At 34.6% G+C, this 57,671-nt stretch carries 57 protein-coding genes (2 of these 57 cut by a window edge); 36 read left to right on the top strand and 21 right to left on the bottom strand.

Annotated elements, in window-relative coordinates:
* Positions 1-1,762 carry the 5' portion of a YfhO family protein gene (locus tag AC1DVP_RS00515; protein ID WP_477181597.1) on the bottom strand. 665 nt of this gene lie to the left of the window's left edge, so the window shows 1,762 of its 2,427 coding nt (coding positions 1-1,762); it begins with the start codon at positions 1,760-1,762; the stop codon falls past the left edge of the window.
* 146 nt (positions 1,763-1,908) lie between these two features.
* Positions 1,909-2,193 carry a DUF4834 family protein gene (locus tag AC1DVP_RS00510; RefSeq protein WP_477181596.1) on the bottom strand — a complete coding sequence of 95 codons (285 nt, stop codon included), beginning with the start codon at positions 2,191-2,193 and terminating at the stop codon, positions 1,909-1,911.
* Positions 2,194-2,578: 385 nt separating this feature from the next.
* Here AC1DVP_RS00510 and AC1DVP_RS00505 point away from each other — a divergent pair, with 385 nt between their 5' ends.
* A complete protein-coding gene (locus AC1DVP_RS00505; protein WP_477181595.1) occupies positions 2,579-4,492 on the top strand; it encodes a DEAD/DEAH box helicase in 1,914 nt (637 codons plus the stop codon).
* A 291-nt stretch (positions 4,493-4,783) separates the two neighbouring features.
* Positions 4,784-5,551, top strand: coding sequence for a carboxypeptidase-like regulatory domain-containing protein (locus AC1DVP_RS00500; protein ID WP_477181594.1), 768 nt, complete (start codon positions 4,784-4,786; stop codon positions 5,549-5,551).
* 299 nt (positions 5,552-5,850) lie between these two features.
* Here AC1DVP_RS00500 and AC1DVP_RS00495 read toward each other — a convergent pair whose 3' ends face one another.
* Positions 5,851-6,516 (bottom strand): TrmH family RNA methyltransferase, encoded by a 666-nt coding sequence (locus tag AC1DVP_RS00495; protein WP_477181593.1) that lies wholly within the window; start codon positions 6,514-6,516, stop codon positions 5,851-5,853.
* A 195-nt stretch (positions 6,517-6,711) separates the two neighbouring features.
* Here AC1DVP_RS00495 and AC1DVP_RS00490 point away from each other — a divergent pair, with 195 nt between their 5' ends.
* On the top strand, positions 6,712-7,404 hold the full coding sequence (locus AC1DVP_RS00490) for an SIR2 family NAD-dependent protein deacylase (RefSeq protein ID WP_477181592.1): 693 nt from the start codon (positions 6,712-6,714) through the stop codon (positions 7,402-7,404).
* Here AC1DVP_RS00490 and AC1DVP_RS00485 read toward each other — a convergent pair.
* Positions 7,394-8,356: an ion channel gene (locus AC1DVP_RS00485; protein WP_477181591.1), complete on the bottom strand. Its 963-nt coding sequence runs from the start codon at positions 8,354-8,356 to the stop codon at positions 7,394-7,396. The genes AC1DVP_RS00490 and AC1DVP_RS00485 overlap by 11 nt on opposite strands.
* Positions 8,357-8,549: 193 nt before the next feature.
* Between AC1DVP_RS00485 and AC1DVP_RS00480 the strand changes: the two genes are divergently transcribed.
* From AC1DVP_RS00480 to AC1DVP_RS00460, 5 genes are all read left to right on the top strand, one after another.
* Positions 8,550-10,406, top strand: a complete 1,857-nt coding sequence (locus AC1DVP_RS00480; RefSeq protein ID WP_477181590.1) for an SPFH domain-containing protein — start codon at positions 8,550-8,552, stop codon at positions 10,404-10,406.
* Positions 10,407-10,754: 348 nt separating this feature from the next.
* Entirely contained in the window at positions 10,755-11,522 is a 768-nt protein-coding gene (locus AC1DVP_RS00475) for a hypothetical protein (RefSeq protein WP_477181589.1), read from the top strand.
* Between the two features lie 156 nt (positions 11,523-11,678).
* On the top strand, positions 11,679-12,932 hold the full coding sequence (gene pepT, locus AC1DVP_RS00470; RefSeq protein ID WP_477181588.1) for a peptidase T: 1,254 nt from the start codon (positions 11,679-11,681) through the stop codon (positions 12,930-12,932).
* Positions 12,933-12,950: 18 nt separating this feature from the next.
* A complete protein-coding gene (locus AC1DVP_RS00465; protein WP_477181587.1) occupies positions 12,951-13,514 on the top strand; it encodes a YdeI/OmpD-associated family protein in 564 nt (187 codons plus the stop codon).
* A 268-nt stretch (positions 13,515-13,782) separates the two neighbouring features.
* Positions 13,783-14,334 (top strand): hypothetical protein, encoded by a 552-nt coding sequence (locus tag AC1DVP_RS00460; RefSeq protein WP_477181586.1) that lies wholly within the window; start codon positions 13,783-13,785, stop codon positions 14,332-14,334.
* An 80-nt stretch (positions 14,335-14,414) separates the two neighbouring features.
* On the opposite strand, the gene yajC is transcribed toward AC1DVP_RS00460, so the two are convergent.
* The 3 genes from yajC to AC1DVP_RS00445 all read right to left on the bottom strand — a co-directional run bounded on the left by yajC (position 14,415) and on the right by AC1DVP_RS00445 (position 17,041).
* Positions 14,415-14,690: a preprotein translocase subunit YajC gene (gene yajC, locus AC1DVP_RS00455; RefSeq protein WP_477181585.1), complete on the bottom strand. Its 276-nt coding sequence runs from the start codon at positions 14,688-14,690 to the stop codon at positions 14,415-14,417.
* 62 nt (positions 14,691-14,752) lie between these two features.
* Positions 14,753-15,664: a transcription antitermination factor NusB gene (nusB, locus tag AC1DVP_RS00450; RefSeq protein ID WP_477181584.1), complete on the bottom strand. Its 912-nt coding sequence runs from the start codon at positions 15,662-15,664 to the stop codon at positions 14,753-14,755.
* Between the two features lie 270 nt (positions 15,665-15,934).
* On the bottom strand, positions 15,935-17,041 hold the full coding sequence (locus tag AC1DVP_RS00445) for a Glu/Leu/Phe/Val family dehydrogenase (RefSeq protein WP_477181583.1): 1,107 nt from the start codon (positions 17,039-17,041) through the stop codon (positions 15,935-15,937).
* A 200-nt stretch (positions 17,042-17,241) separates the two neighbouring features.
* Here AC1DVP_RS00445 and AC1DVP_RS00440 point away from each other — a divergent pair, with 200 nt between their 5' ends.
* The 3 genes from AC1DVP_RS00440 to AC1DVP_RS00430 all read left to right on the top strand — a co-directional run bounded on the left by AC1DVP_RS00440 (position 17,242) and on the right by AC1DVP_RS00430 (position 20,016).
* A complete protein-coding gene (locus tag AC1DVP_RS00440) occupies positions 17,242-19,002 on the top strand; it encodes an ABC transporter ATP-binding protein (RefSeq protein ID WP_477181582.1) in 1,761 nt (586 codons plus the stop codon).
* Positions 19,003-19,068: 66 nt separating this feature from the next.
* Entirely contained in the window at positions 19,069-19,449 is a 381-nt protein-coding gene (locus tag AC1DVP_RS00435; protein WP_477181581.1) for a PUR family DNA/RNA-binding protein, read from the top strand.
* 246 nt (positions 19,450-19,695) lie between these two features.
* The gene (locus AC1DVP_RS00430; RefSeq protein ID WP_100431541.1) at positions 19,696-20,016 is read left to right on the top strand and encodes a panthothenate synthetase; all 321 of its coding nucleotides are present in this window, start codon (positions 19,696-19,698) and stop codon (positions 20,014-20,016) included.
* Between the two features lie 76 nt (positions 20,017-20,092).
* Here the strand turns inward: AC1DVP_RS00430 and AC1DVP_RS00425 are convergent, their stop codons facing one another.
* The 3 genes from AC1DVP_RS00425 to AC1DVP_RS00415 all read right to left on the bottom strand — a co-directional run bounded on the left by AC1DVP_RS00425 (position 20,093) and on the right by AC1DVP_RS00415 (position 22,881).
* Positions 20,093-21,211: a GTP cyclohydrolase gene (locus tag AC1DVP_RS00425; RefSeq protein ID WP_477181580.1), complete on the bottom strand. Its 1,119-nt coding sequence runs from the start codon at positions 21,209-21,211 to the stop codon at positions 20,093-20,095.
* A 23-nt stretch (positions 21,212-21,234) separates the two neighbouring features.
* Positions 21,235-22,185, bottom strand: a complete 951-nt coding sequence (locus tag AC1DVP_RS00420; RefSeq protein WP_477181579.1) for a transporter — start codon at positions 22,183-22,185, stop codon at positions 21,235-21,237.
* A 114-nt stretch (positions 22,186-22,299) separates the two neighbouring features.
* A complete protein-coding gene (locus AC1DVP_RS00415) occupies positions 22,300-22,881 on the bottom strand; it encodes a non-canonical purine NTP diphosphatase (protein ID WP_477181578.1) in 582 nt (193 codons plus the stop codon).
* A gap of 229 nt (positions 22,882-23,110) precedes the next feature.
* Here AC1DVP_RS00415 and AC1DVP_RS00410 point away from each other — a divergent pair, with 229 nt between their 5' ends.
* Positions 23,111-23,557 carry a NanQ anomerase/TabA/YiaL family protein gene (locus AC1DVP_RS00410; RefSeq protein WP_477181577.1) on the top strand — a complete coding sequence of 149 codons (447 nt, stop codon included), beginning with the start codon at positions 23,111-23,113 and terminating at the stop codon, positions 23,555-23,557.
* 286 nt (positions 23,558-23,843) lie between these two features.
* Here the strand turns inward: AC1DVP_RS00410 and AC1DVP_RS00405 are convergent, their stop codons facing one another.
* Together AC1DVP_RS00405 and AC1DVP_RS00400 are read right to left on the bottom strand one after the other, a co-directional pair.
* Positions 23,844-25,352 carry an FMN-binding glutamate synthase family protein gene (locus AC1DVP_RS00405; protein ID WP_477181576.1) on the bottom strand — a complete coding sequence of 503 codons (1,509 nt, stop codon included), beginning with the start codon at positions 25,350-25,352 and terminating at the stop codon, positions 23,844-23,846.
* Between the two features lie 56 nt (positions 25,353-25,408).
* Entirely contained in the window at positions 25,409-26,242 is an 834-nt protein-coding gene (locus AC1DVP_RS00400) for an NYN domain-containing protein (protein ID WP_477181575.1), read from the bottom strand.
* A 295-nt stretch (positions 26,243-26,537) separates the two neighbouring features.
* Here AC1DVP_RS00400 and capB point away from each other — a divergent pair, with 295 nt between their 5' ends.
* The 6 genes from capB (at position 26,538) to AC1DVP_RS00370 (ending at position 31,395) form a co-directional block, all read left to right on the top strand.
* Positions 26,538-27,800: a cysteate-C-fatty acyltransferase gene (gene capB, locus AC1DVP_RS00395; protein ID WP_477181574.1), complete on the top strand. Its 1,263-nt coding sequence runs from the start codon at positions 26,538-26,540 to the stop codon at positions 27,798-27,800.
* Positions 27,801-28,058: 258 nt separating this feature from the next.
* Positions 28,059-28,607 carry an RBBP9/YdeN family alpha/beta hydrolase gene (locus tag AC1DVP_RS00390; protein WP_477181573.1) on the top strand — a complete coding sequence of 183 codons (549 nt, stop codon included), beginning with the start codon at positions 28,059-28,061 and terminating at the stop codon, positions 28,605-28,607.
* Between the two features lie 3 nt (positions 28,608-28,610).
* Positions 28,611-29,432 (top strand): sulfurtransferase, encoded by an 822-nt coding sequence (locus AC1DVP_RS00385; RefSeq protein WP_477181572.1) that lies wholly within the window; start codon positions 28,611-28,613, stop codon positions 29,430-29,432.
* Between the two features lie 306 nt (positions 29,433-29,738).
* On the top strand, positions 29,739-30,140 hold the full coding sequence (locus AC1DVP_RS00380) for a cupin domain-containing protein (protein ID WP_477181571.1): 402 nt from the start codon (positions 29,739-29,741) through the stop codon (positions 30,138-30,140).
* Positions 30,141-30,288: 148 nt separating this feature from the next.
* Positions 30,289-30,813 carry a dihydrofolate reductase family protein gene (locus AC1DVP_RS00375; RefSeq protein WP_477181570.1) on the top strand — a complete coding sequence of 175 codons (525 nt, stop codon included), beginning with the start codon at positions 30,289-30,291 and terminating at the stop codon, positions 30,811-30,813.
* Positions 30,814-30,867: 54 nt separating this feature from the next.
* Positions 30,868-31,395, top strand: a complete 528-nt coding sequence (locus AC1DVP_RS00370) for a YceI family protein (RefSeq protein WP_477181569.1) — start codon at positions 30,868-30,870, stop codon at positions 31,393-31,395.
* Positions 31,396-31,430: 35 nt separating this feature from the next.
* On the opposite strand, the gene AC1DVP_RS00365 is transcribed toward AC1DVP_RS00370, so the two are convergent.
* The 6 genes from AC1DVP_RS00365 to AC1DVP_RS00340 all read right to left on the bottom strand — a co-directional run bounded on the left by AC1DVP_RS00365 (position 31,431) and on the right by AC1DVP_RS00340 (position 37,126).
* A complete protein-coding gene (locus AC1DVP_RS00365) occupies positions 31,431-31,760 on the bottom strand; it encodes a tRNA-binding protein (protein WP_477181568.1) in 330 nt (109 codons plus the stop codon).
* Positions 31,761-31,901: 141 nt separating this feature from the next.
* On the bottom strand, positions 31,902-32,834 hold the full coding sequence (locus AC1DVP_RS00360) for a peptidylprolyl isomerase (RefSeq protein WP_477181567.1): 933 nt from the start codon (positions 32,832-32,834) through the stop codon (positions 31,902-31,904).
* A gap of 85 nt (positions 32,835-32,919) precedes the next feature.
* Positions 32,920-33,279 carry a cupin domain-containing protein gene (locus AC1DVP_RS00355; RefSeq protein WP_477181566.1) on the bottom strand — a complete coding sequence of 120 codons (360 nt, stop codon included), beginning with the start codon at positions 33,277-33,279 and terminating at the stop codon, positions 32,920-32,922.
* Positions 33,280-33,505: 226 nt separating this feature from the next.
* On the bottom strand, positions 33,506-33,949 hold the full coding sequence (locus tag AC1DVP_RS00350; RefSeq protein WP_477181565.1) for a hypothetical protein: 444 nt from the start codon (positions 33,947-33,949) through the stop codon (positions 33,506-33,508).
* A 162-nt stretch (positions 33,950-34,111) separates the two neighbouring features.
* Entirely contained in the window at positions 34,112-34,831 is a 720-nt protein-coding gene (locus tag AC1DVP_RS00345) for a hypothetical protein (RefSeq protein WP_477181564.1), read from the bottom strand.
* Between the two features lie 264 nt (positions 34,832-35,095).
* Complete coding sequence (locus tag AC1DVP_RS00340; RefSeq protein WP_477181563.1) at positions 35,096-37,126, bottom strand: M3 family metallopeptidase; 2,031 nt, start codon at positions 37,124-37,126, stop codon at positions 35,096-35,098.
* A gap of 231 nt (positions 37,127-37,357) precedes the next feature.
* Here AC1DVP_RS00340 and AC1DVP_RS00335 point away from each other — a divergent pair, with 231 nt between their 5' ends.
* The 6 genes from AC1DVP_RS00335 to AC1DVP_RS00310 all read left to right on the top strand — a co-directional run bounded on the left by AC1DVP_RS00335 (position 37,358) and on the right by AC1DVP_RS00310 (position 42,813).
* On the top strand, positions 37,358-37,801 hold the full coding sequence (locus AC1DVP_RS00335; protein ID WP_477181562.1) for a DUF1569 domain-containing protein: 444 nt from the start codon (positions 37,358-37,360) through the stop codon (positions 37,799-37,801).
* A gap of 29 nt (positions 37,802-37,830) precedes the next feature.
* Complete coding sequence (locus AC1DVP_RS00330) at positions 37,831-38,475, top strand: DNA/RNA non-specific endonuclease (RefSeq protein WP_477181561.1); 645 nt, start codon at positions 37,831-37,833, stop codon at positions 38,473-38,475.
* Positions 38,476-38,609: 134 nt separating this feature from the next.
* A complete protein-coding gene (gene trmD / locus AC1DVP_RS00325) occupies positions 38,610-39,287 on the top strand; it encodes a tRNA (guanosine(37)-N1)-methyltransferase TrmD (RefSeq protein ID WP_477181560.1) in 678 nt (225 codons plus the stop codon).
* 68 nt (positions 39,288-39,355) lie between these two features.
* Positions 39,356-39,727, top strand: coding sequence for a hypothetical protein (locus AC1DVP_RS00320; protein WP_477181559.1), 372 nt, complete (start codon positions 39,356-39,358; stop codon positions 39,725-39,727).
* 209 nt (positions 39,728-39,936) lie between these two features.
* Complete coding sequence (gene rplS / locus AC1DVP_RS00315; protein WP_477181558.1) at positions 39,937-40,287, top strand: 50S ribosomal protein L19; 351 nt, start codon at positions 39,937-39,939, stop codon at positions 40,285-40,287.
* A gap of 288 nt (positions 40,288-40,575) precedes the next feature.
* Positions 40,576-42,813 (top strand): NADP-dependent isocitrate dehydrogenase, encoded by a 2,238-nt coding sequence (locus AC1DVP_RS00310; protein WP_477181557.1) that lies wholly within the window; start codon positions 40,576-40,578, stop codon positions 42,811-42,813.
* A gap of 92 nt (positions 42,814-42,905) precedes the next feature.
* Here the strand turns inward: AC1DVP_RS00310 and AC1DVP_RS00305 are convergent, their stop codons facing one another.
* From AC1DVP_RS00305 to AC1DVP_RS00295, 3 genes are read right to left on the bottom strand one after another with little or no spacing between them, the layout of a single operon-like run.
* Positions 42,906-43,889 carry a pectinesterase family protein gene (locus AC1DVP_RS00305; RefSeq protein ID WP_477181556.1) on the bottom strand — a complete coding sequence of 328 codons (984 nt, stop codon included), beginning with the start codon at positions 43,887-43,889 and terminating at the stop codon, positions 42,906-42,908.
* Between the two features lie 13 nt (positions 43,890-43,902).
* Positions 43,903-44,097: a hypothetical protein gene (locus tag AC1DVP_RS00300; RefSeq protein ID WP_477181555.1), complete on the bottom strand. Its 195-nt coding sequence runs from the start codon at positions 44,095-44,097 to the stop codon at positions 43,903-43,905.
* Positions 44,087-44,914: an alpha/beta hydrolase fold domain-containing protein gene (locus AC1DVP_RS00295; RefSeq protein WP_477181554.1), complete on the bottom strand. Its 828-nt coding sequence runs from the start codon at positions 44,912-44,914 to the stop codon at positions 44,087-44,089. The genes AC1DVP_RS00300 and AC1DVP_RS00295 overlap by 11 nt, the downstream gene beginning before the upstream one ends.
* Positions 44,915-45,146: 232 nt before the next feature.
* Here AC1DVP_RS00295 and AC1DVP_RS00290 point away from each other — a divergent pair, with 232 nt between their 5' ends.
* The 12 genes from AC1DVP_RS00290 to AC1DVP_RS00235 form a co-directional block, all read left to right on the top strand.
* Entirely contained in the window at positions 45,147-45,737 is a 591-nt protein-coding gene (locus AC1DVP_RS00290; RefSeq protein WP_477181553.1) for a TetR/AcrR family transcriptional regulator, read from the top strand.
* Positions 45,738-45,748: 11 nt separating this feature from the next.
* Positions 45,749-45,976, top strand: a complete 228-nt coding sequence (locus tag AC1DVP_RS00285; RefSeq protein WP_477181552.1) for a hypothetical protein — start codon at positions 45,749-45,751, stop codon at positions 45,974-45,976.
* A gap of 10 nt (positions 45,977-45,986) precedes the next feature.
* Entirely contained in the window at positions 45,987-47,264 is a 1,278-nt protein-coding gene (locus AC1DVP_RS00280; protein ID WP_477181551.1) for an MFS transporter, read from the top strand.
* A gap of 89 nt (positions 47,265-47,353) precedes the next feature.
* The gene (locus AC1DVP_RS00275) at positions 47,354-48,400 is read left to right on the top strand and encodes an alpha/beta hydrolase (protein ID WP_477181550.1); all 1,047 of its coding nucleotides are present in this window, start codon (positions 47,354-47,356) and stop codon (positions 48,398-48,400) included.
* 183 nt (positions 48,401-48,583) lie between these two features.
* Positions 48,584-50,986 carry a TonB-dependent receptor gene (locus AC1DVP_RS00270; protein ID WP_477181549.1) on the top strand — a complete coding sequence of 801 codons (2,403 nt, stop codon included), beginning with the start codon at positions 48,584-48,586 and terminating at the stop codon, positions 50,984-50,986.
* 4 nt (positions 50,987-50,990) lie between these two features.
* Positions 50,991-51,827, top strand: coding sequence for a DUF4249 family protein (locus tag AC1DVP_RS00265; protein WP_477181548.1), 837 nt, complete (start codon positions 50,991-50,993; stop codon positions 51,825-51,827).
* 279 nt (positions 51,828-52,106) lie between these two features.
* Entirely contained in the window at positions 52,107-52,769 is a 663-nt protein-coding gene (locus AC1DVP_RS00260; RefSeq protein WP_477181547.1) for a thiamine diphosphokinase, read from the top strand.
* A 239-nt stretch (positions 52,770-53,008) separates the two neighbouring features.
* Positions 53,009-53,701, top strand: a complete 693-nt coding sequence (locus AC1DVP_RS00255; RefSeq protein WP_477181546.1) for a hypothetical protein — start codon at positions 53,009-53,011, stop codon at positions 53,699-53,701.
* Positions 53,702-53,873: 172 nt separating this feature from the next.
* On the top strand, positions 53,874-54,596 hold the full coding sequence (locus AC1DVP_RS00250) for a hypothetical protein (protein WP_477181545.1): 723 nt from the start codon (positions 53,874-53,876) through the stop codon (positions 54,594-54,596).
* Positions 54,597-55,154: 558 nt separating this feature from the next.
* A complete protein-coding gene (locus AC1DVP_RS00245; protein WP_477181544.1) occupies positions 55,155-55,916 on the top strand; it encodes a DUF6597 domain-containing transcriptional factor in 762 nt (253 codons plus the stop codon).
* Between the two features lie 30 nt (positions 55,917-55,946).
* Entirely contained in the window at positions 55,947-57,116 is a 1,170-nt protein-coding gene (locus AC1DVP_RS00240) for an FAD-dependent oxidoreductase (protein WP_477181543.1), read from the top strand.
* A 137-nt stretch (positions 57,117-57,253) separates the two neighbouring features.
* Positions 57,254-57,671, top strand: the 5' portion of a protein-coding gene (locus AC1DVP_RS00235; protein WP_477181542.1) for a hypothetical protein. 101 nt of this gene lie beyond the right edge of the window; the window shows 418 of its 519 coding nt (coding positions 1-418); the start codon lies at positions 57,254-57,256; its stop codon lies beyond the right edge, outside the window.

Here is a 57,671-nt window from a genome sequence, read left to right as displayed (position 1 = left end):
AAGAGGTTCTCCCCTGCATCAGCCCTTGAACATCAAACACACGATAATTAGTAGGATCTTCCAGAATCTTCGCATCTGTTGGAGTTTCTTGAAATGGAACTTCAACATCCCTAGCATTTATAAAATCTTTATTGGATACATAATTTTTATCTACAAAAAACAAATCGGCAACCATAAATAAACCGACCAAAATGATAGCCGTATTCTGGGCTAATTTGTTTTTAATAAATAACCATAAAGTCCCTGCCGCTATCAGAATAAAAAATCCGGAGCGTAACAAATCTGCACTATACAATGATTTTCTATCAGCAACTAAGGCATCTACAAAACTTGGTCCATAATTTTGAAGAAAATAACTGTCATTGGCCGCTGAAAAATTAAATAAACTTTTAGATAAAAACAAAACCAAAACTACTCCTAAACCAACAGCTCCTGACTGCAATAATGGTTTTAATTGTTTTTCTTTTTCTAATTTAAAGAAAGACTGCAAACCCATAATAGCCAATACTGGAAAACACAATTCCAGAATCACTTGAATGGAAGAAACAGCTCTAAACTTATTATACATTGGAATATGGTCGATACAAAAATCCGTTAATGCAGGGAAGTTTTTCCCCCATGAAAGAATTAATGACACGAATGCTCCTCCTAAGAAAGCATATTTAATTTTTCTTCCATCTGTAAATAACGCCAAAATTCCTAAAAAGAAAACTACTGCACCTATATATGCTGGAGCAGACACTATAGGCTGGTCTCCCCAATATGTTGGCATAGCCGAAACAAAATCTGTAGCTTGAGCTTCTGGCACACCTTGTGAAATCATAAACTCAAACATACTGCTGTCTGTCCCAACCTTTTCATTATTGGAACCTCCAAATAATCTCGGAACAATAAGATTAAAGCTTTCGGCAATTCCATAGCTGTACTCCGTTATGTAATCTCTAGTCATCGCTCCATCTGAAGTACTTTTGGAACCGTCGGGATTAAACGTTAAATCACTCTTTCCTCTAATACTAAAATTAGCATATTCAACCGTTGCTAATAAATTACCCGCATTAGAACCGATTGCAATTATTCCCGCACCAAAAAGCGTTCCTACAGAAATTAAAAGCGGTTTGTATTCTTTTGATTTGATTCCTTCATAAATAAAATATCCCGAAAGAATCAACAGCAATATCAATAAGTAAAAGGTCATTTGAAAGTGATTGGCATTGACTTCCAATGCTACCGCAAACATAGTAAGCAAACCTCCCAAAATATATTTCCTCTGAAAAACCATTATAAAACCTGCAACTACCATTGGCATATAAGCAATTGCATGTGCCTTGGCATTATGCCCTACTCCTAGTATAATAATTAAATAGGTAGAGAAACCAAAAGCAATTGCACCGAAGAAAGCCTTTAGCGGATCGGCTTTTAAAACGAGCATTAAAATGTAAAAACTCAAAAAGTACAAAAACAAATAATCAGCCGGACGCGGTAAAAAACGCAATACATCATCAATAGCCCCTACATAATCATGAGGATATTTCGCCCCCAATTGATAGGTAGGCATTCCTCCAAAAGCTGAATTTGTCCAATACGGTTCTTCATGATGGGTTGCTCTAAAATCATTTTGTTCCTTGGCCATACCCGTATATTGAGCTATGTCCGATTGAAAAATTTGTTTTCCCTGTAAAACAGGAAAGAAATATAGTGTAGAGACGAGAACAAAACCAAGAATGGCTAGTGCGTGCGGAAAGAACTTTTGAAGTTGCTTCATTATATATTATTAAGATTTTGGATTTTTAAGATTTTTTTCAATCTCAAATATACTAGATTGGTTTTGATTTTTAGCGTTAGCACATTATTTTACATCATAAACCCCAAATGAAATTTGAGGTTTATATTTTTTCAAGTAAAAAATAGCTAATCTATTTCTTCATAATCAACATAATCCCCTACTTTTTTGGTTTCGCGAGGATTTTTACTATTGGCTGTATCGATTATAATCTCGTCATTATTAGGCGTTTTTCGCCAAGAAGACTGCTGCTGATATTGTTGTTGCTGCTGTTGAAAATTTTGCCCCGCTTTCTCCACTACCTTTTTTACTACTAAAGGCAAAAACAATCGAGCCAAAAATTTAAAAATATAATAGAACGCTATCATAAAAAATAGCATTTCTATAAAACCCGAAAAAGAGGCTGTTTGCATAATCAAATAATTTTTAAGCAAAATTAATAAATCAATATTGAAACTACAGAGCAAATTAAAAATATCATTCTTAAAGAAATGATAAAAAACAGTCATATGCATACATAATTAAGAATAAAATGCAGATTCTTGACAGTCCCAAAAACATTTTTGTAAAACACAAAAAAACGGATGTGCCTCATAAACAGTTTTATATTCTTTTTTTTAACAAAAACACTAAATTCATGACATAATTTCACATCAAAAATTAATTTAAAAAATTAAAAAGCGAAATTAAAATCATAACAAATTGATTTTCAAAACATAATAAAAACCTAATTCTTAAAATTGCATTAGTTTTTATGGATTATAAACAGTAATTTTGCACCCTATTTTAAAAATATATATGAATAAATTTGAACAATTAGGATTGAGTGAATCGTTACTGAAGGCGATTTTAGATCTAGGATTTGAGAATCCGACCGAAGTACAGGAGAAAGCGATTCCCCTATTATTGGAAAAAGACACAGATTTAGTTGCGTTGGCTCAGACAGGGACAGGGAAAACAGCAGCATTTGGATTTCCAGTCATTCAGAAAATTGATGCCAACAACAGAAATACGCAAGCATTGATTTTATCTCCAACACGTGAATTGTGTTTGCAGATTACCAACGAGCTTAAAAACTACTCTAAATACGAAAAAGGTATTAATGTGGTAGCAGTTTACGGCGGGGCTAGCATTACAGAACAAGCGAGAGACATTAAAAGAGGCGCACAAATTATAGTAGCGACTCCGGGCAGAATGCAGGATATGATTAACAGAGGATTGGTAAACATCTCTCAAATTAACTATTGTATCCTTGACGAAGCAGACGAAATGTTGAACATGGGTTTCTACGAAGATATCGTAAACATCCTTTCTACTACGCCAGATGAAAAAAGCACATGGTTGTTTTCTGCAACTATGCCTGCTGAAGTGGCACGAATTGGAAAACAATTCATGACTGAGCCTATCGAAATTACTGTAGGTACTAAAAACTCTGGTTCAGCTACCGTATCACACGAATTTTACTTAGTAAATGCACGTGACCGTTACGAAGCTTTGAAAAGATTAGCCGACGCTAATCCAGATATTTTCTCTGTAGTTTTCTGCAGAACAAAACGTGACACACAAGCAGTTGCCGAGAAATTAATCGAAGACGGGTACAGCGCCGCTGCATTGCACGGAGATTTATCTCAAGCACAGCGTGACGGTGTAATGAAATCTTTTAGAGGAAGACAAATCCAAATGCTAGTTGCAACTGACGTAGCTGCTCGTGGAATTGACGTTGACAATGTAACTCACGTAGTTAATTACCAATTACCTGACGAAATCGAAACGTACAATCACCGTTCTGGCCGTACTGGTCGTGCCGGTAAATTGGGTACTTCTATCGTAATTGTAACTAAAAGTGAATTACGCAAGATTTCTTCTATCGAAAGAATCATCAAACAAAAATTTGAAGAAAAAACAATCCCTTCCGGAATTGAAATCTGCGAAATCCAATTACTGCACTTAGCAACTAAGATTAAAGATACTGAAGTTGATCACGAAATTGACAACTACTTACCAGCTATCAATAATGTATTAGAAGGTTTGACTAAAGAAGAATTGATCAAGAAAATGGTATCGGTAGAATTCAACCGTTTTATCAACTACTACAAAAAAAACAGAGACATCTCTAATCAGTCTTCAGGTTCTGAAAGACGTGACCGTGATGACAGAGAGCCAAGAGAAAACAACAATAGCGGTGCTACAAGATACTTTGTAAACATTGGTTCAAGAGACAATTTCGACTGGATGTCATTAAAAGACTACTTAAAAGAAACATTAGACTTAGGTCGTGATGACGTTTTCAAAGTAGATGTAAAAGAAGGTTTCTCTTTCTTTAACACTGATCCGGAACATACTGATAAGGTAATGGAAATATTGAACAACGTACAATTAGAAGGACGCCGTATCAATGTTGAAATCTCTAAAAATGACGGTGGCGGAAGACGCGATCACAACGGAAGAAATTCTGGCGGATTTGGCGGAAGAAGCTCTGCTCCAAGAAGAGAAGGCAGTTTTGCTCCAAGAAGAGAAGGCGGTTTTAGAAGCGACAGAGGTTCAGCTCCTAGAGAAGGAGGCTTCAGATCTGAAAGAAGTTCATCTGCTCCAAGAAGAGAAGGCGGTTTTTCATCTGACAGAGCTTCGAGAGAAGGTTCTTCAGAAAGAGCGCCAAGACGTTCTGAAAGTTTTGGTGATTCATCAAGACCAAAAAGACCAAGAAGAGACTAATAAAATTAGCAGTTTCAATATAAATCTCCCTAACAATTCGGGAGATTTTTTTTTATATTATGCCAGTATTATCAAAAATACCAAATTGAAAAAATATCTATTTATTTTTATTTGGCAAAAGCCTTTAAATAAAAACATCGTTTTTTTGACAAGCCATTAAACTATTTAGAATATATAAAGTCCTAACCCAAAATGGCATAAAAATTCCAGATTGTTAATTTTCTTATAATTATAATCGAACAAGAAAATATTTAATGTCCTTTTAGTACTTTTAAAGCTTTAAATCAGTTTATGAAATATTTTATACTTTTTTTATTCTTTGTTGCCTCTTTAAATTCAGTTGCCCAAACCACTGAAATTCCTCAAAAAATATCTGGCACTATCATCACCGATAATACCGGTACTCCTTTAGCCAATGTTAATATCATTAATATCAATCAGGTAACTGGAACCACAACAGACAATAAAGGGCATTTTGAACTTGCAGTAACCCAAAGCGATACTTTACACATAACTCTTCTAGGCTTCGAATCATTGCGTGTTCGTGTTACCAATGACTGGATAAAAAACAAAACAACTACAATCCAGCTTACCCAAAAAGCAATTCCATTAAACGAAGTAGTTATCAGCCCATATTACCTAACAGGCTATCTTGAAATTGACGCCAAATTAATCCCGATAAAAGAGGATTACCGCTACAGCATCTCTGGCTTAGGCCAAGGTTATGAAGCTGGACAATACGCCCCCGAAGCCTTTGGAAAAGTATTGGGATCTATTTTTAATCCGGCAGACATGCTCTATAATTTCTTCGGAAAAAGACCCCAGCAGCTCAAAAAACTCCGAGAAATGCGAAAAGATGATACCGTTAGAAAGCTATTGGAAACAAAATATGACCGGGAAACCATATCATTACTCCTGGGAGTTTCACAAGACGAAATTGCCGAGATCTTAAACCGCTGCAGTTATTCAGAAGCTTTCATAAAATCTGCCAATGACCTTCAAATCATGGACGCCATAAGCGGATGCTACGAACAATACAAAATCCTGAAGAAAAAATAGCAGTCGTTACCTAATTTCAAATCATTTGGGCGTGCCACCATAAAGAAAAGGGACCAACTCATCACAACGGTGAGTCAGTCCCTTTTCTTTATGGTGTCGGGCTATCCGCGCTACTTCGGTAGCTAGCTTCTATCCCTCACGTACATCACGATACCTTCAAAATATCAATTTCAATGACAATATCAACAAAAATCTAATTAAAAATAATTCCTCTAAGCTTTGAAACTTAAATTTTAGACTCGATCGATCGAGAAAATGCGTAACCATTTGAAATTTGCAATTGAAATTGATATTCGATTTTATATTTTTGGATTTTCCTCATAATACCTCGATTCAATCCTCTTTATATCCTTAATCGACTTTTTAGCCCAGTCCAGTCTTTTCTCCAGAATCTCATCATCCGTCAATTGCCAAGCAATATCCGAATTGCGTAAACGATTTGTTAGGTTCTGAATAATTATCGCCGCCGAAACTGAGATATTCAAACTCTCCGTAAAACCCACCATCGGAATTTTAAGAAAACCATCAGCTCTGCGAAGAATCTCTTCTGACAATCCATCTCTTTCAGTTCCAAAAAACAATGCGCTGGGTTTAGAAATATCAAAATCCTCCAGCAAACAATCATTCTCATGAGGCGTAGTAGCAATAATTTGGTATCCCTTATTTTTCAAAGTATCAATACAATTAGTAACGCTGTCATAAGTCGAAATATCAACCCATTTTTGAGCACCCATCGCGATTTCTTTATCGATTCGTTTACCATAACGTTCCTCAATAACATGCAGTTCCTGAATTCCAAAAACCTCACAACTGCGCATTACCGCACTCGCATTATGCATCTGAAAAACATCTTCTACAGCAATCGTAAAATGCTTGGTTCTGTCTTTCAAAACCTTCAAAAATTTTTCTTTTCGGTTGTCAGTTAAAATATTTTCTAAAAAATCCAGATAATCCGTATCAATCATTATGCATTGTTTTTTTGGCAAAAATACTAAAAAAGAGTAGTTTTATAATCCAGACTAACGATCTAAAAAAAATTGAAACATATAAATCATATAAGTATATTTAAGCCAAACTTATTTTAAACTCTTAAACATTTAAACCCTTAAACTTTTAATTTTTTAAACTTATATATTACACCCTCTCAATACTTTATAAAAATGAAAAAGAAACTAGTAGTTCTTACTGGCGCAGGAATCAGTGCCGAAAGCGGTATTAAAACATTTCGCGACAGCGACGGATTATGGGAAGGACATAACGTAATGGATGTTGCTACTCCCGAAGGCTGGCACAAAAACCCATCATTGGTACTTAATTTTTACAACCAAAGACGTCAACAGCTAAAAGAAGTCAAACCTAATTTAGGGCATCAAATTTTAGCCGAATTAGAAAATGATTTTGATGTTTACATCATTACACAAAATGTAGATGATTTGCACGAAAGAGCCGGAAGTTCAAAAATCACGCATTTACATGGCCAATTATTAAAAGTGCGAAGTTCCAAAAACGAAAACTATATTTTAGATTGGCAAGACGATTTAAATTTTGGTGATGCTGACCAGCAAGGAAATCAGCTTCGCCCCCATATTGTTTGGTTCGGTGAGCAAGTTCCTGCCTTGGAAGAAGCCATTACAATAACAGAACAAGCCGATTATTTTGCTGTTATCGGTACTTCGCTTCAGGTTTATCCAGCAGCAGGCTTAATTGATTTTACACCAAAAAATACGCCAATTTATTATATCGACCCAAAACCCATAAAAATTCCGAACCTTAGAAATCCTCTTGAAGTAATTCCTAGCATCGCTTCGGAAGGAGTTCTCATTTTAAAAGAAAAACTGCAAACTAATCTATAACAACTTTATCAAAAACATTTAATAAGCCCAAATCCAAAACAGTACTTCGATGATTTTCACTTTGGGAATACATCGGCTTGAATTTTGCGCCATAGACCACTTCTTCAAAAACATATGAAGTCCGTGTCGCAACTGTAGTACTGAACATATCGTCAAATGTTTTGACAATCACTATAATTTCACCTGATATCGAAGCATAATCAGAAGCTTCCAATCCATATAAAGGACTTTCGGTTGTTATAGGATGCACCAATGTCCAGCTCAACGCCAGTGAATTTATTTTTTGGTACTCTAAATCAAGAGTGTAAAACTTATTAGTCATAACTCCATTCTCCTCAATTTTCATTCCAAGCGTCACATTAACTTCGGCATCAATATAATTTGTGTTTTTATAAGGTGCGAGCCTAAACATTAATGCTTTTCCACCACCAAAGGGAGCAATGATAGCATGCTGGGAAAATTTAAGAAAAATAGAAGGCTTACTGAATCTCCCAAAAAACAACCCCGTAGCAATAGCAAAACTCAGCAATCCCATTAAGGCTTCGGCAGAAGACAAAGCACTCGTATAAAAACCTGTCGGGCTAATATGTCCATACCCAACTGTAGTAAATGTTTGGGCACTAAAAAAATAAGCCTGCCCAAACTGCACCCATTCATCATCTGTAGTCTGAATCCCATTGAGATGCTCAATCCCGATCCCAAAATAGAGTAACGCAAACACAAAATTAATCGTGATATAAAACAGCAAAAGGATCGAAAGAAATTTCCAGGAAGACATATCCAGCATGGTATGATACCAACTGATTTTATCTAGGAAACCAACCCCTTTTTTCACTGAGTTTACTGAGCCATCTTTATTAATAAAACGGCCGCCATAACTGGATGCGCTGGTTCCAAATCCTGTATTGACAAGAGATTTTGCTTTTAAATTCAATCGATTAAATAATGCCATATATCTATTCCTTATTAACTGCAAATTAGACAATAAATTCTACTTAACAATAATATAAATTCATATCGTATTTCGATAAAAAACTTAAAAAATACATTCAAAATTTAATAGGTAAAAAGTTGGAAAATAATTCCAAACAAGAATCAGATTACAAGAAAAATAAATTATGTTTGTAATCTAAACCCCAACCTATATGTCATTTTTTCTTGCCAATTGGTGGATATTCTTAATTGTTTTATCCATTCTTTTTTACAAATTTGTTTTACGCGTATTTTTTGGAATGGTCATCGTTCCAGAAAACAAAATTGGATTAGTCACCAAAAAATTCGTTCTTTTTGGTTCTGAAAAATCGTTACCGGATGGCCGAATAATTGCCACCAAAGGTGAAGCCGGATATCAGGCCAAAACACTTGCTCCCGGATTGTATTGGGCTATGTGGCCTTGGCAATTTGCCATAGACATGGCTTCATTTACCATAATTCCAGAAGGAAACATAGGTTTATTATTGAGTAAAGACGGTGCCGAAATCCCAACAGGCCGTATTCTTGCCCAAAAAGTAAGCTCTGATAATTTTCAGGATGCAACAATGTTTCTTGATAATGGAGGTCAAAAAGGAAGACAATCTGCTTTTGTTACTACAGGATCTTATCGTATCAACACTCATTTATTCGAAGTAATCATTTCCCCTCAAGTAGTCATTTCTGAAAATATGGTAGGAATTGTAACCGCCATGGACGGTGAACCAATCCCTATTGGGCAAATTGCCGGTAAATTTGTAGATGGCCACAATAACTTTCAGGATTTTGACCTATTCCTAAAAAATGGAGGAAATAGAGGTTTACAGCCTCAAGTCATGCTTGCAGGTTCCTATTATATCAACTCTTGGGCAGTTCAAATTGAACAAACTCCAATGACTGATGTGCCTATTGGTTACGTTGGCGTCGTGATTTCTTATATTGGCGAGGACGGACAAGATGTAACGGGCGACACTTTCAAACACGGAAATATTGTTTCAAAAGGACAGCGAGGTGTTTGGATGGAACCTTTTGGTCCCGGAAAATATGCTCTTAACAAATATACTACCAAGCTAGAACCCGTACCAACCACCAACTTGGTATTGAATTGGGCTGATGCCAGAAGTGAATCCCATAACTTAGATCAAAATCTTTCAACAATTACGGTTCGTTCAAAAGATGGTTTCCCTTTTAACCTCGATGTATCACAAATCATTCACGTACCTGCGAACGAAGCACCAAAAGTTATTGCACGTTTTGGAAGCATGAATAATTTGGTTTCCCAAGTTTTGGAACCTACCATCGGAAATTATTTTAGAAACTCCGCTCAGGAAAGTGACGTGATTTCATTCCTTTCGACTAGAAAAGAAAGACAGGAATCGGCCAAAAATCATATCAAAGTTGTTTTGGACGAATACAATGTCAATGCAGTTGACACTTTAATAGGAGATATTGTTCCACCAGAATCATTGATGAAGACATTGACTGATAGAAAAATTGCCGAAGAAGAACAAAAAACGTATCAGACTCAAAAAATGGCACAGGAACAACGCCAAGGAATGGAAAAGGAAACTGCCATTGCCGATATGCAAAAAGAAATTGTAAAGGCTTCGCAAAGTGTTGAAATTGCACAGCGAACTGCCGATGCTACAGTCAAAAAAGCCGAAGGGGATGCTACAAGTTTAAAATTAAATGTAAATGCTGAAGCCGAAGCTACAAAAATGAGAGCAGGCGCACAAGCTGAAGCAACCAAACTGACAGCCAGTGCCGAAGCCGAAAGAATCTCCAAAACAGGTCTTGCCGAAGCCGAAAAAATTATGGCAATCGGTAAATCAACAGCCGAAGCGTATCAACTTCAAGTTTCTGCAATGGGTGGCGACAACTTTACAAAATACAAAATCACCGAAGAAATAGGAAAAGGAAAAATCAAAGTTATTCCTGACGTTCTTATCTCCGGAAGCAACGGAACAGACGGATCCATGAGCGGCTTATTAGGTCTAAAACTTATGGAATTAATGGATACCGATAAAAAGTAAAGGAACCAATAAAAAAGGAGAATAAATTTTAATTCAATATATTTAAAAATCTGCTGTCACAGGCAGATTTTTTTATGCAAGCCTATCAACCTTTTTACATAATACACACATTCTGCAACATTCTGCAACATTCTGCAACATTCTGCAACATTCTGCAACTAAAAAAACAGAAAAATCACTATATAAAAATGTAAGACTTCTAAATTAAATTCTCACATAAAAGAAATTTAAACCCAACTTTAACAAAAAATTAAAATATTTCATTTGAAAAAAAATTAAAATTTAAAAAAAAAGTTATATTTGTTCATCCTAAATCAACTTAAAACTCAACCAAATACCACTAAATCTATGAATCTAAAATTACCTTTTAGCATTATACTGCTTGTATTTACACAAACTTTCTTCGCCCAAGAAACCAAAATTGAAACAGCAGGTACTGAAACCACTCCCACAACAACTGCACCTGATGCAGCCACAACAAAAGCTCCTGATTTTAAAAAACAAATGCAGGATTTAAAGAATCAGGAAAAAGCGTATTTAGCCCAACTGGAAGCTGATAAAAAAGCAGCCAAAATCAAAGCCGAAGCTGATAAAAAAACAGCTGAAGAAGCGCAAAAAGCTGCCGAAAAAGCAAACAGTCAAGCAAAAGCTGCCGAGGCGAAAGCTGCTGCTGAAGCAAAAGAAGCTGCCGAAAAAGCGGCTAAAGAAAAAGCTATTGCTGACAAAGCTCAAGCCGAAGCTGACAAAAAAGCTGCTGAAGCTGCCAAAGATGCAGCAAACAAAACGGCAAAAGAAGCTGCTATTACTGCTAAAGCACTAGCCGAAGCTGATAAAAAAGCTGCTGAAGAATCTGAAAAAATTTCCAAAGAAAAAATAGCGGCATTTAAAAAAGAAGCTGAAGCTGCTAAAGAAGCAGAAATTAAATTAGCAAAAGATGTTGCAAGACTAAAAAAGGAAAAAGAAGAAGCTGATCAAAAATTAGTAGAATCTGCCAAATTAGCGTTAGAAAAATCAACAATGCTAGAAGAGCAAATAGCTAAAGCAACTGCAGAAGCAGAAAAAGCTGCCGCTGCTGAAGCAAAAATGGCTGCCGAAAAAGCAGCAAAAACCAATTAATTCCCCTAACCTCAAAATAAAAACCTAACCTATTTTTAACTAACCGCCCTTAAACTAAAATCCGTTGAAAAACGGATTTTTTATTTATACCATCCAACAAAGTCCCTTTACCAGCTCTTTTTTAAAAATGTCTATCTTTACCAAAAAATAAATACCATGCAACATATAATCGACCGCTTTGTGAGTTATGCCACTATAGACACTGAATCGGATGCTAGCTCACATACAACACCCAGTACAGCTAAACAATGGGATTTGGCCAATAAATTAGTTGAAGAACTAAAAAGCATTGGACTGGAAGATGTTACTATCGATGACAAAGCTTACATCATGGCAACTCTGCCCAGTAATGTTGATCATGAAGTACCTACAATTGGATTTATATCACACTTTGACACAACTCCTGACTTTACTGGCGCCAATGTAAAGCCTCAAATTATTCCAAATTATGACGGTAAAGACATCATTTTAAACGCCGAACAAAATATCATTTTATCTCCATCCTATTTCAAGGATTTACTGCAATACAAAGGACAAACATTAATCACTACAGACGGCACAACCTTATTAGGAGCAGATGACAAAGCAGGCATTACAGAAATTGTAACTGCTATGGAATTTCTAGTTAAAAATCCTGATATTAAACACGGAAAAATCAGAATTGGATTTACTCCAGATGAAGAAATTGGCCGTGGAGCGCATCATTTTGATGTAGAAAAATTTGCAGCCGAATGGGCTTACACCATGGATGGGAGTCAAGCAGGAGAACTTGAATATGAAAATTTCAACGCAGCGGGAGCAAAAATTACTTTCAAAGGAAAAAGCGTTCATCCAGGTTATGCCAAAGGAAAAATGATCAATTCCATGCTTATTGCTAATGATTTTATCAATGAATTACCAAAAGGCGAAACTCCGCAGGAAACCAGAGGATATCAAGGATTTTTTCACGTACACCACTTATCTGGAAGTATTGAGGAAACAGTTTTAGAATTGATTATCCGCGATCATAACAAATCAAAATTTGAAAAACGAAAAGAATTAATTCATAAAATAGCTAAAAAAATAAACAAAAAATTTGCCAGGCAATTTGGATCAGCTATTGTTATCGCCGAAGTAAACGATCAGTATTACAATATGAAAGAAAAGATAGTTCCTGTAAAACACATTGTAAATATTGCTGAAACCGCAATGCGGGAACTTGGCATAAAACCAATCATCAAACCTATAAGAGGCGGAACAGACGGATGCCAGTTATCATATAAAGGATTGCCTTGCCCAAATATATTTGCCGGAGGCCATAATTTTCACGGGAAATACGAGTATGTTCCTGTAGAAAGCATGCAAAAAGCCGTAGATGTAATTATACGAATTGCTGAACTTACCGCAAAAGGTGATTATTTAAAAAAATAGAATTCAAAGCAGTGCAGTATGGACATGATCAATCATTGGGAAGCTGAATTAGATATTTTAAAAACTATTATATCCAAAACTGCATTGGTTGAAACCAATAAATGGGGAGGCTGTGTCTATGTACTTGATAACAAAAATATTGTTGGGATTGGTGGATTCAAAAACTTTTTTTCACTTTGGTTTTTCAATGGAGCTTATCTCAAAGATGACAAAAAACACTTGATTAATGCTAACGAAGGAGTTACCAAATCATTGCGCCAATGGCGGTTCACATCAAAAGAAGAGATCATTGAAAAGGAGATTTTAACCTATATTAAGGAAGCTATCGAAAACGAAAAAGAGGGCAAAATTATCAAAACAAAAAAAACAAAGGAAACCATTGCTGTTCCAGATATTTTACAAAAAGAACTCAATAGCGATATTCTGCTAAAAAATGCTTTTTTTAATTTCACTCCCTATAAACAAAAAGAATTTATTGAATATATTGAAACTGCCAAACGGGAAGAAACCAAACTTTCGAGAATTGAAAAAATAAAACCCTTGATTTTAGACAATATTGGCCTAAATGATAAATACAGGTAAAGAAGGAATTTAAAATTCCTTTTACAAAATCCCAAATTCCAAAAATACCGGAATTTGGGATTTTTTTTATTCAAAACGATGCAGTTACCCATTTTGCACAATTTCTTAATCCTTCAAAAATCAGTAAAACCTTAACATTGCAACATTAAATTATTCGCTATATTTGTTAATATCCGCTAAACATTTTATTAACATTGAAATACTTTCCTGAAAAACCTCCTATTTCAACATCAATATAAAATTATATAATTCTTAAAAATCACTAATTATGATAGAAAAAAAAGAAGAAGAAAAGGCTGTTGCCGACAAAGTGACGCCTCCAGAAGTGCCAAAAAACGAAAATCAAGAAGTGCCAAAGACAACTGCTGTCAAGGCAACACCAAAACCTGGGACAGCTAGAGCAACTGCAGTTAAACCAGCCACAACTAAATCAGTTCTTTCAAAACCTGCTGTTGCAAAACCAGCTCCGGAAAAATCAGCTGTTTCAAGAGCCGCTACTGCCAAAACATCAAGTCCGAGCAGCACCAAAGTAACCACACCTCCAACTGGGGTTGTTAAAGACACAACTATTGAAGAAATTAAAACAGAAACTGCAATTTCTCAAAAAGATAAAAAGAAGAAAAAAAATAAATCAAAAATGAAAGAAAAAGAAAAAGAGAAAAAAGCCAAAGCTAAGGCTAAAGAAAAAGCCAAGAAGAAAGCAAAAAAAGCTAAGAAGGCCAAAAAAGAAAAAGCTAAAAAAGCAAAGCTAAAAGCTAAAATCAAAGAGAAAAAAGCTAAGGCTAAAGCCAAAAAAAACAAAAAGAGTAAAAAAAAGTAATATTCGTTTACCAATAAAAAAATCCCAAATTCCAATTGCTAAATCGGAATTTGGGATTTCTTAGTTTTATACTTTCCGGATTACTCTTTTTTATTCAAAGTTGCACTCAATTCCATAGAAATTGAAGAACGCTCCATTTTCAATTTTCCAGCCATTGTTTCGATAACTACTGTAGAATCGGCAAGTTCTGAGATCTTCCCGTGAATACCGCTTTTGGTAATTATTTTATCTCCAACTTTTAAAGCCCCTTCGAATTCTCTTTCGTTTTTAGCACGTTTTTGCTGTGGTCTGATCATAAAGAAATAAATGACTACAAACATCAATAAGAACGGTAAAAACTGTTGTATCTGTCCCATAATTTTAAATTTAGTTTTTGTTAATTAATTTTATTTTTTAATGTGAAACTGGCTTTTAATTATTACATCAAACCTCTTCCAATTTTTACAATTCTTTTCTTTGTTTCCAATTCTTTTACCAAATTATCCAATATTCCGTTGATAAAAATGCTGCTCTTCGGAGTTGAATATTCTTTGGCCAATTCCAAATACTCATTCAAAGTAACTTTCACAGGAATAGAAGGAAATTTCAAGAATTCACAAATTGCCATTTTAAGGATAATCGTATCAATTTCGGCAATACGTTCACTGTCCCAGTTTGGCGTCTTATCAATGTATTCTTTAGCTAATTCAGGTTCGTTCAAAACTGTTTTTCTAAACAAATCCTTCACATAAGCCTTATCTTCGTTGTCTTTGTATAGTTTTGGAACCCTAAAATTATCGTCTTCTCCTTGTTTTATTGCTTTCAGCTGCTTGATGATATGTGTATTTACTAATGGAATATCATCAATCCAAGTCAGCTTATCATCTTCAAGATATTCGTATAATTTTTCATTTGGAACAATAATATCCGAAAAAATATCAACAATAAAAGCTTTATCCTCTTCAAAAGAATTTACCGAATTGCTCATGTATTTCGCATACAGTCCACTCTCTTTTATAGCATTAAGCAACAAAATAATGTAATCATCATTTAAAGTCCAATTGTTGATCGAACGGTTTTCTAAAGCAATGCTAAGGGAATTATTTTCGGCAAGAATTTGAAAAATACTGTTTTTAATGAATTTTTCGTTAGGATTGCGTTCTTCTTTGGTAGCCAGATGTTTCTGGCTTGAAAGATGCAAAAAGACAGTTTCTTTTTTACAAATCTCTATCAATGAAGAAAGCATGATAAGGTATAAATCTTGAATGGCGTCAATACTATGCATAAGGAATTTTTCCTCTTTCTCTAAATTATCAGAACCATTTTGATGCATAGCATAAATGGATTGCATGACTTTAACGCGGATGTGTCTTCTGTTTACCACCTTGTAAGAACTTTTAAAATTAAGTCTGCAAAATTAATACTTTCATCTCTTAAATGAAAATTTATAGCTGCTTTATTTAAAAAAAGTAATCAGTGATCAGCTATTTAGCCATCAGCATTTAAACTTTCAAAAAGAAATTTAATTCTAAAAAAAATGATCAGCTTTTTAGCATTGAGTTAACTCATTCAAGAAAACTGAACATTAAAAAACTGATCACTGTAAGCTTAAAACGACAAACTATTTTTTACTGTTTTCTATTTTTCTTAAATCAATACGATTTTGGGCAATGGTCAAAGCAGCTTGATGTGTTGTAACGCCATTTGCAATAGCATAATCAAAAATTTCTAACGTTGTGTTATAGATATTTTCGGTTTTGCGCATGATCTCCTCTTTGCCATAATGAGCCAGCTCTGCATAAACATTGATAATTCCACCCGCATTAATCAAGAAATCCGGAGCATAAAGAATACCTCTTTCCTGCAGGATTAAACCATGTGTATTCTCGTTTGCCAATTGATTATTAGCAGCACCAGCAATCACTTTTGCTTTTATTTTATTTACGGTAGCATCATTGATTGTTGCCCCCATCGCGCAAGGCGCATAAATATCAACATCGGCACTATACAAATCATCTCCGGTAAATACTTGAGCGTTATACTTAGAAGCCACCTGATATAATTTTTCTTCATTGATATCTGCAATGAAAACTTGCGCTCCTTCTTTTGTCAAATACTCAACTAAAGTTTCCCCTACGTGTCCAATTCCTTGAACCAATATTTTTTTACCTTCTAATTTATCTGAACCAAATTGTTGTTTAACCGCCGCTTTCATCCCCATGTAAACCCCAAAAGCTGTAACAGGAGATGGATTTCCAGATCCTCCTCTTTCTTCAGAAATACCAGTTACATAAGGCGTTACATCTCTTACTAAATCCATATCGGATGTTTCCATTCCGACATCTTCGGCTGTAATATATCTTCCGCTTAATGAATGTACAAACTCACCAAATTTACGCATCAATTCAGGTGTTTTTTGAGTTTTGGCGTCACCGATAATTACTGCTTTTCCTCCACCAATATTCAATCCTGTAATAGCGGCTTTATATGTCATTCCTCTGGAAAGACGCAAAACATCATTCAAAGCTTCCCATTCATTAGCATAATTAAACATACGCGTTCCCCCTAAAGCTGGCCCCATAACTGAATTATGAATACCTATAATTGCTTTTAATCCTGTATCTTTGTCATTGCAAAAAACAATTTGCTCATGATCATTAAAAGACAATTGTCCGAAAACAGGATCCATTTTTTGAAGTTCTTTCACAGTTGTAACAGTAGCATTCATAATACTATTTTTATTAGTTAAAAAATACGAATTTATCAAAAAGATACTTCAAACATACATAAAAAATAAACATATAGCAATAAAATTATTTAAAAATAAATATTTATTAATAATACTTGAAAATATTTATTTTAATACAATTGTTAAAATTTAAGCATTAAATAAAGAACACAAACAATTCAATACTGAATCCTCATAATATGAAAGAATTAAGCTATTTAAATAAATATTTTATCAAATACAAATTCAGCTTTTCACTAGGTATATTTATCACAATAATCGCACAAATATTTTCATTATTTACTCCAAAGCTCATTAGTAAATCATTTAATGAAATAGAAGCCTTTTCTAAAAGTGGCTCAGCTGACTCCAGTATTATAAGCCACCAATTGATTTCCAATATTTTATTAATAATTGCTACCACAATAGTTGCTGGTTTTTTGACTTTCCTGATGAGGCAGACTCTAATTGTAATGTCACGCCACATAGAATTTGATTTAAAAAATGAAGTCTTTCATCAATACGAAAAGCTTTCTCAAAACTTTTACAAACAGAACAGAACAGGGGATTTAATGAACCGTATTAGTGAAGATGTCTCCAAAGTAAGAATGTACGTTGGTCCTGCGGTAATGTACTCCATAAACACCTTTATCCGCTTTGCTATCGTGATTGGATATATGTACAATGTTTCGCCAAGGTTAACTTTATACACAATATTGCCCTTACCTATCTTATCGTATTGTATTTTCAAACTAAGTTCTGAAATCAATAAAAGGTCTACCACTTTTCAGCAGTATTTATCCAAAATATCCAGTTATACTCAAGAAGTTTTCTCTGGAATCAGAGTTATAAAGGCCTATTCATTAGAGAATCAGCATCAAGAAAACATTGCCGACTTAGCCAACGAAAGCAAAAGCAAAAGTTTAAGCCTAGCCAAAGTACAAGCGCTTTTTGGTCCATTAATGATTGCTTTGATTGGAGTAAGCAACTTAGTTGTCATTTACTTTGGAGGTTTAATGTACATAAACGGCACCATCAAAAGCATAGGAACTATTGCTGAATTCATATTGTATGTCAATATGCTGACTTGGCCTGTTGCCTCATTGGGCTGGGTTTCCTCTATGGTTCAAGAAGCAGAAGCTTCGCAAAAAAGACTCAATGAATTTCTAAAAATAACACCCGAAATACAAAATAAGAATCCCAATCATTCCAAAATTGAAGGAAGTATTGCATTCAATAATGTAAGTTTTACTTATGAAGACACTAATATAAAAGCACTTCAAAACGTGACTTTTACAGTAAACAAAGGAGAAACATTGGCAATTTTAGGAAAAACAGGTTCTGGTAAATCTACAATTTTAGCATTGCTTTCCAGACTTTACGATGTCACAAATGGCCAAATATTGATTGATAATAATGAAATCAGTCAGATCAACCTATTCGATTTGCGAAATAGCATTGGCGCTGTACCACAAGATGCTTTTTTATTTTCAGATACGATCAAAAACAATATTAAGTTTGGAAAAGAAAATGCTGCCGATCACGAAATAGAAGCCGCAGCAAAAAGTGCGGTTGTTCATGATAATATTATCGGCTTCAAGAATGGATATGAAACGATATTAGGAGAAAGAGGAATTACGCTGTCAGGCGGTCAGAAACAGCGTGTCTCTATCGCAAGAGCCATTATAAAAAATCCGCCAATTTTACTTTTTGACGATTGCTTATCGGCAGTTGATACCGAGACCGAAGAAGCGATTCTGAACAATCTGTACGAAATATGCAGGAACAAAACAACCATTATTGTGAGCCACAGGGTATCCTCGGCCAAGAATGCCGATAAAATCATAATTCTTGAAGAAGGCAAGATAATCGAACAAGGCTCTCATAATCAATTAATAAACCTAAACGGGTATTATGCAGCACTCCATTTAAAGCAACTTTCAGAAAAAGAATTGCTTTAATTGTTGGATAATACATATATTTTTAAGATTTTTGATTGCTATTAAATAAAAAATGACGAAAAGATTATGAGAGAAAATGATATGTTAGAAAAAGAAGAAATATTCTCAAAAGTTTTAAGAGCTGGAAGGAGAACCTATTTCTTTGATGTTAGAGCTACTAAAGCTGATGATTATTATATTACAATTACCGAAAGTAAAAAATTCACAGAAGAAGACGGTTCTTTTCATTTTAAAAAGCATAAAATCTATTTATACAAAGAAGATTTTACTGCATTTTCAGAAATTTTAGAAGACATGACTTCTTACGTTTTAAACCACAAAGGTGAAGAAGTAATCTCCGAAAGACACCAAAAAGATTTCAAAAAAGAATATGCTTTAGACAAAACAGACGAAGACAGTGTGCCAAACACTTCCAGTTTTACCGATATCGAATTTGATGATATTTAATTAAAGAAAACTTATTAAAAAAGTCCAAAAATCATGTGATTCTTTGGACTTTTTTTATGCTTTAAAACAAGCAAAAAAAATTATATCTATAAGAATCAAAAGCCCCATTTTGGCTTTTAAAATTAAAAAACAAGAAAATACCCTAATTAAAATTCAAACAAAAAATATTGACTATCAGTTATTTACATATATTTTTAATGTGATTATTTTGTACCTTTAGAAGTATTAACTTTAAATCCAGTCACAATGAAAATGTTAATTAATGTTATCTTTCCTATTGAGCCTTTCAACTCAATGGTTAGAAATGGTACAGCTGGCGAAATCATTGGTCGCGTTATTGATGATATCAAACCAGAAAGCATTTATTTTTCTGAACAAGAAGGAAACAGAGGTGCAGTTATGATTGTTAATATTCCAGATTCCTCAGCAATTCCCGCTATTTGCGAACCTTGGTTTTTAAATTTTGAAGCACATTGCGAAATCAGAATTGCAATGACACCTGATGATTTGATGAAAGCTAACCTCAACAAACTAGCTGAAAAATGGAGTGATGTTCATGTCAACTAAAAAAGGTGTGGCATATTAAGCTTAAAAACCTCTTCATATAAATTGCATGAAGAGGTTTCTTTTTTAAACGAATGCTTTACAGTGATTTCCTAAACGTTTTTCTGCGGCAATGAACCACAGGATTAAAATTTTTCCAAATCAATTGAATAGCCAAATTATCTGATAATTCGGGTGTTCTATAACAGTACTCTATTCCTTTTTCGGTAAACGTTTTGTAGTATTCATTAAAAATCACTGCGGTTACCCCTTTGTTCTGATAATCGGGACGCACACCAATAAGATAAAAAACAACATCTTTGCTATTGCGTCTTGCCTTCAATAAATGCAAAAAACCGAAAGGAAATAATTTCCCATTGGCTTTTTGAAGCGCTTCTGAAAAACTAGGCATCACAATCCCAAAAGCCACAAGATTTCCATCCTTGTCCTCAACATATTTTATGTATTCGGGATTGATGAAACTGATGTATTTTTTTTTGAAATATTCTTTTTGAACATCCGATATCGCAACAAATGAAGACAAACTAGCATACGATTCATTAAACAAATCAAACATTTTGTCTACATAAGGCATCACATCCTTGGTTGATTTAAAATTAATCGGTTTAAGCTGGTATCTTTTTTTAACCAGTTCATTCACTTTCTCAAAAAACTCAGGTTTCGCATTCGCAAATGGGAATTTATTCTCCATATATTCCTTCTCCGTTATGTACCCTAATTTTTCAAAATGTGCCGCGTAATAAGGATGATTATACCATGTAATCATGGTTCCTAATTCATCAAAACCTTCAGTTAAAACACCCACTTTGTCCAGATTTGAAAATCCCATTGGACCCTCAGCATATTCCAGATTGTTTTTTTGGCCCATTTCATATACTTTTTCCAACAGCGCTTTAGTCACTTCAATGTCGTCGATAACATCAAACCAGCCAAAACGCACTTTCTTTTTTTGCTGCTGATTTACCTCATCCCAATTGATAATTACTGCAATTCTGCCAACAACAGCATTATTCCTGTACGCCAGATAAAAAGTAGCTTCAGCACTATTAAAAGCAGGATTTTTAGTTTTATCAAACGTGGCCAATTCATCTGAAATTATTGGTGGAACCCAATATGGATTTCCTTTGTATAAAGAAAAAGGAAATTTTACAAATTCTGTTAACTCGTTTTTAGTCTTGGCTTCTTGTATGTTAATCATTGATACTTTTATGGAAAATTATTTTATTTTTTCGATTTTTTAAATCCTTCTTGAGTGTTGGTTTTTTTAGCCATTTTATCAGCAGCGGCATCCCCTTTTGTCAAAAGATATACATCTTTGTAATGTGCGTCATATCGCCACGATACTCCTATCCCTCCGTAAAACACAGAAGGAGTATCTTTAAAATTACCGCTTATTGAAGCATCTACCTGAAGGTTTCTGTTAATTAAATAAGCAGCACCGCCACGAACGATGGCATCACTGTAAAAATCACTTTTTATTCCTTGATTTTCAACAAAAGCAGACCATTTTTTATTAATTCCCTTAGTCAAGGTCAAAATATAACTCAAGCTAGGATAATCTGTTGCAATATAATTGTAAATAATATTGGTTACAAAAACCCATGAGCCATCACCTAAATGATTCTGTAAAATCAAAGCAATTTTTGGAGAGATTTCAGAATCCGGAGAAAAATAAAAAGGATTATTCTTGGCCGTAAAATTGGCTCCGGCAAAAACAGCAACTGCAGGAATAACTTGGTGCCAATTGAATTTATGGTTCGCTTTCCAACTGTAAATATTTGCTTCTCTTTTATAGCCCTTATTAGGGTCATAGAGCAAATATTTGGCTCCTAAAACTGACTGTTTAAAATCAGATTTATCCACAGTATTCATAGGATAATTAAAAGTTTCGATTACATATTGAGTATCAGCAATAAATTCTAAATTTTCCAGAAATGCTCCATACCGCATTTCCAAATCAATTCCAAAACCATAGGCATCATATCTCAACAAGCTATGATTTTCCTGAATGCCAAATACTCCAGTTTCTACCTGTAAAACTGTTTTTCCTACAGCAAATGCCGACATAGATTCTCCAGGTCTATTTGAATTTATCTCATCGGTATGCTGACCATACTGAGCTATTGGAAATAAAAAAAGGGAGGCTAAAAATACTTTTTTGATATTGAGCATACTGAATTATTTGTGTGAAAAGGTATAACGTATTTCAAATATAATATATTTTATTGTAACTATCATTCGGTTAAAAATTACTTAAGAATATAGTTTAATAATAATTAACAATAACTAGTCGGAACCTTGATTTAAAAAAGCAATTAGCTCTTGAGTAGCTTTACCACGATGACTTATGGCATTTTTTGTTTCTAATGAAAGCTGTGCAAAAGTTTCTTGAAAACCCTCAGGTTTAAAGATTGGATCATAACCAAAACCCTGATCTCCTTTTTTATCCAAAGTGATTGTACCACGGGCAATTCCAGCAAAAAGATATTGTTCTCCTTTTAAATTTAAAGCAATAACAGTCTTAAAATGGGCATCTCTATCGCTTATATTTTTTAAATTCAAAAGTAATTTATCCATATTATCTTCAGACGATTTTTGCTCACCGGCATATCGTGCAGAGAAAACTCCAGGTTCACCATCTAAAGCTTCTACTTCGAGGCCTGTATCATCGGCGAAGCAATCATAACCGTATTTTTGGGTTACATAATTGGCTTTCATAATAGCATTTCCCTCAATAGTATCTGCAGTTTCAGGAATACCCTCATGACAGCCGATACTTTCCAGACTGATAATTTCAATACTTGGAGGCAGCATGCTTTGTATTTCTTTAATTTTATTTTTATTATTGGTCGCAAAAACAATCTTCATATTGGCAATATTAAAATGAAAAGTCAAAAATACGGTTTGTAATTAACTAATACCAATTGGAAATATAAAATAGTTTTTTATTTAACCTCACCCCAGCCTCTCCCAAGGAGAAGGGGAAAGAATTGAATTATTTTATATTTTTAAATAGCATAATGAAAGAAAACCTATTTGTATAAGTCTGTATTCTGCATTATTTTTACCATTCAATTAATCCAATCTAATAGAAATTATGATTATAGATTTTATAGAAAATTCAGCCCGATACGAAACGATTCATCCGTCATTTAAAACTGCTTTTGATTATTTAAAGCAAGATGACAAAGAAGCTTTGGATGGTTTAATCGATGAAAAATCGGGAGTAAAAATGTTTGCCTACAAAGGAGAAGGAAAAAGCAAAGTGAAGAGCCTAGAAACATTTGAATGCCATGACAAAAATATTGACATTCAATTTTGTACCAGCGGGAGCGAAGGTTTTTTATGGAAACCAAGAGCAAAATGCATTTCGCCAAACGGAGATTACAATACAGAGAAAGATGTTCGCTTTTTTAACGATGAACCTGATACTTATTTTGAACTGCAGGCCAATCAGTTTGTTATCTTTTTCCCAGAAGATGTTCATGCTCCTATGATTAGCGAAAACGATTTGGATAAAATAGTAGTAAAAGTATTGGTATAGCTTATCTTTTAATATTATATCTCAAGTAATTAAACCAAAAGAAACGTCAACATAAAAGAACACGTTAAAATATAGTTAAAATACTTATTTACAGTATTTTAAAAAAAATAAGGCGTAAATTTGAATGTGGTTTTGATTAATTACTTGAGATATAATATCACAAATATTTAAATATTAGAAAAAGTATCCCAATAGTCAGCTATACCGAATTATAGTAAGTATAAGTTAGATAATGATAAATCAGAACTACAAAATTGGAGAGCCCTGAAAAGCTCTCCTTTTTTGTTTAATAACTGCTTACATTCGTTAAATTATCTGGGAAATAGCCATCTGATAAGTTTGTAAACTCATCTCCTCTCATAAAGATATTAATATCAACTTCGCTAAAACTATTTTTTCCGGCTGCCGCCAAAAGTTCGTTCGCAGCGTGCAGCGTATTTTTATGAAAATGATACACTCTTTCGGATTTATCGGTTACAACCAATCCTTTCATCAGCATTTTATTTTGAGTAGCAACGCCTGTAGGACATTCGTTATTATTGCAGCGCAAGGCTTGAATACAGCCCAAAGAAAACATAAATCCTCGAGCAGAATTACACATATCGGCTCCTAAAGCTATCGCTCTTAATATCGAATAGCCTGAAATTATTTTACCGCTGCTAATCACTCTAATTTTATCTCTAATTCCTAATCGAACCAAGGTTTTATTTACAAAAATCAAAGCGGGTTCAAACGGCATCCCTACTCCATCGGCAAATTCGAGCGGTGCGGCTCCAGTTCCTCCTTCGGCACCATCGACTGTGATGAAATCAGGATAACAATTTTGATGAATCATTTCACTGCAAAGATTTTCAAAGTCGGAAGTATCACCAATACAGAGTTTAAATCCTATAGGTTTCCCATTGGACAGCTGACGCAAATGGGCAATAAATTCAACCAACTCTTTACAATCAGAAAAAGCACTGTGGCTAGGTGGCGAAAGTATTGTAATATTAGGTTCAACCCCTCTAATTTTTGCAATTTGCGGGGTATTTTTTTGTGCAGGAAGCACTCCTCCGTGACCTGGTTTGGCTCCCTGCGACAATTTTATCTCAATCATTTTTACTTCGGGGAGATTTGCCTTCTCAGCAAACTTCTCAGCATCAAATTTACCTTCGCTATTGCGGCAGCCAAAATACCCTGTCCCGATTTGCCAAGTAATATCAGCGCCATTTTGATGAAATTCCGTCAGGCCGCCTTCACCGGTATTGTGATAAAAATTTCCTTTATGTGCGCCTTTGTTGAGTGCTACAATTGCATTCTCACTCAAGGAACCGAAACTCATAGCCGAAATATTAAATAAAGAAGCCGAATACGGCTGTTTGCAATCTGGACCGCCAACAAGAACTCTTGGCAATTCATGATTAACTACAGCGGGAAACATAGAATGCTTAATTCCTTCGTAACTTGATTGGTTTAAAACTAATTGGGTTCCGAATGGAGAAGTCGCATCAATATTTTTGGCTCTTTGATAAACTAAAGAGCGCTGATTTCTTGAAAATGGTTTCCCATCGGTAGTGCGTTCTATGAAGTATTGCTGAATCTCGGGAGCAATCATCTCAAACAAATAGCGGAAATAACCCAGAACAGGAAAGTTTCTTAAAATAGCATGTTTTTGCTGAATGGTATTATAAAAGCCAACAATTATAAGGATTATCATTATCGCCGAAAAAACAAATCCCGTTTTCAGGAAATAATTAAAACAGAGGGAAATTAGTAATAATGTAAAACTGATAAAGAATAACTGCTTTCTCATTTATTGAAACAATTTAAAAAGTTAATTAGATTTAATTTATTTTTACTCTGAACCCATTACGTATATCGCAACCTCACAAAAACATGTTTGATTCCTTTTTTATCTGATTCTCTCTCATCTATTTCTAAAATATCTGTCAGCGATTTGAGCATGGGGGTCAGTTTGGAAAAACCATAATTTCTAGGGTCAAATTCGGGTTTTTTCTTTACAATGAGATTACCCACATCACCAAGGAAAGCCCAGCCGTCATCATCGCCAATAGCATCAAGAGTATCTTCAATGAGTTCGATGGTTTCGCCGTCAATTTTATTTGGAGCTTCTTTTTGCTGCGCCTGTTCGCTATTGCTCGGGTCAGGAGCTTTTTTAGTTCCTGTAATAGCAGTAGTGGCCACTGGTTTTGGTAATTTTGTTTGGGCGTTGGTAGTTTTTCTTGTCTTTTTGATAGCACCGTCTAATACTTCTATAAAAATAAATCGGTCACAAGCACTGATAAAAGGTTTTGGCGTTTTTTGCTCCCCAATTCCTATCACTTTCATACCCGATTCCCGAAGCCGTATGGCCAGACGCGTAAAATCGCTGTCACTGGAAACGATGCAAAACCCGTCTAATTTACCAGAATACAATAAATCCATAGCATCAATAATCAAAGCTGAATCGGAAGAATTTTTACCAACCGTGTAACTGTATTGCTGTATGGGCGTAATAGCATGTTCTAACAAAACTGATTTCCAGCCATTAGCATTTGGTTTCGTCCAATCGGCATAAATACGTTTGGTGGTTGGCGTTCCGAACTTGGCAATTTCTTCCATCATTCCTTTGACATTGCTGTAGGGAACATTGTCGGCATCAATGAGTACGGCGAGTTTTAATTCTTTAGTTGGTTGTGACATGATTTTAAAATGACAAGTTTTATTCAAAGATACAAAGTTTATTATGAAAACAACTGCCCTAGCCCCTGATGGAAATGGAAAGCCTCGATGGAATAAACCTATTTTTTCTTGTGCTGGCAGAGCGACCAGAGGAAGCTCCTGCCGGCGTAATAGAAAAATAAGGTTTATGACAGAGAGCTTGTAATGGACAGCAGGAAATGGCTCCTAAAAAATAAATTTACTTTCAAGATGCTAATACATTATAAATAATTATTTTTGCAACTTCTTAAAATTAATAGCACTACAGATATATATTATGGTAAAAGATTTATTTGAAAGAATTCAAAACAATAAAGGGCCATTAGGAAAATGGGCTTCACAAGCAGAAGGTTATTTTGTATTTCCAAAATTAGAAGGAGACTTAGGACCAAGAATGAAATTTCAAGGAAAAGAGGTTTTGAACTGGAGTTTGAATGACTATTTGGGTCTGGCAAACCATCCAGAAGTGCGTAAAGCAGATGCAGATGCAGCGATTGAATATGGTGCTGCTGCGCCAATGGGAGCTCGTATGATGAGCGGTCACACTAAATATCACGAACAATTAGAGAATGAATTAGCTGCTTTTGTAATGAAAGAATCAGCTTATTTATTGAATTTCGGTTATCAGGGAATGGTATCGATCATTGATGCTTTAGTGACTAGAAATGATGTGATTGTCTACGATGTGGATGGTCACGCCTGTATTATTGACGGTGTTCGTCTGCATAGCGGAAAACGTTTTACGTACAAGCACAACGACATCGAAAGCATGGAGAAAAACTTGGCTCGTGCAACAAAATTGGCAGAAACAACTGGTGGCGGTATCTTGTTTATTACCGAAGGTGTTTTTGGAATGCGCGGACAGCAAGGAAAGCTGAAAGAGATTGTAGCTATGAAAGAAAAATACAATTTCCGTTTGCTTGTAGATGATGCGCACGGTTTTGGAACACTTGGTAAAACAGGTGCCGGAGCTGGCGAAGAACAAGGCTGTCAAGACGGAATTGATGTTTACTTTTCGACTTTTGCAAAATCAATGGCTAATATCGGTGCTTTTGTAGCTGCTGATAAAGACATCATCGATTATTTAAAATACAACTTGCGTTCTCAAATGTTTGCCAAAGCATTGCCAATGATTCAAACTATAGGTTCTTTAAAACGTTTACAATTGTTGCGCGATAACCCAGGATTGAAAGACAAATTATGGGAAAACGTAAATACTTTGCAAAATGGTTTGAGAAGCAAAGGATTTAACATTGGCGACACTAATACCTGTGTTACACCAGTTTACTTAGAAGGAAGCGTGCCAGAAGCAATGGTAATGGTGAACGACTTAAGAGAAAATTATGGTATTTTCTTGTCGATTGTAATTTATCCAGTTATTCCAAAAGGAATGATTTTATTGCGTGTTATCCCAACCGCTTCTCACACATTTGATGATATTGCTCAAACGCTTACTGCTTTTGAAGCGATCCGCGAGAAATTAGTAAACGGAACTTACAAAGAAATCGCAAGCAGAACTAAAGTAGATTTGGACGCTTAATTTCTAGCAGTTTATTTAAATATAGAAAATCCATCAGCCTCGAGTTGATGGATTTTTTTTTAGAGCACACATTTTTGCATTTCATCTAGTTCAGTCCCGCTGTCCGCTTCAATCTTGTAAGTCTCGTCCCAAAAGACGAGGCTTACAAGGATTTCCACTTCCATCAGGGCTAAAAAAACAACTTTAGATTTTCATAAGAAGCTATGCCGACAACGCATAAAAATTCTGTATTTTTATGCCATCAAAATAATGTAAAAAATGACCCCGCACTTATTAATTATCCCAGGACTCGGTGATTCCGGCGAAAAACACTGGCAAAACTTTTGGTTGCAAAAATTCACCAATTCTACCAAAGTCATTCAAGACAATTGGGACGAACCCCAACTCCATGAATGGCTTCACAGACTTGACCAAACTATTCAAAAGATAGAAACACCAACGATTTTAATTGCTCATAGTCTGGCAGTTTCCCTAGTGATGCATTGGGCCGCACAAAATAACAATCCAAATATTGTAGGCGCATTACTTGTCGCTCCCGCCGATGTAGATTCGCCCGAACATACACCCGATTTTCTGAGACACTTTTCCCCTATTCCAACCCAACCAGTTCCCTTTCCATCGCTGGTAATTGGAACCGAAAACGACTCTTACATGTCACTCGAAAGAGCCAGGGAATTAGCCGCTTATTGGGGAAGTGATTTTATAAACGTTGGTCAAAAAGGACACATCAACTCTGATTCTAATTTGGAATATTGGGAAGAAGGACAAGTTTTTTTACAACAATTAATCGCAAAAACAAACGGCTAAAAAATGACAAATCCAATAGTTTCCGCATCTTGGCTACAAGAACATTTAAACGACTCAAATCTAATTATACTAGAGGCACGATTGGATCAAAATCAATCGAATTTAGAAAATCAAAATCCTGGTTTGCAAATAAAAGGCGCTCGCTTATTTGATATAAAAAATAATTTTAGCGACACCAGCAATCCGTTACCAAACACTTTCCCTTCTGCAGTACAATTTACTGCCGAAAGCCAGAAATTAGGCATCAACAAAAACAGTACTATTGTGGTTTACGACACTTTGGGAATCTATTCAAGTCCGAGAGCTTGGTGGATGTTCAAAGCAATGGGGCATTCAAATGTTTTTGTATTGGACGGCGGACTTCCGGAATGGATTAAAGAAGGATATCCAACAGAAAATCAACAACAAACTACTGCCTACCAAAAAGGAGACTTCGAAGCTAAATTTCAGCCTGAATTAATCAAAAGCAAAGAACAGGTTCTGGAGAATATCACAACCAAAAAAGCCGTTCTCATGGACGCCAGATCCTCAGATAGATTCTACGCAACTCACGAAGAGCCAAGAGCCGGATTGAGAAGCGGGCATATTCCTGGTTCTATCAACGTACCTTTCACCGAACTGCAGCAAGACGGCAAATTCAAATCTACAGAAGAATTAAAAAAAATCCTAAAACTAAACGACCAGCCCTTATTATTTACCTGCGGTTCAGGAATTACAGCCTGCATTGTTTTATTGGCCACCGAATTGATTTCGGACAATCCAAAAGCAGTTTACGATGGTTCCTGGACTGAATGGGGAACTAGTGATTTACCTATAGAAAAGTAAAAAAAACAATAATTTTTATAAAAAGGGTAATTTTATTTTATACAAAGTTGCCCGTTTTCAATCCGTTTTCAATCCGTTTTCAATTTTGAAATCAGATATCATTAAAATAAAACCTAACTGTTAGTCTATCTACTACAACAAAATTAACAACATCAAATTTTTCTTTCTTTCAAACCTACAAAACAATTAAAACATTAAAAAACAGCTGATTAGACAATTAAAATTATTTAAAAACGAGTTTAAATTGCTAACTTTACTTGATGTTTTTATGTTGTTTTAATTCTCACACATTAAAGAAAGATAATCATGAAAAGAAATTTATCCATTGCCTTGGGAAGAATATTTATACTCTTCCTATTATCATTTGGCGCCAAGGCGCAGGAGTGGAAAAATGTGAACCCAAAAATGAACCATGTTTTGGCGGACACAACTTTCCTACGAGCAACCGAAGTCATACTTCAACCAGGAGAAAAGAGCGATATGCATACTCACCCAGCTCATTTCTTTTATGCACTTACCGACGGAAAATTAATAGTTCACTACAAAGACGGTAAGAATGAATCATTCGATCTCAAACCCGGAGCTTCTGGAGTCAGTGCACCTGAGCGCCCGCATGTAACAGAAAATGCTGGTACCACAACAGTAAAATTTCTATTGGTAGAACTAAAGGAACACCCTTATCTAGAGTCTAAAAACAAGAAGAAATAAGAGTACTAATTAGCTATTTTCTTGTTGTCCGTTCAAGAAAGAACTGCATAAACCAGTAACAACAAATTGGCACAAATAAAATCCTGATCTTATAACTTTTATTTGTGCCAATTTGTAAAATTTCAGAAGCTATTTTCGATAATAATAGATGAGAACAACAGCATATATAGGAACTAGTCTAGACGGTTTTATTGCTCGAAAAGACGGAGAAATCGATTGGCTAATCCAATTTGAAAACTCCGAAATTAACCAAAGCTACCTAGACTTTGCTAACGAGATTGATGCTATAGTAATGGGAAGAGGCACTTTTGAAAAAGTAATCACTTTTCCTTCTTGGCCGTATCTGCAAAAGGTTTTTGTATTAAGCACACAAATCAAGGAAATACCAAATAATCTAAAAGAAAAAGTTACTATTCTCTTGATGGAACCAAAAGAGCTACTGCCTTATCTTTCTAACAAAGGATATTCAAATATCTATGTAGACGGTGGAAAAATGATACAAAGCTTCCTGAAAGAAGATTTACTGGATACACTAATAATCACAAGAGTACCTATGCTTATAGGAAATGGTATTCCCTTGTTTGGATTGCTTGATAACGATATTACTTTTAAACACGTTCAGACCAATATCTTTTCGAATGGACTTGTAAAGAGTCATTACGAAAAAACATAAAGGCAATTAACAAATACAGCTATTGATAATTTCAATAAATCAAAAAACAGAATCATGGAAAATATAAAATGGGAGATAGACCCCACGCATTCAGAAGTACTTTTCAAAATTAAACACCTTGAGATTGCTACTCTTACAGGACGATTTAATGAAATAACCGGAACTGCTGAGGCAGAAGAAGATTTTGAAAATGCGGTATTTTCTTTTACCGCAAATGTTGATTCCATTGATACCAATGATCAAAAAAGAGATGCTCACTTAAAAAGTGCAGATTTCTTCGATGCTGAAAAATTTCCAAAAATCACTTTCTATTCCACTAAATTTAAAAGAATTGGCGATGCAGCTTTTGAAATAATCGGTAAACTGACTATCAAAGAAATCACAAAACCAACCATTTTGGAAATAAAATATGGCGGTAGCAATATTGATCCTTGGGGAAATACTAAAGCGGGTTTAAAATTGAAAGGGAAAATAAATCGTAAAGATTATGGCTTGATATGGAATGCCGCAATAGAGGCCGGCGGTTTTTTGGTTAGCGAATATGTAAAGATAAATGCCAATATTGAATTACTAAAGAAATAATACAAATTGTAAAGTCCTAATGACAGTCCATAATATTAGCCTATTCGCAATCCATTTTCTATTTTGAAATCGGGAGCCAATAAAATCACGTCCCCGCCTACTGCACCAAGCACCAAACATTCACTCATAAACTTTCCGATTTGCTTTTTTGGAAAATTGACTACAGCTACAATTTGTCTTCCTGTCAAAACTTCTTTGGTATACCGTTTAGTGATTTGAGCCGATGTTTTTCGGATTCCGATAGCAGTTCCAAAATCAATTGTAAGCTGAAAAGCGGGCTTTCGAGCTTCTGGAAAATCATTAACTTCGAGTATTGTTCCCACACGCATTTCTACCCTTTCAAATTCTGACCAAGATAAATCCATATTTTGTTAAGTTACTAAGATTCTATGTGACTAAGATACTAAGTTAAAAGCAAAAAAAAATCCCAAAACGTTTTACCGTTTTGGAATTCCCTATTTATTGCAATAATCACTGATCACTAAAAACTGACCACTGCTTACTTATTATTTTACGTCCATCAATTCTACATCGAAAATCAAGATCGCATTTGGTGGAATAACACCACCTGCTCCTGCTGGTCCGTATCCTAAATCAGATGGGATTACAAAACGAGCTTTATCTCCAACTTGCAACAAAGCAATACCTTCATCCCAGCCTTCAATTACCTGTCCTTGCCCCAATCTGAATTCAATTGGTTTTTTTCTTGGATAAGAAGAATCAAAAACTTTACCGCTTTCCAATGATCCTTCATAGTGAACAGCAACTGTTTTTCCGCTTTCTGCTTTTTTACCAGAACCTCTTTGGATGAATTGGTAACGCAAACCGCTTTCTGTTTTTTCAAAACCTGCAGCTAATGTTTCCATTTTTGCTTCTGATTCTGCTTTCAAAGCTGCTTCTTTTTTCAAACGAGCACCTTTTAAACCAATAAAAGCTTCGATAGCATTCCATTTTTGAGCTTCTTCACCTACTCTGATAATTTCTAATGTATCTAATGAATCACCTTGGGCAACAGCATCAACTACATCTTGTCCTTCGATTACGTGACCAAAAACAGTATGTTTATTATCCAACCAGCTTGTTGGAACATGCGTAATGTAAAATTGAGAACCATTAGATCCTGGTCCTGAATTAGCCATAGCCAAAACTCCCGGTTTGTCATGTTTTAAAGATGGGTGAAACTCATCATCAAATTTATAACCTGGATCTCCCGTTCCTGTTCCTTTTGGACAACCGCCTTGAATCATAAAATCAGGGATCACTCTATGGAAATTCAAACCATCGTAGAATTTTTGCCCTTGAGGTTTTACTTTATTTTCCATATTTCCTTCGGCAAGAGCCACAAAGTTACCTACAGTTCCTGGAGTTAAATCGTGTGTTAATTTTACTAAAATCGATCCTTTTGCGGTATTGAATTTAGCGTATATTCCGTTTTCCATATTGTTTGTTTTTTATTGAAGTGCAAATTTACAAAAATAATTAGAGTTGGCGATTTGCAAATACTGTCATTTTTAGAATTCGCTGTTAATATGCTTTTTTCTGCATAAAATCTTCGCGAATAGGACTAAAAACATCTATCAGCAAACCATCTTCAAGACAAAGCACTCCGTGAATCACGTGAGGCGGAATGTAAAAACAATCGCCTTCTTTCATCACTTTTGTCACATTATTGATTGTTACTTCGAATGCTCCTTTGGCAACATTGGTAACTTGCGAATGATAATGTTCATGCAGCGTTCCAATAGCTCCTTTTTCGAAAAGAACATTCACCATCATAATGGTGTCATCATAACCCATTATTTTGCGCTTAATCCCATCGCCAACAGCTTCCCACTCGGATTCTTCGTCTTTTATAAATTCTTTGCTTGCTCCAAAACTTTGCATCGTGTTTTTATTTTATCAGTTAGAATGTATCTCTACGTCACATCCGTATTTTTCTATCTTTCTATGCAAAAACAACTCATAGACTGCAATTCAAACAATATTAAAATCCTTTAATTGCGGTCATGAGTATTCTTTAAAATATTATTCTGTGAGCAATAAACAAGCTCTTTTAGAATTGAATGACACTGTTTTGAGTTAACAGCATAGATTTAGCAATGCTTATATTTTATTCAAAAAGAGTTTTTACTTTTGGAGATTCTTCTCCTTTTTCAGTTAGATATAAAGCCGCACCGTCAGCATCTAAAAAGTTTAAAATGACGGTCAAAACTGTTCCCTCTTTTTTATCGTACATAATTGTAAAAAGACCAATTTCTGATTTACTGCCAGCATTTTGGTTGTGCTTTTTAAAATCAGTTTTATATTCTACAAAATAAAAATTATTGTTTTCATCATAGAACTCTTTTTTGAACTCAATGTAATATTTGTTTTCTACATTATCCTTAGTGTTTTTTTTATTGAGAGTTCCTTCTTTTACATCAAAAACAAACTCATTATTTTCTAATGAAAACTCTTGTGGCGGAACGCTTTTATACACTGTCTGCACAAAAATTTTCTGTGAATACAATTGATTAAAGAATAAGAATGTAAGTATGTAAAATGTGTGTTTCATTTAATTTATTAGGCTTCGGTGTTGTGTTTTAGAAAACCATAACGCTCTATTGATTCTAGCTGTTTGCAAGTTATGAAAACCGAATATTTTCGGCTAAACGAAAATAAAAATTAAATTCTAGTAAATTTGCAAATAGCTAGAGACATTTAATGTGAGTCGTTACTATTCTATTTTTATGAGGCAATATTTAAAGTTTATTTTCTCAATTATTGAAAAATCTTTCCAAGTAATTTCATAGTCATTTAACAAATCCAATTTGTAAAAGTGTTCTTTTTTGCATGTCCAGTGTTCTTTTAATTGAATGTTAGACCAAACATTATTTTCGTTTAATATGAATTTAGTTTGATCAATCTTACTGTAATTCCAGCTTGAATCAAAACGATTAAGAATAGTACCATTATGGAATGAAAAATGTTTATCAATATTGTCTTTTTCAAAAACATTTTTTTCAAAATATGCTTTATCATTTGTTAAAATCAAAACATATCCATATTTATAATTCAAATTCTTTGATTTATAATTTTCAATTCTAAAGATATCTTTTCTAAAACTAAATCTTCCAACATCTGTAGCCCCATGTTCCGCTAAAATGTAATTTTCTTCATTAAAGAAAATATTTGTTTTTCTCGTTTTGTATTTTAATTCGATAGGATAATAATCACCATTAGTATCAATAACAATTATATCGATTGGAGCTCTAACAGTTATTTTTTTACCATTTCTATTAATCATTTCTAATTCTACAGGTCTTTCGAGACGAATCTCAAATTCGGGATTATTTTCTTTAATTTTAAATGCTAAAGCTAATTTTAAATCATCTTCAGAATGAAATATTGGCCTTTGCTTTTGGAGTTCAATAATTGATTTTTCAAAAAAATCCATATTTATATTTTCTAGCCCGTAAATATATTAAATTTTACTTTGCACTACTTTTAAAACAGGAGTTGTGTTTTTGAGTCCTTTTGTTATGAAATGAAACAGTTTTTATGAAAACGATAATCCCACTGCTGCCTAGCCCTGATAGTAGTGAAAATCCTTTTTTGAGGCTTTTTTTGCCGAAAAAAAGATTGCAACGGATAGCAGGAAACAGCTCCAAAAAAAATGACACCCTTTCGGATGCCATTTTTATATTTTTAATTTTATTAATTACTCTGCTGATAGTCCAGCGTTTTTTAAATACGGTTCGGTTTTCATATCATGACCAATGAAATCTTTGAACGCCTTATTTAAATCCACACTATTCCCTACTGACAGTATATATTTTTTGAATCGCTCACAGTTGGCTCTTGTCATACCGCCATTGGCCTGCATCCAGTCAAATGCATTATAGTCCAAAGTTTTAGACCAAGTGTACGCATAATAACCCGCAGAATAACCGCCTCCCCAAATGTGCGCAAAATAAGGGCTATGATAGCGTGTAGGCACTTCGTTTACCAATAAACCATATTTCTCTAAAGCTTCTTTCTCGAAAACCAACGTTGGTTTAAAATCAGATTCTTTTTCGACGCTGTGCCAAGCCATGTCAAGGGTTGATGCTGCCAAAATTTCGGTCACATCATAACCTTTATTAAAGGTTTCGGCTTTCTTAATTTTATCGATTAACTCTTGTGGAATAGGTTGTTTGGTTTGGTAATGAATAGCATAGTTTTTTAGAACTGCTGGATCTAACGCTGCATGCTCATTAATTTGAGATGGAAACTCTACATAATCCCTCGGTACCGAAGTTCCGGATAACGATACATATTCTTGGTTGGCAAACAATCCGTGCAATGTATGCCCAAATTCATGGAACATAGTAGTTACATCATCAAAACTAATTAAAGAAGGATTACCGCCAACTGGTTTTGAAAAATTGTAAACGTTTACAATTACAGGTTTTTGCTTCAAATAATGTGATTGGCTCACTAAATTACTCATCCAAGCCCCTCCATTTTTATTGTCACGGGTATAAAAATCTAAATAATAAATAGCGATTGATGTTCCTTTATCATCAAAAACTTCATACACTTTTACATCAGTATTGTACACAGGCAAATCTTTTCGTTCCTTGAAACTGATGCCATACATTTGTTTTGCTGCATAAAACACTCCATTTTCCAGTACACTGATCAATTCAAAATAAGGTTTAATCTGACTTTCATCCAAATCATATTTAGCTTTACGAACTTGCTCTGCATAGAAATTCCAGTCCCAAGCTTCCAATTTGAAACCGCCGTTTTGAGCATCTATTAAATCCTGTATTTCTTTAGCTTCCACTTTGGCTTTGGCAACTGCTGGAGCTGCTATTTTGGCTAACAATTCCATAGCAGGTGTTGGTGTCTGCGCCATTTGATCTTGCAGCTTCCATTCGGCAAAACTTTTCTTGCCCATCAAATTGGCTTTTTGCAAACGAAGTCTAGCTGTTTTTTCCAGTACCTCACGCGTATCGCCTTCATCATTTTTTTCGGCGCGGTACCAAGACGATTTGTATATTTTTTCTCTGGTCGCACGGTTTTTCAAACTAACCAGCAAAGGCTGTTGAGTCGTATTCAATAATCCTATTAAATACTTATTTTCATATCCTGCCTCTTTAGCTTTTTGCTTGGCTGCTTCAATTTCGGCAGCACTCAATCCATCTAAATCGGTAGTATTATCAAATAAAACGGCTCCATTTTTTCGAGCCAGTAATAATTTATTACTGAAAAGAGTACTCAAACTCGCTAACTCTTCATTGATTTTCTTCAGTTTTTCTTTATTCGCTTCAGATAAATTAGCTCCGTTTAATTCAAATTGCTGCAAATAGTATTCTGTCAATTTTTTGTCTTCACCTTTCAGTTTATTCAAATCGATTGCTTTGAAACGATTGTACAATTTACTGTTCAGATAAATTTTGTCTGTGTGACCTGAGAAAACAGGAGCATATTCTGCCTCAATAGCTTGCAACGTCGGATTGGTATTGGAACCTGTCAGATTATAAAAAATACCAATTGCCCTGTTCAAAACTTCTCCACTGATTTCTAATGCCAAAACGGTATTTTGAAAAGTTGGTTTTGCAGGATTGTTGGCAATAGCTTCAATCTCTTGGACATTAATTTTCAAACCGTAATCAAAAGCAGGTTTAAAATCTTCGTCTTTAATAGTACTAAAATCGGGTGCCTGATACTGTAAAACACTTTTTTGCAATAGTGGGTTTTTCATTTTTATATCATTATTTTGAGCCTGCAGTGAAAAAACAAAACATAATAAACTGATAAAGAGAGACCTATGTAAAATTTTCATAATTAATATTTTTTTAACATTAAAATGTAAATATAACAAAAAAAAATATCCTCCATTTTATTATCACAAATAGTATTAAAAATTTTAAATATTTAATACTATTCATACAAAAAAAAATATATATTTGTCGTATTAGTTTAAACATAAAACATGAATTCTATATTCGACAAAATTGATAATCAATCTATTATAGATAGAATCATTATTCTTGAACCTGATAGTAAGCCATTATGGGGGAAAATGTCAGTGGATCAAATGCTTAAACACGCCAATGAAATTATTATTGTTGCATTCGGCGAAAAGAATATAAAAGTAAATTTTATTTCTAAACTTTTAGGCAAAATGTCAAAAAAGAATATCTTTAATTTTGGATTTGAAAAAAACAGTCCAACAGCCAAAGAATTTATTTTTACAGCAAAATATGATTTCGATCAGGCAAAGAGCGAATTGATAAAAAACTTCAGTCGTTTTACTGAAAAACCTGTACCCATTACAGTAATGAATCATCCTTTTTGGGGAAAAATGACCTATAAAGATTGGAACAAATTAATGTGGAAACACATTGATCACCACTTGAAACAATTTGGCGTTTAATCTCCAATCCCATAAAAGAACGCTCATTTATGAGTATAATCAGGCATAAGCATTTCTTCCTCTCCTATTCTGAAGAACACGAACAAGCTGAATGGACTGCTTATTATTTAACAGCGCAATCCCGATATCAGCATCATTACGACCGCCCTTATTTCAAACAGGATCCACTAGTCGATACCGAATCGGCTCATTGGAAAAACTACAAAGACACGGGGTACGACAAAGGACACCTCGTTCCTGCAGCAGATATGAAATTTTCGGAAGAAGCTTATGCAGAAACCTTTTACACTTCGAATGTTGCACCTCAAAACAGAGCTTTTAACGCTGGAATATGGAATCGGCTGGAACAAAAAGTCAGATATTGGGCTGATAAATACACAGCTCTCTTTATAGTAACCGGAAGCATTCTGCACGATAATTTAGTAACTATTGGCGTGGAAGAAGTTTCGGTGCCTGATTATTTTTTCAAAATTGTGGTTCGGGCAGAAAACAACAGCTTGAACATGATTTCATTTTTGGTCCCTAACGAAAAATCGGATGCACCACTCTATAAATTTGCCGCTACTATTGATGAGATTGAACAAATTACCGGTATTGACTTCAACCAAAAGCTAGTAGAAAGAATCGAAGAAAAAATTGAAAAAGAATTAAGCTACAAAGAATGGAGTTTTTAGTCAGCCAGTCTTTTAATTATTATTCATAAAGAAAAATTAACTGCAAAGTTCGCTAAGCTTTGTATGTATAACGTAATTCTTTGCCGGCTTTGCGGTTAAAAATTTTATACCTTTGCCGTTCTTAAAAAAGCAACATGAGAATTGACATCATAACCGTATTACCTGAATTATTAAGAAGCCCTTTTGAAGCTTCGATTATGAAACGTGCCATAGACAAAGGACTGGTAGAGGTTCATATTCATAATTTAAGAGATTATACGACCAACAAGCAAAAAAGTGTTGACGATTATCCTTTTGGCGGCGGTGCCGGAATGGTCATGACTGTTCAGCCAATAGATGCCTGCATTACTCATTTGAAAAGCGAAAGATCATACGATGAAATCATTTATATGTCTCCTGATGGTGAAACGCTAAACCAAAAAATGGCAAACACCATGTCAATGTACCAGAATATTATTATTTTGTGCGGCCATTATAAAGGAGTTGACCAGCGTGTTCGCGACCATTTTATAACCAAAGAAATCTCAATAGGTGATTACGTTTTATCTGGAGGCGAATTGGGTGCCCTTGTATTATCTGATGCTTTAATCCGATTAATCCCTGGTGTGTTAAGTGATGAAACATCAGCCTTGACCGACAGTTTTCAAGACGGTTTGCTTTCAGGCCCTATCTATACACGACCAGCCGATTATAAAGGCTGGAAAGTTCCCGATGTGCTCTTGAGCGGTCATTTCGCAAAAATTGACAAATGGAGAGAAGATACAGCCTATGAACATACAAAGAACAGGAGACCTGACTTATTAAACGATTAATTTTCATATATTTATACTTTACAATAAGAATTAGTTCACTTCTTAATAACTTTTAAAAGTATAAAATCATGAAAGAATTAATCTTCAAAGTAACCTTAACAGCTGCTTTTTTCATTTCAGCCATTTCTTCTGCTCAAGGAATAAATAAAAAATCCTTATTGAATGAACTCAACAAAACTTACGGTATTGCACTAAGTGCAGATGAAAAAACCTCCTTTGAAAATGCCAACAGTACATTAGTATTAGAATTGTTTGGTTTGGACGAAAAGAATTTATCAAAAGAAGATCGCGATAAAGAAATCAACAAACTATTTGATAAAAGAGACAAAACGCTGACTTCGTCGTTGGGCATAAACAAATACAGCGATATTAAATCAAAAACAGGCGAAAAAACCGCAGAAACCATGCAAAAGGTAAAACAAGCAAAAATGATTCCTTAAATTTATTCTAACAATACAAATCACAAAAAGAGCTTCTAAGTAATAAAAGCTCTTTTTTTACGGCTTTTCCCAAATAAGCTAACCAATTAAAAAAATCACAATTCATAATTCACAATTCATATTTTTTATTTAATTTTGCACCCTCATTAGACCAACCTCTGGCGAAAACCGTGAATGTTGCTCTTTTAAAACCATAAAATTAAAACAAAATGGCAGATTTATTGAAATTCGTTCAAGACGAATTCGTAACAAGAAAAGATTTCCCTGCATTCGGAGCTGGAGACACAATCACAGTTTACTACGAAATTAAAGAGGGTGAAAAAACAAGAACACAGTTTTTTAAAGGTGTTGTTATTCAAAGAAGAGGATCTGGAAACACTGAAACTTTTACAATTCGTAAAATGTCAGGAGCAATTGGAGTTGAGCGTATCTTCCCAGTTAACTTACCAGCTTTGCAAAAAATTGAAATCAACAAGAAAGGTGCTGTACGTAGAGCTAGAATTTTCTACTTCAGAGAACTTACTGGTAAAAAAGCTAAGATTAGAGATAAAAGAAGATAGTTCACTCTATTTCTTTAATGATAAAAAAGTCCCAACCGATGAAAATCGAGATTGGGACTTTTTTTTTGATAATTTTTAGGGGTCAAAAATCACAATTCAAAAATCAAAAGGTATTAAAAATAGCAAATTAAGAATATCACAGAATAAGCTTTTAATATTATTTTTTTATATTAAATTTAAAACACTATTACAACTTCATTTCATATCTTTGCCCGCCTTATCTCAATCGTTATAATTGTCCATAAGGCCTGTTTATAACTTTATGATTTAGATCAAAAAAATAAAAAAATGACATCAAAAGCTAAGATTTTTTACACACTGACAGATGAGGCTCCTTTATTGGCAACCTACTCTTTTTTACCAATTGTTCAAGCATTTACTGCTACTTCTGATATCGAAATAGAAACAAGAGATATTTCTCTTGCAGGAAGAATTTTATCAAACTTTCCTGAGTTTTTAAAAGAAGATCAAAAAGCAGTTGATGCATTATCTGAACTTGGAAAATTAGCTACTACACCTGAAGCTAACATTATAAAATTACCGAATGTTTCTGCATCGGTACCACAATTAAAAGCGGCTATTGCAGAATTGCAGTCTCATGGCTATGCAGTGCCAAATTTTCCTGAAGATCCTCAAAGTGATTCTGAGAAAGAAATTAAAGCAAAATATTCTAAAGTTTTAGGTTCTGCAGTAAACCCAGTTTTACGCGAAGGAAACTCTGACCGTAGAGCACCAAGAGCCGTAAAGAATTTTGCTAAAGCCAATCCTCACTCGATGGGAGCTTGGTCATCTGATTCAAAAACAAAAGTAGCATCAATGGAAAGCGGTGATTTTTACGGAAGTGAAAAATCAGTTACTATTGCTGAGGTGAATGATGTAAAAATAGAATTCGTTGCAAAAGACGGTTCAACTACTGTTTTAAAAGCAAGCACTCCTTTGAAAGCGGGTGAAATCATTGACAGTTCAGTATTAAACGTAAATGCCTTAAAAAGTTTTGTTGCTAAAATAATCAAAGAAGCTAAAGAACAAAACGTATTGCTTTCAGTTCACTTGAAAGCTACGATGATGAAAGTTTCAGATCCAATTATTTTTGGCGCTATTGTAGAAGTTTATTTCGCCTCTGTTTTTGAAAAATATGCTGCTTTATTTGCTGAAATAGGTGTCGACACCAGAAATGGTTTAGGTGATGTATATGCAAAAATTGCCGGAAGACCAGAACAAGCTGAAGTCGAAGCTGCAATCAGTCAGGCGATAGAAAATGGTCCAGCATTGGCAATGGTAAATTCTGAAAAGGGAATTACCAACCTGCATGTACCATCAGATGTAATCGTAGATGCTTCTATGCCGGCTATGATCCGTACTTCTGGACAAATGTGGGATAAAGACGGAAAACAGCAAGATACTTTTGCCGTTATTCCAGACAGATGTTATGCTGGAATTTATACTGCTACTATCGATTTTTGTAAAAAACATGGTGCTTTTGATCCAACTACAATGGGAAGTGTGCCAAACGTAGGCTTGATGGCTCAAAAAGCAGAAGAATACGGATCTCATGACAAAACTTTCCAAATGAAAGCTGACGGAGCTGTTCGTGTGGTTGACCAAAACGGAAACGTTTTAATGGAACAAACTGTTGAAGCTAATGACATTTTCAGAATGTGCCAGGCCAAAGATGCTCCAATTCAGGACTGGGTTAAACTAGCAGTAAACAGAGCTCGTTTATCTAACACTCCAGCCGTATTTTGGTTAGACGAAAACAGAGCTCACGACAGAGAATTAATCGTTAAGGTTCAAAAATATTTAAAAGATTACGATACATCTGCTTTAGACATTCGTATTCTTAATCCAATTGCAGCGACTGAATTTACTTTAGAAAGAATCATCAAAGGTTTAGATACTATTTCTGTAACAGGAAACGTATTGCGTGATTATTTAACTGACTTATTCCCAATTCTTGAAGTTGGAACTTCTGCAAAAATGTTATCTATCGTTCCATTAATGAACGGTGGCGGTTTATTCGAAACAGGTGCAGGCGGATCTGCTCCAAAGCACGTTGAACAATTTATTCAAGAAGGATATTTACGTTGGGATTCCCTAGGTGAGTTCTTAGCTTTAGGAGCTTCATTAGAGCATTTAGGGCAAACATTAGATAATTCTAAAGCAATTATTTTATCAGAGACTTTAGATGAAGCTAATGATAAATTCTTGGCTACCGACAAATCTCCAGCACGTAAAGTTGGACAAATTGACAACAGAGGGTCTCACTTCTATTTAGCATTTTACTGGGCACAAGCTTTGGCCGCTCAAACAAAAGATGCTGAATTGAAAGCGATCTTCACTCCTATTGCAGCTGAATTTGAAGCTAATGAAGCAAAAATCAACAGTGAATTAATTGGAGCACAAGGAAAAGCACAAGAGATTGGTGGGTACTACCAGCCAACACCTGAATTAGTTAGCAAGGCAATGCGTCCAAGCGAAACATTCAACACAATTATAGATAAAATTACAGCATTGAAAACTGCTTAATTTATTTTAGTTTATATATTTAAAAGACAGTTCGAAAGGGCTGTCTTTTTTTTACTCGCTTATTTCACAGCATAATCCTGTTTTGTAAACAATTACAATTCATACCATTCCTTCTCAGCAGATTTTGAATTATTACCCAAAACAGTCTTCAGCACATATCTTTCAGCTTCCGTTTTCTTTAATTGATGCGACCAAGAAACTCGCTCTTTGGGTTTAAAACCTTTTCCATTGCATTCATATTCCGCAAAAAAAGCAGTTTTTTCATTTTCTGGATTTGACCAATTACTCCAAGCTTCTGAAGCAATTTGCTCCGGTAATTCACATCGAATAAATACTGATTTCCCCCAAGCCCGCCATGGCCGACCCAAATACATTTTGGTTACCTCATTGGCACAAATCACTTTGCACTCTATAAAAACTAAACCGAATTCTTTATCTTTTGGAGTATTCGGAGCAGTGATATAAGAATCCGCTTTGCAAAGAAGCGTACAGTTTTTATATACTGCAGTCGCTGGTCCGAATATAAAATCGGTAGTTCCCTCAATATGACAATCTACAAAAAACTGTCTGGAATATTCTCTCCCATTGAAAATTGTATCTTGGTTTCCTAGAAATTTACAGTTTTTAAAAACAGCTTTATCAGCATCAACATATAAAGCAACTGCCTGCCCCACTCGTCCCGCAGCATTTTCAAAAGTAATATTCTCAGCTTTAAATCGGTTTCCCGAAATTCTGACGGTATAAGAATCAAATGTCCCCATTTTTCCTCTACCAGAATAATCATCAAAACTAATTATCGTTTTATCGACGCTTTCGCCTATAAAAGTTACATCTGTATTATTTGCTGATAATTCTACTTTTTCATTATAAACTCCATTTTTGATATATAAAGCAATCGGTGCTAACGGAAAAACGCGCATCGCATTAATAGCATCCTGAATGTATTTAAAATCACCGCTGCCATCTTTAGCAACCACAAAACTGTATTTGTATTTTTCAGGATTGGATGTTTGAGACATTAAGAACTGCGTAGTGCTTATGAAACACAGAACAAGTAAAAGAACTATTTTTTTCATAAAAAACTATTTTCTATTTGGTAAAAACTTTAGTCAAAAAGCCATCTATATACTGAATTGTTGGCTCAAACCAAGGATTAAAAAGACAAAAAGAATGTGGCGAATTCTCAAATTCATGAACTTCTGAATAAATACCATTTTCATTCAAAACCTTTCTGTAATCATCACGGCCAGCGTGCATTCTGGCTGCCGAACTATTAATAAACAATGCTTGGAGGCGTAGCAGTACCTACATAACTCAATGGAGAAGCCGCTTCCCAAAGCTTCGGATTTTCTTTTTTGGAATATCCAAACCAATATGTTCCAGCCGATATTTTCTTGCTGTCATCACCTTCGCTTGATTCAGGATGCACAAAAGACAAAGTACCGTCGATGTCGACAACAGCATTTACTTGTGATAACGAGTCCGAATTGGTTACAACACCTTCAAAAAGCGGCATATTCCCAGTTGTCCCCATAAAAGCAGCCAATTCACCGCCTGCTGAAAATCCAAGGGTTACTATTTGATTTGGATTTATGCTGTATCGATCGGCATTTTCACGAACCCAGCGGATAGCTGCTTTTAAATCATAAATGGCTGCCGGAAAAAGTGCTTCGGTAGAAAGACGGTATTCAGGAGTAAAACACACGTACCCTAAACTTGCAAGTTTTTGAGCCATCGGATGGTGCTGCTGTCTGTTTCCAGAACGCCAGCCTCCACCATGAATTATGATGATTGCAGTTTGTTTTTTCTTTGCATTTATATCAAAAAAGACATCCAATTTCATTTTGCGTTTTCCATAACTGCAGTAAACAATATCACTTTTTTGTTTTACAAAATCAAAATACTGTTTTGAAACCATCGTCGTATTGGGAAAATATTTCAAAGTTGATTTGAAAGCACTGGCTGTTGCATAGGAAGTATCTCTTACATTAGTTATTCCTTTTAAATTTTGAGCATTTAAACCTTGAAAAGAAACTGCAAAAAACAAAGACAGCATTATCTTCAGTGCAGTATTTTTATAAAAACTTTGTACTAATCCCATTTATATTTTTTTAATTTATTTACAATTCTAAAAGATAAATTTATGAAAACCATCCTTTTCAGAATCAATCAATCCAAAAATTATTTTGTTTTAAATTCACAATAGCAGCTGATGCTCAATCCAAAAAACAAAGCGGTATTTCGACAGAACTCAAATTTAAGGCAAAAAAATATTTATAAATAAGCGAACATTCATTTATATTTAATACTTTAGCATCATAAAACTCAATCGGATGCGAACAAGAAACACCAATAAAGAAGAACTGGTTAAACAAAAAGCTATTGAAATGCTTGTAAAATATGGCATTGAAGGCTTTGGAATGAATCGATTGGCAAAAGAAAGCGGTGTTTCTGTAGCGACACTTTATATTTATTACTCGGATAAAGAAGATTTGATAAGGAAAATCGGGACAGAAATTGGACAGACCTTTTTTAGTGAAATGATTAAAGATTTCTCCCCAACTATGCCTTTTAAAGAAGGATTACGAAAACAGTGGGAAAACAGAGCACGTTTTACTTTGAAAAACCCTTTAAAAGTTGCTTGTTGGGAAGCATTAGCCCATTCGAGTTATCGGGATAATATTTTAGAGGAGAGCCTTGCGGATTTTAAAACGACAATGTGGCGTTTTATTGAAAATGCGTTAGAAAGAAAAGAATTGTTACCTATTTCTATCGAGGTATTTTGGAGTGTTGCTTATGGTCCTCTGTACGCATTACTTCGTTTTGAAAATGAAGGAAAAAGCTTTGGCGATACCCCTTTTAAACTCACCAAAGAAAAAATGGATGAGGCATTTGAATTAGTAATAAAAGCATTGACACCATAAAATAACAAAACATGGAAAACCATTTAGAAAACATATTGGTTTTTGCAACCAATATAAAAACCGAAAACGATAAACAAAAAATAATCAGCACACTAGACCAACATTCTGAAATACATGAATGGAATGTAGATCAAGAAGATATTGATTGCGTTTTACGAATTGTAACGAACACTTTGTCCGAAGAACATATAATTCATCTAATTAATCAGCATGATTTTGAATGTGCTGCATTAGAATAAATAAAAGAAAATGAAAGATAAAAATAATCAAGCCATACCGTTTACATCCTATCAAAAATTAGCCGTTTTTTTACTGGCCATCACACAATTTACAGTAATACTGGATTTTATGGTCATGTCTCCATTGGGCGATATACTAATGAAATCGTTAAGTTTAAAACCAACGCATTTTGGCCTGGTCGTTTCTGCTTATGCTTTTAGTGCTGGTATTTCGGGTCTGCTTACTGCCGGTTTTGCCGATAAATTCGACAGAAAAAAATTACTGCTGTTCTTCTATATTGGTTTTATTGCTGGAACCATTTTATGCGGTATAGTTACTACCTATTATTTATTGGTAGCCGCACGAATTATTACAGGTCTTTTTGGAGGCGTTATTGGCTCTATCTCTATGGCTATAGTTGCCGACTTGTTCAGTCTTCAGCAACGCGGACGCGTGATGGGATTTATCCAAATGGGATTTGGAGCTAGTCAGATTTTGGGTATTCCTATTGGCTTGTATCTTGCTAATGCTTGGGGCTGGCATGCTCCTTTTATTTGGGTTGCAGGAATGGCAGGAATTATTGCTTTAATTATTGCCGCTAAACTAAAACCAATTACAAAACACTTAGAGATACAATCAGATAAATCAGCTATTAAACACTTAATCCATACCATTGGCAAAAAAAACTACCGAGTTGGATTTACAGCCACAGCATTACTTTCCATCGGAGGTTTTATGATGATGCCATTTGGCAGTGCTTTTGCCATAAACAATTTACACATCACCGAAAATCAATTACCAATGGTATTCATGATTGCAGGTATAGCAACATTGGTAGTAATGCCGTTAATTGGAAAATTAAGCGACCGAATAGACAAATACAAAATATTCGTATTTGGCTCTTTATGGACCATTGTAATAATTACTGTTTATACGAATCTTGGAGTTACTCCTTTTGTAATAGTTGCTTTTTTAAATGTGCTGATGATGATGGGAATTATGGGACGCATGGTACCATCCACCGCTCTAGTAACTGCAATTCCAGATATGCAGGACAGAGGAGCGTTTATGAGCATTAATTCATCCTTACAGCAAATAGCTGGCGGTATCGCGGCAGCTTTTGCAGGAACTATCGTTGTGCAAAAAGATAAGTTGAGCCCATTGGAACATTATGACACCTTAGGAATTATAATTGTCTGTATTTCGGTTATATCCATAATACTAATGTACAGAGTGGATAAACTTGGAAAAAAGAGAGCCAAAGAAAAAACCGCAGAAGATCTTCCATTAGCTGTTCATGAAATATAGAATGCTAACTTTTAACCTACTATTTAATAAATTAAACCTTTCCTCATTAATATTATCCAAGGACTAACTAACCTTAAAAAACATAACTCATGAAAGTTATTTTTCAGCTTATTTTAGCCGCCCTTTTTTTTGCCTCTTGCTCCAAAAATGATTCAGAACCTACAACACTGCCTTACATTGACGATGATTTAGCTGGTCCAATTTCAAGACCTCAAAGCGGATATGGTGCTGATGGAGAATATACGGTAGCAAAAGTGTCCTTCCCAAGTCCATTATATTCTGGAAAAAATGTAGAAATATTTTATCCAAAAGGGATAACAACTCCAAGACCAACCATTTTTTATTCCCATCCTTTTGGCGGAGAAGAAAGCAGTTACAATATTGGGTTATATGAATTTATAGCCAAAAAAGGATATGTTGTTGTTTTTGCTCCTTATCCAACAACGGGAGTTACAGTAGATGAAAGATACAGCACTTTATGGGAAAGTTTCAAGAAAGCTGTAACCGATTATCCAAATATCATTGATACTTCAAAAGTAGGTTTTATGGGGCATTCGTTTGGAGGCGGAGCTTCGTTTGCATTAGCTCACAGAGGTTTTATAAATGAAGGCTGGGGTAAAAACGGCCGTTTTATTTTTGCAATGGCACAATGGTATGCACACCAAATCACATCCGAAGATTTACAAAGTTTTCCAGCTAACACAAAATTAATTACTCAAGTTTATGATGATGATGTAACTAATGACCATCGGTTAGCTATTGATATTTTCAATAATATCAATATCCCAAATTCGGAAAAAGATTTTATTTTAATCAAAAAAAGCATTCTTCCAACCTACACTTATACTGCCGAACATACATTACCAAATACCCAAACATCGTATGATGCATATGATTATTATGGAATTTATCGTCTTTTGGATGCGCTGATAGATTATAGTTTTAATGGTAATGCCACAGGAAAAAATGTTGCCTTAGGAAATGGTTCGGCTGTACAAATTACAATGCCAAGCTACAACGGACATGCATTAGCTCCTTTAGAAGTTACTGACAATCCTACGCCTGCCTACGCCCAGAGCAAATACCAATTTCAATGCAGTTCCATCAACAATCCACGCCTGGGAAATTGCAAATAGCAACAGAATAATTTACAAAAAAGCACTCTGTTTATAATCCATTCTGTCAAAAAAACATTTGGCAGAATGGATTTTTAATTACTCAAAATTAATTTTCGCTACTCTATATTAACGATAGATTAACACATATAAAGTACGAATTAAACTGCAATATATTGATATTTGCAGTTCAAAAACAAAAAAATGATTTTAAAGAAAATTACTTACATTTCCTTATTTCTGTTCATTTCTTTTACTGTTTTTTCGCAAAAGAAGAACAATATCGACGCTGACAAACAAAAGTTCACAATTAGCGGAACCATTTCGGATGCTAACAGCAATGAAACCCTGATTGGTGTCAATGTAGCAATTCCTGAATTAAAAATAAACACCACAACCAATGAATATGGATTTTATTCAATCACCTTACCCAAAGGAGATTATGAAATTAACATTAGCTATGTTGGTTTTGAAAGTTTTTCAGAAAAAATTTCGTCAGTCAAAAACACTAAAAAAAATTATTCTCTCAGTGAATCTGGACAACAGCTAGAGGAAGTAGTAATTACTTCCGAAAAAAATACTGCCAACATTAGAAAACCCGAAATGAGTGTTAACAAACTCTCCATTTCGGCAATCAAAAAAATGCCGGTTGTAATGGGAGAAGTAGACGTGATTAAATCTATTTTGTTTCTGCCTGGCGTTACCAATGCTGGCGAAGGACAATCTGGATTTAATGTCCGCGGTGGAGGTGCCGACCAAAATTTAATTCTTTTAGACGAAGCAACCATTTTTAATTCCTCACACGTTTTTGGCTTTTTCTCTGTTTTTAACCCGGATGCCATCAAAGATTTAAAATTATACAAAGGCGGAATTCCTTCTAAATTTGGAGGGAGAGCATCATCTGTTTTAGATATTTATCAAAAAGACGGGAACAGCAATGATTTTCACATGAATGGAGGAATCGGATTAATTACCAGCCGAATTCTTGCCGAAGGTCCTATTGTAAAAGACAAAGGTTCTTTCTTAGTGGGTGGCCGTGCTTCTTATGCGCATCTTTTTCTAAAATTAGCCAACAACGACAACTCGGCCTATTTTTATGATTTAAATACAAAACTGAACTATAAATTCAACCCCAATAACAGCCTGTACCTTTCGGGATATTTTGGCCGAGATGTATTTTCTCTAAACGAAACTTTTGCCAATACGTATGGTAATGCGACATTAAATCTGAGATGGAATCATCTTTTTAACGACAAATTATTCTCCAATTTATCGTTTATCTACAGTGATTACTATTACGGACTAACACTTGATTTCCTTGGATTCGACTGGAATTCAGGCATTAGAAACTACAATTTAAAATACGATTTCAAACATTATTTATCCAACAATATAAAACTGAACTACGGTTTCAACTCTACATATTACGATTTCAACCCTGGCACAATTGACCCAAGCGGAAGTAATTCCAGCGTTAATTTTAAACAATTAGAAAAAAAATATGCTTTAGAAAATGGAATCTATCTGGAAGCAGAACAAATTCTAACCAATAAATTGGCTGTTAACTATGGTTTTCGCTACAGTATTTTTAACCGATTGGGAAGCTCAACTATTAATCAATATGAAAATGGCCAGCCTGTAGCTTACGATTCTGATCTAAAAATTTACGAAAAGGCAAAACCTATCGGAACGACCTTTTACGAAAAAAACAAAACCATTGCAAACTATGACAATTTTGAGCCTCGTGTATCTATAGCTTACGAATTAAACAATAACCAATCTGTCAAAGCCAGTTACAACCGTATGGTGCAGTACCTGCAATTGGTTTCAAACACCGCCTCTCCTACTCCGCTGGATGTGTGGACACCAAGCGATGAGTATATTAAGCCGCAAATTGCAGACCAGGTTGCTTTTGGATATTTTAATAATTTCAAGCAAAACGAATATACCTTAGAAGTTGAAACTTTTTATAAAAAAATAAAAAACCGAATGGATTACATCGATGGTGCTGATTTAGTTGCCAATGAAGCAATCGAGCAGGTAATACTTAACGGCGAAATGCGTTCGTATGGTTTGGAAATATTACTGCGCAAAAACACAGGAAAATTTAACGGCTGGATTGCTTATACCTTATCAAAATCGCAGCAGAGAACTCCTGGAAGAACTCCTGATGAAATAGGAATTAACAACGGAGAATGGTATCGTTCTCCTTACGATAAATTACATAACTTGGCTTTTACAGGAAATTATACTTTGAGCGAAAAATGGAATTTCGGAGCAAATTTCACCTTCCAATCTGGACAGCCCGTGACATACCCGAATGGACAATATATTTATCAAGGCATTACCGTACCAAGTTATGGAGAACGAAATGGAAGCAGTCTTCCCTTTTACCATCATTTAGATGTGTCTGCCACATATATTCCAAAACCTTTCAAGAAGAAAGGATGGCAAAGCGAATGGGTTTTTAGTATTTATAACCTATACAACCGTCGAAATGCTGCCTCAATGAGTTTTAGAGAAAACGCAGATACAGGCGCAAACGAAGCAGTAAGACTTTCTATTTTTGGAGCAATTCCATCCGTCTCTTATAATTTTAAATTTTAATAAAATGAAAAACATGAAACAATATATATTATTACTAATTGCCACGCTCTCACTTGTAAGCTGCGAAGATGTAGTCGATGTCGATTTAGACACTGCTCCTCCAAAATTAGTAATAGACGCATCTATTAAATGGGAAAAAGGAACTACTGGAGCGGCTCAAAAAATTAATTTGACCACCACAACCGATTTTTATTCCAATACCATTCCTGCGGCAACAGGAGCCACTGTTGTTGTTGCCAACACAACGCCTAGCACTCCTGTATCCTTTCAATTTATTGAAAACGGACAAACAGGAGAATATGTCTGCAATAATTTCAGCCCAATTATCAATAATGAATATACGCTTACCATAACCTACAAAGGTCAGACTTATACTTCCAAATCTAAATTTATGCCCACTCCAATAATAGCATCAACAGAGCAAAGCATAAAACCTGGTATCGATGGCAAAGATTCTTATGAAATTAAATTCTATTGGCAGGACAATGGAGCCCAAGATAACTTTTATCTCGTAGGTGCTAAAAATGCTAATATTGCATATCCTGAATATGGTGTTCTTTCTGATGAATTTTTTCAAGGCAATTCGATGTTTGCTTTGTATCGGGACGATAAACTCAAAAAAGGAGATGTAATACAATTCAGCTTACAGGGAATCACAGAACAATACAGTAATTATATGAACAAATTACTTAACATTGCCGGAAGCGATGGAGGAAACCCTTTTGCAACACCACCAGCTACTTTAAGAGGAAACATTTTCAATCAAACCAATCCCAATGATTATCCTTTAGGATTTTTCCATCTTTCCGAAATAGATTCAGACAGTTATACCATTCAGTAGCTAATCCAGCTATTCATTACAAGTCCTCGTTCAAAAAATTATTTTTCTAAGCCCTAAAAGGAGCTTCCGCCGGTCGCTCTTTTAGGACAAGAAAAATTAGTTTTTTGCACTCCGGGCTTTTCATTATTATCTGGGCTATTGATTTAAGATTTAAGATTGAAGATTAACGATTTTAGATTTAAGATATTTCATAACTTTACAGAAAATCTAGATAAAATCTAAATTCAAAAATTCCATATCCTATATTCTTCATTCTGAAATCTAAAATCTAAAATCTCTATGTCTTCACACCATATCGTTCGCGACGACCAAGAACCAGCTTTAATTATTGCTAACGGCGCTTCTTGCAATCCCGAATTACTGGGACAATTGCTCGAATGGTCACCGCTGGTAATCGTACTCGATTCGGCTATCGAACGGGTGTTGGAATTAGGCATTAAAGTCGATGTGCTGTTAGGCGATTTCGACCACGGATTTGACCCAGAAGTGTACAAAGCCGCACAATATCCAATAGAAATTATACACACGCCAGACCAAGACAAAACTGATTTAGAAAAAGCTTTTGATTATCTCATCCAAAGACAGATTCCAGCCGTAAATGTAGTGTGGGCAACCGGAAAACGTGCCGATCATACCATTACGAATCTCACGAATATTGTTCGTTACCGGGATTTAATTAAAATCGTTATCCTCGATGACCATTCCAAAATATTTTTGCTGCCAAATAAATTTGAAAAATGGTACACTGCAGGAACGCCAATTTCATTAATTCCCATTGGAATTGTAAACGGAATCAATTCTGAAAATTTAGTATATCCCTTAAAAAACACTACCCTCACCATAGGATATCGAACAGGAAGCAGCAATGAAGTTGCCCAAGACGGACTCGTTACTTTAACCCATACAGATGGCGATTTATTGCTTATGGAATGTATCGATTAAAATTTTAAGGCTACTCTCGCTTTCGTTTTATCTTTTAATCTTGATTCTCATTTACACAAAAGGATATCGCTCTAAATTAAAATCCTTTTGACAATTTATCAAGAATTGTATATATATTAGCATAAGATAAAATTTGATATTTAACAGACCTATCTCTCCATATTTGGCTGTATCGGTCTTACAACATCAGACCTATATACTAGTTTGCAGTCAGCTTGAAAACTAAAAATAATAAATAAATGATTGAAGGTATAAAGAATATTATTGAATTATTTTTGGATAAATCAAAGCATTGGACTTTAAGAGCTGGTATTTTTATTTCTATTATAGGAATGTTATTTATAATTGATTTTACATTTGACATAAGTTATAATAGTTTTATTAGTAATAAATTAGAAAATCTTGAAAAAATTCAAATTATTAAAAAAGGATATGAAAAGGATTCTTTAAAACTAAAAAATGTTAATATTTTAGAGCAACAAATCATAAATAAAAAGCATTATTCAGAATTGTTATTTCGTGATTTTAATTTATCATTTAATTCTTTAAAAAACTCAATAACGCCAAATATAAATGACCAAAACCAAATAAAAATAACTAATACAAAACACACTATTAGTAAACCAAACATACGCTCATCTTTTTTAATGTTAATATCCTCAAATTTCTTTTTTTTAATTGTTTTAGTTATTTTATTATTCTCTCCATTTTTTGATAATGACTTAAAAACTCTGAAGTCTATTTCAAGTTGGTTCGCATCATTGATTTCATTTTCGATAATAATTGTTTTAACAACTTTGTTAGCATTCAAAATTCCAATTATATACAACGAACCAATTTATAATTATGCTCTAAACCTAATTTTACACACACTATTAGTTTTTATACTTGCGAAAATTTTTGCAAAAGATGGAAAAATTACAATATACTAAAGCCGAACCGCCAACAGCCACTCCTATCGATTTGGGCAATAGGCTTAATGGGAAGTGGGTTTTGTATGTGGAATGATTTGGCAAATCCGAAAATAGGGCTTAATTTAGTACCATACCCGCTGTCGAACCAGAACGTTATGCGGGAGTTGGTAAGCATTAAAAAATACTTCGTATGGAGAATGACAATTTTGAAAAAACAAAATATTGGGTAGAACTTGTTAAATGGTTCATTGTAAGTGTTGCATTGGTTTCAATATCAATGATTATCGACTGGAAATTCACTAGTAGGGATAAAAGTTTTGATGAAGTCAAGTTTTACTCTGAAAAATATATGACAGACTTAATTGTCTTAAATAACAACATTGGACCTCGATATAAATTAGCCCAATTTTTCAAGAGTGTAACTGTGGACGAAGATCAAAGAGACGGTTGGGAAAGATACTACAAGGAGGTGAAAAAAGAATATGATGATTTGAGAGCTAAAGATTCGCTGAATAGAGAGGAATCTCAAATACTTGAAAAAGACAGTTTGAAATGGGGTGAGAAAGAAAGGAAGCGTTATCAACTATTACAAAGTAAAATAGAAAAGGCAAACATTGAGTTAAACAGTGAATTACAATTACCCGATCAAAAAAAATCAAGTTATTACATAATCATTGGCGGATATAATACTCTAAAAAAAGCTGAGGATGAGAAAAACAAGTTTGTAAATTTTGATTCTAAAATAATCTACCGCAACGGAAGCTATAGAACAGTAATAGAATTTAATGATCTTGAAAGTGCTAATAAAAACCTTGCAACTATTAAAACAAAAAAATCAGATGCGTATTTAGTTAACGCTTCCAAATGGTGTTCAAACCTAGTGCCTAAGGAAAATTACTTTATCTGTAATTAAAAAACTGAAAAGACGTTTGCCAACAATGGGCATAAAACATAGGCTGTACAAGGATTTCAACAAGTTTCAGATTTTTAGCAAAATTTGACTACGTAGACAAGTACGTGGTTCCGAAATGACCTACGTTTCATACCCGAGACTGTTGTGCCGAAATTACACAGATAAAAACAATTAGAAAATAAGCACTTGTTTCCGCATGAAGTTTACAAAATAGAACCCTGAAAATTGGAATCGCCAACTGAAGTCGAAAAGTCGAAATCTGACAATTGACAGATGAAAAATGGAAATCTGAAAAAGAAGAGCTTGAAAACTGGAATTTGACAAACAGACCAACAAATTTTGGAAACCTAATGACAAACACAGTGGAAAAACACTATATATAATAACTACTACAACGGATTTGGGCAATAGTCATAATGAGAAGCTGGTTTTGTATTTTGGATGATTTGGCAAATCCGAAAATAGAGTTTAATTTAATCCCAAACACTTGTACAAGGGAACGCAAACAGTAACAAACCACAAACACTCAAAGTTCAAAAAATTAAAAAAGAAATAAAAATGATGAACAGCGACTTGGAATTAAAAACAGCTCTCCCAAAAGCCGAACTTACTGAATTTATAGGCAGTTTTTGGATGCTTGTCAATAATTCTGACAAAGACAAAGAACTTGCAGTTTTGCCAGATGGAAGAGTTGATGTGCTTTTTTCATATTCGGATACAGAACCTTTCAATGTTATGCTGATGGATTTGGACAGACAATCTTCCAGAACCATATTTTCTTCCAAAACTGCCATTTTTGCTGTTAGCTTTAAATTACTCGCCGTTGAATATATTCTTGAAACTTCTGTTGCTGACCAAAAGAATATTCCATTGGTACTGCCCGATAACTTTTGGGGTATCAGCATAAATGATTTAAATGACTTTGATCATTTTGTAAAAAAGGTTTCAGAAAAAATTCTCGATATTCTCAAAGAAAAAAAAATAGAAGATAAAAAACGTAAATTATTTGAATACATTTATGCATCAGACGGTGCGATGACCGTGAAAGAATTATCAGAAAAATCATTTTGGCCAAGCCGGCAAATCAACCGCTATTTCAATCAGTACATTGGCATTTCGCTAAAAGAATACTGCACTATTTTAAGATTCAAAGCATCATTGCCACAAATCAAAGAAGGCAAATTTTTTCCTGAACAAAATTTTACAGACCAAGCGCATTTTATTAAAGCCGTCAAAAAACATTCGGGTCTAACCCCAAAAGAACTGAATAAAAACGAAAATGACCGATTTATACAATTTTTAGATTTACCCAAAAAGTAGTTTTGCATTGTAATTATAAAACAATGTGAAATGAATTTACTACAAAATAAAACAATTGCCATTATTGGCGGAGGCCCGGGCGGATTAACATTGGCCCGACTTTTACAAAAAAAAGGTGTTACTATAAAAGTATACGAAAGAGATTTCAACAGAGATGTAAGAGCACAGGGCGCCACACTTGACCTGCATCATGAATCAGCGTTAAAAGCACTTGAAGAAGCAGGTTTGATGGATGTTTTCAAAGCAAATTACAGACCTAATGCTGATCGTCTTCGTATAGTTGACGAAAACGCCAACATTTTCTTTGATGACCATCACGAAGAAGCTAAGGGCGATTTTGGCGATGAATGGTTCAGACCCGAAATTGACCGTGGACGACTGCGCAATCTTTTATTAGATTCTTTACAGGAGGATACCGTAGTTTGGGACAGTCATATTCTTTCTCTTGAAAACGTTGATAATCGTTGGAAAATTGTTTTCCAAAACGGTAATACTGCCATTGCCGATATTGTAATCGGCGCAGATGGAGCGAACTCAAAAATCCGCCCTTTTGTTACGCCGATCAAACCTTTTTATTCGGGTGTTACCGTATTGATGGGCAATATTTATAATTCAGAGAAAAATACACCAAGAATTCACGCATTATTGCAAGGCGGAAAAATAATGGGTTTTGGCGATTCAAAAACATTGAACGTAAGTGCCAAAGGCGATGGCAGTCTGGATTTTTATGCAGGTTGGAACGCCGATCTCGAGTGGATTAAAAATGGCGGCGTTGATTTTAAAAATGAACAGCAGGTTTTAGAATGGTTTAAGAAAGAATACGCTAAGTGGGACAGCATTTGGCTTGAATTATTCGAAGCTGAAAAAAAATATCTTTTGCCAAATTCTTTGCACTGTATGCCTTTGAACCAATATTGGGAAGCACAATCCAACATCACATTGATTGGCGATGCTGCACACCTAATGCCTCCTTATGCTGGCGAAGGCGTGAATATGGCTATGCTGGATGCGCTGCAGTTAAGCGAAAGTCTGACCAGTGAAAATTTTACTGACTTAAAATCGGCAATAGCACATTACGAAAAACAAATGTTTGCAAGATTTGCAGAAGTAGGAAAAGAAACAATGGACAACACCGACTGGATGCACTCCCCTAACGGATTAAAAAACATAACCGAAATGTTTAATCAGCACTCCAGCTAAAAGAAAAGCTGAAAACGAAACCATGCTTCGTTTTCAGCTTTAATTCTTTTGCTATATTTGAATAGTATCAACGGGTGTTTTTCGCAGACTTACGTTAGCACCCTTTAAAAAAACATTTTATTTTTTTATCTTTAAACATGAAAAAACTGCTGCTGTTATTAATGATTACATGGTTTTGCTCAAATTGTAAAAATGAGAGTATTGACAAAAAAACAGAAGTCATTACAAAACCTTCCTTAGAAAACATTCAAAAAGATAAAAATTCTAAAGATAAAATGTTGGACTATTTAACACAAAAATACTCAACTGTGTATCAATTTAAAGAGGCTGAAGATCTGGATGAATCAACTCAATTTTTGGGAATTACATATTTGGAGAATAATTCTATTGATTTTTATCTTTACACTGAAACATCACCATGTGATACAGAATATTTGGGCAAAGCATTCCAAAGTAAAAATGACACTATAAACTCAGCAGAAAAAAATGATCTGAACAAAAAATCAATCACATTTATCAAAGAAGAAAAAGAATATAAGCTGTCTATAATTTTAA

The sequence above is a fragment of the Flavobacterium sp. P3_A6 genome, from assembly GCF_056403035.1.
The sequence above is the reverse complement of the archived record's forward strand: the minus strand, read 5'-3'. Positions and strand labels throughout refer to the sequence as shown.

Excerpts from the sequence above, each read along its gene's own strand:
- AC1DVP_RS00245 (WP_477181544.1), top strand. The coding sequence starts at position 55,155 with ATGATGAACAGCGACTTGGAATTAAAAACAGCTCTCCCAAAAGCCGAA.
- pepT (WP_477181588.1), top strand. The coding sequence starts at position 11,679 with ATGCAACATATAATCGACCGCTTTGTGAGTTATGCCACTATAGACACT.
- AC1DVP_RS00485 (WP_477181591.1), bottom strand. The coding sequence starts at position 8,356 with ATGGCATTATTTAATCGATTGAATTTAAAAGCAAAATCTCTTGTCAAT.
- AC1DVP_RS00480 (WP_477181590.1), top strand. The coding sequence starts at position 8,550 with ATGTCATTTTTTCTTGCCAATTGGTGGATATTCTTAATTGTTTTATCC.
- AC1DVP_RS00350 (WP_477181565.1), bottom strand. The coding sequence starts at position 33,949 with ATGAAACACACATTTTACATACTTACATTCTTATTCTTTAATCAATTG.
- trmD (WP_477181560.1), top strand. The coding sequence starts at position 38,610 with ATGAGAATTGACATCATAACCGTATTACCTGAATTATTAAGAAGCCCT.
- AC1DVP_RS00380 (WP_477181571.1), top strand. The coding sequence starts at position 29,739 with ATGAAAAGAAATTTATCCATTGCCTTGGGAAGAATATTTATACTCTTC.
- AC1DVP_RS00490 (WP_477181592.1), top strand. The coding sequence starts at position 6,712 with ATGAAAAAGAAACTAGTAGTTCTTACTGGCGCAGGAATCAGTGCCGAA.
- AC1DVP_RS00285 (WP_477181552.1), top strand. The coding sequence starts at position 45,749 with ATGGAAAACCATTTAGAAAACATATTGGTTTTTGCAACCAATATAAAA.
- AC1DVP_RS00365 (WP_477181568.1), bottom strand. The coding sequence starts at position 31,760 with ATGGATTTATCTTGGTCAGAATTTGAAAGGGTAGAAATGCGTGTGGGA.
- AC1DVP_RS00320 (WP_477181559.1), top strand. The coding sequence starts at position 39,356 with ATGAAAGAATTAATCTTCAAAGTAACCTTAACAGCTGCTTTTTTCATT.
- AC1DVP_RS00400 (WP_477181575.1), bottom strand. The coding sequence starts at position 26,242 with ATGTCACAACCAACTAAAGAATTAAAACTCGCCGTACTCATTGATGCC.
- yajC (WP_477181585.1), bottom strand. The coding sequence starts at position 14,690 with ATGGGACAGATACAACAGTTTTTACCGTTCTTATTGATGTTTGTAGTC.
- AC1DVP_RS00330 (WP_477181561.1), top strand. The coding sequence starts at position 37,831 with ATGAGTATAATCAGGCATAAGCATTTCTTCCTCTCCTATTCTGAAGAA.
- AC1DVP_RS00440 (WP_477181582.1), top strand. The coding sequence starts at position 17,242 with ATGAAAGAATTAAGCTATTTAAATAAATATTTTATCAAATACAAATTC.
- nusB (WP_477181584.1), bottom strand. The coding sequence starts at position 15,664 with ATGCAATCCATTTATGCTATGCATCAAAATGGTTCTGATAATTTAGAG.
- AC1DVP_RS00270 (WP_477181549.1), top strand. The coding sequence starts at position 48,584 with ATGATTTTAAAGAAAATTACTTACATTTCCTTATTTCTGTTCATTTCT.
- AC1DVP_RS00265 (WP_477181548.1), top strand. The coding sequence starts at position 50,991 with ATGAAAAACATGAAACAATATATATTATTACTAATTGCCACGCTCTCA.
- AC1DVP_RS00255 (WP_477181546.1), top strand. The coding sequence starts at position 53,009 with ATGATTGAAGGTATAAAGAATATTATTGAATTATTTTTGGATAAATCA.
- AC1DVP_RS00445 (WP_477181583.1), bottom strand. The coding sequence starts at position 17,041 with ATGAATGCTACTGTTACAACTGTGAAAGAACTTCAAAAAATGGATCCT.
- AC1DVP_RS00280 (WP_477181551.1), top strand. The coding sequence starts at position 45,987 with ATGAAAGATAAAAATAATCAAGCCATACCGTTTACATCCTATCAAAAA.
- AC1DVP_RS00405 (WP_477181576.1), bottom strand. The coding sequence starts at position 25,352 with ATGAGAAAGCAGTTATTCTTTATCAGTTTTACATTATTACTAATTTCC.
- AC1DVP_RS00500 (WP_477181594.1), top strand. The coding sequence starts at position 4,784 with ATGAAATATTTTATACTTTTTTTATTCTTTGTTGCCTCTTTAAATTCA.
- AC1DVP_RS00310 (WP_477181557.1), top strand. The coding sequence starts at position 40,576 with ATGACATCAAAAGCTAAGATTTTTTACACACTGACAGATGAGGCTCCT.
- AC1DVP_RS00495 (WP_477181593.1), bottom strand. The coding sequence starts at position 6,516 with ATGATTGATACGGATTATCTGGATTTTTTAGAAAATATTTTAACTGAC.
- AC1DVP_RS00305 (WP_477181556.1), bottom strand. The coding sequence starts at position 43,889 with ATGAAAAAAATAGTTCTTTTACTTGTTCTGTGTTTCATAAGCACTACG.
- AC1DVP_RS00410 (WP_477181577.1), top strand. The coding sequence starts at position 23,111 with ATGATTATAGATTTTATAGAAAATTCAGCCCGATACGAAACGATTCAT.
- AC1DVP_RS00250 (WP_477181545.1), top strand. The coding sequence starts at position 53,874 with ATGGAGAATGACAATTTTGAAAAAACAAAATATTGGGTAGAACTTGTT.
- AC1DVP_RS00370 (WP_477181569.1), top strand. The coding sequence starts at position 30,868 with ATGGAAAATATAAAATGGGAGATAGACCCCACGCATTCAGAAGTACTT.
- AC1DVP_RS00290 (WP_477181553.1), top strand. The coding sequence starts at position 45,147 with ATGCGAACAAGAAACACCAATAAAGAAGAACTGGTTAAACAAAAAGCT.
- rplS (WP_477181558.1), top strand. The coding sequence starts at position 39,937 with ATGGCAGATTTATTGAAATTCGTTCAAGACGAATTCGTAACAAGAAAA.
- AC1DVP_RS00355 (WP_477181566.1), bottom strand. The coding sequence starts at position 33,279 with ATGCAAAGTTTTGGAGCAAGCAAAGAATTTATAAAAGACGAAGAATCC.
- AC1DVP_RS00505 (WP_477181595.1), top strand. The coding sequence starts at position 2,579 with ATGAATAAATTTGAACAATTAGGATTGAGTGAATCGTTACTGAAGGCG.
- AC1DVP_RS00510 (WP_477181596.1), bottom strand. The coding sequence starts at position 2,193 with ATGCAAACAGCCTCTTTTTCGGGTTTTATAGAAATGCTATTTTTTATG.
- AC1DVP_RS00335 (WP_477181562.1), top strand. The coding sequence starts at position 37,358 with ATGAATTCTATATTCGACAAAATTGATAATCAATCTATTATAGATAGA.
- AC1DVP_RS00390 (WP_477181573.1), top strand. The coding sequence starts at position 28,059 with ATGACCCCGCACTTATTAATTATCCCAGGACTCGGTGATTCCGGCGAA.
- AC1DVP_RS00360 (WP_477181567.1), bottom strand. The coding sequence starts at position 32,834 with ATGGAAAACGGAATATACGCTAAATTCAATACCGCAAAAGGATCGATT.
- AC1DVP_RS00465 (WP_477181587.1), top strand. The coding sequence starts at position 12,951 with ATGGACATGATCAATCATTGGGAAGCTGAATTAGATATTTTAAAAACT.
- AC1DVP_RS00275 (WP_477181550.1), top strand. The coding sequence starts at position 47,354 with ATGAAAGTTATTTTTCAGCTTATTTTAGCCGCCCTTTTTTTTGCCTCT.
- AC1DVP_RS00420 (WP_477181579.1), bottom strand. The coding sequence starts at position 22,185 with ATGCTCAATATCAAAAAAGTATTTTTAGCCTCCCTTTTTTTATTTCCA.
- AC1DVP_RS00430 (WP_100431541.1), top strand. The coding sequence starts at position 19,696 with ATGAAAATGTTAATTAATGTTATCTTTCCTATTGAGCCTTTCAACTCA.
- AC1DVP_RS00460 (WP_477181586.1), top strand. The coding sequence starts at position 13,783 with ATGATAGAAAAAAAAGAAGAAGAAAAGGCTGTTGCCGACAAAGTGACG.
- capB (WP_477181574.1), top strand. The coding sequence starts at position 26,538 with ATGGTAAAAGATTTATTTGAAAGAATTCAAAACAATAAAGGGCCATTA.
- AC1DVP_RS00375 (WP_477181570.1), top strand. The coding sequence starts at position 30,289 with ATGAGAACAACAGCATATATAGGAACTAGTCTAGACGGTTTTATTGCT.
- AC1DVP_RS00345 (WP_477181564.1), bottom strand. The coding sequence starts at position 34,831 with ATGGATTTTTTTGAAAAATCAATTATTGAACTCCAAAAGCAAAGGCCA.
- AC1DVP_RS00260 (WP_477181547.1), top strand. The coding sequence starts at position 52,107 with ATGTCTTCACACCATATCGTTCGCGACGACCAAGAACCAGCTTTAATT.
- AC1DVP_RS00240 (WP_477181543.1), top strand. The coding sequence starts at position 55,947 with ATGAATTTACTACAAAATAAAACAATTGCCATTATTGGCGGAGGCCCG.
- AC1DVP_RS00435 (WP_477181581.1), top strand. The coding sequence starts at position 19,069 with ATGAGAGAAAATGATATGTTAGAAAAAGAAGAAATATTCTCAAAAGTT.
- AC1DVP_RS00425 (WP_477181580.1), bottom strand. The coding sequence starts at position 21,211 with ATGATTAACATACAAGAAGCCAAGACTAAAAACGAGTTAACAGAATTT.
- AC1DVP_RS00415 (WP_477181578.1), bottom strand. The coding sequence starts at position 22,881 with ATGAAGATTGTTTTTGCGACCAATAATAAAAATAAAATTAAAGAAATA.
- AC1DVP_RS00475 (WP_477181589.1), top strand. The coding sequence starts at position 10,755 with ATGAATCTAAAATTACCTTTTAGCATTATACTGCTTGTATTTACACAA.
- AC1DVP_RS00340 (WP_477181563.1), bottom strand. The coding sequence starts at position 37,126 with ATGAAAAACCCACTATTGCAAAAAAGTGTTTTACAGTATCAGGCACCC.
- AC1DVP_RS00385 (WP_477181572.1), top strand. The coding sequence starts at position 28,611 with ATGACAAATCCAATAGTTTCCGCATCTTGGCTACAAGAACATTTAAAC.
- AC1DVP_RS00295 (WP_477181554.1), bottom strand. The coding sequence starts at position 44,914 with ATGGGATTAGTACAAAGTTTTTATAAAAATACTGCACTGAAGATAATG.